The sequence below is a fragment of the Gottfriedia acidiceleris genome (genome assembly GCF_036421055.1).
GTDB lineage: Bacteria > Bacillota > Bacilli > Bacillales > Bacillaceae_G > Gottfriedia > Gottfriedia acidiceleris_C.
On the sequence record NZ_JAZGQS010000002.1, the window covers coordinates 230,687 to 288,357 of the forward strand.

General features: G+C 33.6%; 58 protein-coding genes and 1 other annotated feature (2 of these 59 running past the window's edge). Of the genes, 51 read left to right on the forward strand and 7 right to left on the reverse strand.

Translation table 11 applies throughout. The features are described from left to right. The 8 genes from nadB to RAH41_RS03830 all read left to right on the forward strand — a co-directional run. Positions 1-837, forward strand: the 3' portion of a protein-coding gene (gene nadB, locus RAH41_RS03795; protein WP_331220778.1) for an L-aspartate oxidase. 645 nt of this gene lie to the left of the window's left edge; 837 of the gene's 1,482 nt are visible here — the last part of the coding sequence; its start codon lies beyond the left edge, outside the window; the stop codon is at positions 835-837. A gap of 12 nt (positions 838-849) precedes the next feature. Further along, positions 850-1,677 carry a carboxylating nicotinate-nucleotide diphosphorylase gene (nadC, locus tag RAH41_RS03800; protein ID WP_331220780.1) on the forward strand — a complete coding sequence of 276 codons (828 nt, stop codon included), beginning with the start codon at positions 850-852 and terminating at the stop codon, positions 1,675-1,677. Between the two features lie 25 nt (positions 1,678-1,702). Next, the gene (nadA, locus tag RAH41_RS03805; RefSeq protein ID WP_331220782.1) at positions 1,703-2,812 is read left to right on the forward strand and encodes a quinolinate synthase NadA; all 1,110 of its coding nucleotides are present in this window, start codon (positions 1,703-1,705) and stop codon (positions 2,810-2,812) included. A gap of 209 nt (positions 2,813-3,021) precedes the next feature. Further along, positions 3,022-5,418, forward strand: coding sequence for a LysM peptidoglycan-binding domain-containing protein (locus RAH41_RS03810; protein ID WP_331220784.1), 2,397 nt, complete (start codon positions 3,022-3,024; stop codon positions 5,416-5,418). 242 nt (positions 5,419-5,660) lie between these two features. Beyond that, on the forward strand, positions 5,661-6,434 hold the full coding sequence (locus RAH41_RS03815; RefSeq protein ID WP_331220786.1) for a YhcN/YlaJ family sporulation lipoprotein: 774 nt from the start codon (positions 5,661-5,663) through the stop codon (positions 6,432-6,434). Between the two features lie 291 nt (positions 6,435-6,725). Next, entirely contained in the window at positions 6,726-7,307 is a 582-nt protein-coding gene (locus tag RAH41_RS03820; RefSeq protein ID WP_331220788.1) for a TetR/AcrR family transcriptional regulator, read from the forward strand. Positions 7,308-7,321: 14 nt separating this feature from the next. Next, the gene (locus RAH41_RS03825) at positions 7,322-7,780 is read left to right on the forward strand and encodes a GNAT family N-acetyltransferase (protein ID WP_331220791.1); all 459 of its coding nucleotides are present in this window, start codon (positions 7,322-7,324) and stop codon (positions 7,778-7,780) included. Between the two features lie 185 nt (positions 7,781-7,965). Next, a complete protein-coding gene (locus RAH41_RS03830) occupies positions 7,966-8,475 on the forward strand; it encodes a BofC C-terminal domain-containing protein (protein WP_331220793.1) in 510 nt (169 codons plus the stop codon). A gap of 77 nt (positions 8,476-8,552) precedes the next feature. Here RAH41_RS03830 and RAH41_RS03835 read toward each other — a convergent pair whose 3' ends face one another. Further along, complete coding sequence (locus tag RAH41_RS03835) at positions 8,553-9,170, reverse strand: GNAT family protein (RefSeq protein WP_331220795.1); 618 nt, start codon at positions 9,168-9,170, stop codon at positions 8,553-8,555. 169 nt (positions 9,171-9,339) lie between these two features. Between RAH41_RS03835 and ruvA the strand changes: the two genes are divergently transcribed. From ruvA to yajC, 6 genes are all read left to right on the forward strand, one after another. After that, a complete protein-coding gene (ruvA, locus tag RAH41_RS03840; RefSeq protein WP_331220797.1) occupies positions 9,340-9,957 on the forward strand; it encodes a Holliday junction branch migration protein RuvA in 618 nt (205 codons plus the stop codon). Positions 9,958-9,962: 5 nt separating this feature from the next. Next, positions 9,963-10,964 carry a Holliday junction branch migration DNA helicase RuvB gene (gene ruvB / locus RAH41_RS03845; protein ID WP_331220798.1) on the forward strand — a complete coding sequence of 334 codons (1,002 nt, stop codon included), beginning with the start codon at positions 9,963-9,965 and terminating at the stop codon, positions 10,962-10,964. Further along, on the forward strand, positions 10,961-11,158 hold the full coding sequence (locus RAH41_RS03850; RefSeq protein ID WP_331220799.1) for a DUF2905 domain-containing protein: 198 nt from the start codon (positions 10,961-10,963) through the stop codon (positions 11,156-11,158). The genes ruvB and RAH41_RS03850 overlap by 4 nt, the downstream gene beginning before the upstream one ends. Before the next feature lie 85 nt (positions 11,159-11,243). Continuing rightward, positions 11,244-12,272, forward strand: a complete 1,029-nt coding sequence (gene queA, locus RAH41_RS03855; protein ID WP_331220800.1) for a tRNA preQ1(34) S-adenosylmethionine ribosyltransferase-isomerase QueA — start codon at positions 11,244-11,246, stop codon at positions 12,270-12,272. Positions 12,273-12,292: 20 nt separating this feature from the next. Then, a complete protein-coding gene (gene tgt / locus RAH41_RS03860; RefSeq protein ID WP_331220801.1) occupies positions 12,293-13,432 on the forward strand; it encodes a tRNA guanosine(34) transglycosylase Tgt in 1,140 nt (379 codons plus the stop codon). A gap of 27 nt (positions 13,433-13,459) precedes the next feature. Beyond that, entirely contained in the window at positions 13,460-13,732 is a 273-nt protein-coding gene (yajC, locus tag RAH41_RS03865; RefSeq protein WP_331220803.1) for a preprotein translocase subunit YajC, read from the forward strand. A gap of 132 nt (positions 13,733-13,864) precedes the next feature. Here yajC and RAH41_RS03870 read toward each other — a convergent pair whose 3' ends face one another. Then, positions 13,865-14,248, reverse strand: a complete 384-nt coding sequence (locus RAH41_RS03870; protein WP_331220805.1) for a TIGR04086 family membrane protein — start codon at positions 14,246-14,248, stop codon at positions 13,865-13,867. 211 nt (positions 14,249-14,459) lie between these two features. Here RAH41_RS03870 and RAH41_RS03875 point away from each other — a divergent pair, with 211 nt between their 5' ends. Then, the gene (locus RAH41_RS03875) at positions 14,460-15,110 is read left to right on the forward strand and encodes a DUF421 domain-containing protein (protein ID WP_331220806.1); all 651 of its coding nucleotides are present in this window, start codon (positions 14,460-14,462) and stop codon (positions 15,108-15,110) included. 349 nt (positions 15,111-15,459) lie between these two features. On the opposite strand, the gene spoVB is transcribed toward RAH41_RS03875, so the two are convergent. Continuing rightward, positions 15,460-17,016 (reverse strand): stage V sporulation protein B, encoded by a 1,557-nt coding sequence (gene spoVB / locus RAH41_RS03880; protein ID WP_331220807.1) that lies wholly within the window; start codon positions 17,014-17,016, stop codon positions 15,460-15,462. 156 nt (positions 17,017-17,172) lie between these two features. Here spoVB and RAH41_RS03885 point away from each other — a divergent pair, with 156 nt between their 5' ends. The 13 genes from RAH41_RS03885 (at position 17,173) to RAH41_RS03945 (ending at position 32,274) form a co-directional block, all read left to right on the forward strand. Further along, complete coding sequence (locus tag RAH41_RS03885) at positions 17,173-17,451, forward strand: post-transcriptional regulator (protein WP_069035158.1); 279 nt, start codon at positions 17,173-17,175, stop codon at positions 17,449-17,451. 102 nt (positions 17,452-17,553) lie between these two features. Beyond that, on the forward strand, positions 17,554-19,791 hold the full coding sequence (gene secDF / locus RAH41_RS03890; protein ID WP_331220812.1) for a protein translocase subunit SecDF: 2,238 nt from the start codon (positions 17,554-17,556) through the stop codon (positions 19,789-19,791). 136 nt (positions 19,792-19,927) lie between these two features. Continuing rightward, a complete protein-coding gene (locus tag RAH41_RS03895) occupies positions 19,928-20,839 on the forward strand; it encodes a cation diffusion facilitator family transporter (protein WP_331220814.1) in 912 nt (303 codons plus the stop codon). A gap of 39 nt (positions 20,840-20,878) precedes the next feature. After that, a complete protein-coding gene (gene recJ, locus RAH41_RS03900; protein ID WP_331220816.1) occupies positions 20,879-23,230 on the forward strand; it encodes a single-stranded-DNA-specific exonuclease RecJ in 2,352 nt (783 codons plus the stop codon). Next, a complete protein-coding gene (locus RAH41_RS03905) occupies positions 23,230-23,742 on the forward strand; it encodes an adenine phosphoribosyltransferase (RefSeq protein WP_331220818.1) in 513 nt (170 codons plus the stop codon). The genes recJ and RAH41_RS03905 overlap by 1 nt, the downstream gene beginning before the upstream one ends. Before the next feature lie 162 nt (positions 23,743-23,904). Next, a complete protein-coding gene (locus tag RAH41_RS03910; RefSeq protein WP_331220820.1) occupies positions 23,905-26,100 on the forward strand; it encodes a bifunctional (p)ppGpp synthetase/guanosine-3',5'-bis(diphosphate) 3'-pyrophosphohydrolase in 2,196 nt (731 codons plus the stop codon). Positions 26,101-26,115: 15 nt separating this feature from the next. Further along, positions 26,116-26,556, forward strand: coding sequence for a D-aminoacyl-tRNA deacylase (gene dtd, locus RAH41_RS03915; protein WP_331220822.1), 441 nt, complete (start codon positions 26,116-26,118; stop codon positions 26,554-26,556). 133 nt (positions 26,557-26,689) lie between these two features. Further along, on the forward strand, positions 26,690-26,869 hold the full coding sequence (locus tag RAH41_RS03920) for a hypothetical protein (RefSeq protein ID WP_097978435.1): 180 nt from the start codon (positions 26,690-26,692) through the stop codon (positions 26,867-26,869). Between the two features lie 544 nt (positions 26,870-27,413). After that, positions 27,414-27,587 (forward strand): hypothetical protein, encoded by a 174-nt coding sequence (locus RAH41_RS03925; protein WP_088013656.1) that lies wholly within the window; start codon positions 27,414-27,416, stop codon positions 27,585-27,587. A gap of 71 nt (positions 27,588-27,658) precedes the next feature. Then, positions 27,659-27,886, forward strand: a binding site (T-box leader). 67 nt (positions 27,887-27,953) lie between these two features. Then, a complete protein-coding gene (gene hisS / locus RAH41_RS03930) occupies positions 27,954-29,219 on the forward strand; it encodes a histidine--tRNA ligase (RefSeq protein WP_331220826.1) in 1,266 nt (421 codons plus the stop codon). Between the two features lie 19 nt (positions 29,220-29,238). Further along, positions 29,239-31,008 carry an aspartate--tRNA ligase gene (gene aspS / locus RAH41_RS03935; RefSeq protein ID WP_331220828.1) on the forward strand — a complete coding sequence of 590 codons (1,770 nt, stop codon included), beginning with the start codon at positions 29,239-29,241 and terminating at the stop codon, positions 31,006-31,008. Between the two features lie 165 nt (positions 31,009-31,173). Then, positions 31,174-31,941: a tRNA threonylcarbamoyladenosine dehydratase gene (locus tag RAH41_RS03940; RefSeq protein WP_129688097.1), complete on the forward strand. Its 768-nt coding sequence runs from the start codon at positions 31,174-31,176 to the stop codon at positions 31,939-31,941. A gap of 84 nt (positions 31,942-32,025) precedes the next feature. Beyond that, entirely contained in the window at positions 32,026-32,274 is a 249-nt protein-coding gene (locus tag RAH41_RS03945; protein WP_331220832.1) for a hypothetical protein, read from the forward strand. Positions 32,275-32,447: 173 nt separating this feature from the next. On the opposite strand, the gene RAH41_RS03950 is transcribed toward RAH41_RS03945, so the two are convergent. Beyond that, positions 32,448-32,666, reverse strand: a complete 219-nt coding sequence (locus tag RAH41_RS03950; RefSeq protein WP_331220833.1) for a hypothetical protein — start codon at positions 32,664-32,666, stop codon at positions 32,448-32,450. Between the two features lie 99 nt (positions 32,667-32,765). Continuing rightward, positions 32,766-33,197, reverse strand: a complete 432-nt coding sequence (locus RAH41_RS03955; protein ID WP_331220834.1) for an SANT/Myb-like DNA-binding domain-containing protein — start codon at positions 33,195-33,197, stop codon at positions 32,766-32,768. Positions 33,198-33,335: 138 nt separating this feature from the next. Between RAH41_RS03955 and RAH41_RS03960 the strand changes: the two genes are divergently transcribed. After that, positions 33,336-34,625: a replication-associated recombination protein A gene (locus tag RAH41_RS03960; protein WP_331220836.1), complete on the forward strand. Its 1,290-nt coding sequence runs from the start codon at positions 33,336-33,338 to the stop codon at positions 34,623-34,625. A gap of 32 nt (positions 34,626-34,657) precedes the next feature. On the opposite strand, the gene RAH41_RS03965 is transcribed toward RAH41_RS03960, so the two are convergent. Continuing rightward, complete coding sequence (locus RAH41_RS03965) at positions 34,658-35,290, reverse strand: DUF2306 domain-containing protein (RefSeq protein WP_331220838.1); 633 nt, start codon at positions 35,288-35,290, stop codon at positions 34,658-34,660. Positions 35,291-35,413: 123 nt separating this feature from the next. After that, the gene (locus RAH41_RS03970) at positions 35,414-37,174 is read right to left on the reverse strand and encodes a hypothetical protein (RefSeq protein WP_331220840.1); all 1,761 of its coding nucleotides are present in this window, start codon (positions 37,172-37,174) and stop codon (positions 35,414-35,416) included. A 307-nt stretch (positions 37,175-37,481) separates the two neighbouring features. Here RAH41_RS03970 and RAH41_RS03975 point away from each other — a divergent pair, with 307 nt between their 5' ends. From RAH41_RS03975 to RAH41_RS04080, 22 genes are all read left to right on the forward strand, one after another. Further along, complete coding sequence (locus RAH41_RS03975; protein ID WP_056472677.1) at positions 37,482-37,814, forward strand: DUF4257 domain-containing protein; 333 nt, start codon at positions 37,482-37,484, stop codon at positions 37,812-37,814. A gap of 43 nt (positions 37,815-37,857) precedes the next feature. After that, complete coding sequence (locus RAH41_RS03980; RefSeq protein WP_331220844.1) at positions 37,858-38,070, forward strand: hypothetical protein; 213 nt, start codon at positions 37,858-37,860, stop codon at positions 38,068-38,070. Between the two features lie 460 nt (positions 38,071-38,530). Further along, positions 38,531-38,947 (forward strand): cysteine metabolism transcriptional regulator CymR, encoded by a 417-nt coding sequence (gene cymR, locus RAH41_RS03985; protein ID WP_331220846.1) that lies wholly within the window; start codon positions 38,531-38,533, stop codon positions 38,945-38,947. A 53-nt stretch (positions 38,948-39,000) separates the two neighbouring features. After that, positions 39,001-40,146 (forward strand): cysteine desulfurase family protein, encoded by a 1,146-nt coding sequence (locus RAH41_RS03990; RefSeq protein ID WP_331220847.1) that lies wholly within the window; start codon positions 39,001-39,003, stop codon positions 40,144-40,146. 28 nt (positions 40,147-40,174) lie between these two features. After that, a complete protein-coding gene (gene mnmA / locus RAH41_RS03995; RefSeq protein ID WP_331220848.1) occupies positions 40,175-41,293 on the forward strand; it encodes a tRNA 2-thiouridine(34) synthase MnmA in 1,119 nt (372 codons plus the stop codon). Positions 41,294-41,500: 207 nt separating this feature from the next. Beyond that, positions 41,501-42,160 carry a tetratricopeptide repeat protein gene (locus tag RAH41_RS04000; protein ID WP_331220849.1) on the forward strand — a complete coding sequence of 220 codons (660 nt, stop codon included), beginning with the start codon at positions 41,501-41,503 and terminating at the stop codon, positions 42,158-42,160. A 37-nt stretch (positions 42,161-42,197) separates the two neighbouring features. Beyond that, positions 42,198-44,555: an ATP-dependent RecD-like DNA helicase gene (locus tag RAH41_RS04005; RefSeq protein ID WP_331220850.1), complete on the forward strand. Its 2,358-nt coding sequence runs from the start codon at positions 42,198-42,200 to the stop codon at positions 44,553-44,555. A 68-nt stretch (positions 44,556-44,623) separates the two neighbouring features. After that, positions 44,624-44,857: a hypothetical protein gene (locus RAH41_RS04010; RefSeq protein ID WP_331220852.1), complete on the forward strand. Its 234-nt coding sequence runs from the start codon at positions 44,624-44,626 to the stop codon at positions 44,855-44,857. Positions 44,858-44,870: 13 nt separating this feature from the next. Next, entirely contained in the window at positions 44,871-45,005 is a 135-nt protein-coding gene (locus RAH41_RS04015; protein ID WP_331220854.1) for a DUF3918 family protein, read from the forward strand. A 374-nt stretch (positions 45,006-45,379) separates the two neighbouring features. Further along, the gene (locus tag RAH41_RS04020; protein WP_331220856.1) at positions 45,380-45,934 is read left to right on the forward strand and encodes a GNAT family N-acetyltransferase; all 555 of its coding nucleotides are present in this window, start codon (positions 45,380-45,382) and stop codon (positions 45,932-45,934) included. A 39-nt stretch (positions 45,935-45,973) separates the two neighbouring features. Beyond that, positions 45,974-47,041 (forward strand): AI-2E family transporter, encoded by a 1,068-nt coding sequence (locus RAH41_RS04025; protein WP_331220857.1) that lies wholly within the window; start codon positions 45,974-45,976, stop codon positions 47,039-47,041. Between the two features lie 356 nt (positions 47,042-47,397). Beyond that, positions 47,398-50,049 carry an alanine--tRNA ligase gene (gene alaS / locus RAH41_RS04030; protein ID WP_331220859.1) on the forward strand — a complete coding sequence of 884 codons (2,652 nt, stop codon included), beginning with the start codon at positions 47,398-47,400 and terminating at the stop codon, positions 50,047-50,049. Between the two features lie 114 nt (positions 50,050-50,163). Beyond that, positions 50,164-50,430 (forward strand): IreB family regulatory phosphoprotein, encoded by a 267-nt coding sequence (locus tag RAH41_RS04035; RefSeq protein WP_056472706.1) that lies wholly within the window; start codon positions 50,164-50,166, stop codon positions 50,428-50,430. Between the two features lie 3 nt (positions 50,431-50,433). Continuing rightward, positions 50,434-50,850 carry a Holliday junction resolvase RuvX gene (gene ruvX, locus RAH41_RS04040; protein WP_069035132.1) on the forward strand — a complete coding sequence of 139 codons (417 nt, stop codon included), beginning with the start codon at positions 50,434-50,436 and terminating at the stop codon, positions 50,848-50,850. A 114-nt stretch (positions 50,851-50,964) separates the two neighbouring features. Beyond that, positions 50,965-51,255 (forward strand): DUF1292 domain-containing protein, encoded by a 291-nt coding sequence (locus RAH41_RS04045; RefSeq protein WP_056472710.1) that lies wholly within the window; start codon positions 50,965-50,967, stop codon positions 51,253-51,255. Positions 51,256-51,436: 181 nt separating this feature from the next. Next, positions 51,437-52,471: an endolytic transglycosylase MltG gene (gene mltG, locus RAH41_RS04050; RefSeq protein WP_419471561.1), complete on the forward strand. Its 1,035-nt coding sequence runs from the start codon at positions 51,437-51,439 to the stop codon at positions 52,469-52,471. 234 nt (positions 52,472-52,705) lie between these two features. Beyond that, on the forward strand, positions 52,706-53,365 hold the full coding sequence (locus RAH41_RS04055; RefSeq protein WP_331220867.1) for an O-methyltransferase: 660 nt from the start codon (positions 52,706-52,708) through the stop codon (positions 53,363-53,365). Beyond that, complete coding sequence (locus RAH41_RS04060; protein ID WP_331220869.1) at positions 53,358-54,290, forward strand: peptidase U32 family protein; 933 nt, start codon at positions 53,358-53,360, stop codon at positions 54,288-54,290. The genes RAH41_RS04055 and RAH41_RS04060 overlap by 8 nt, the downstream gene beginning before the upstream one ends. Before the next feature lie 111 nt (positions 54,291-54,401). Continuing rightward, a complete protein-coding gene (locus RAH41_RS04065) occupies positions 54,402-55,679 on the forward strand; it encodes a U32 family peptidase (protein ID WP_331220871.1) in 1,278 nt (425 codons plus the stop codon). 20 nt (positions 55,680-55,699) lie between these two features. Next, entirely contained in the window at positions 55,700-56,335 is a 636-nt protein-coding gene (udk, locus tag RAH41_RS04070; protein WP_056472723.1) for a uridine kinase, read from the forward strand. 211 nt (positions 56,336-56,546) lie between these two features. Beyond that, positions 56,547-57,023: a transcription elongation factor GreA gene (gene greA / locus RAH41_RS04075; protein ID WP_097979017.1), complete on the forward strand. Its 477-nt coding sequence runs from the start codon at positions 56,547-56,549 to the stop codon at positions 57,021-57,023. Between the two features lie 71 nt (positions 57,024-57,094). Continuing rightward, a protein-coding gene (locus RAH41_RS04080) for a penicillin-binding protein 2 (protein WP_331220874.1) crosses the window boundary here: on the forward strand, positions 57,095-57,671 show its 5' end (the start). The gene runs 1,184 nt beyond the window's last position; the window shows 577 of its 1,761 coding nt (coding positions 1-577); its start codon is at positions 57,095-57,097; the stop codon falls past the right edge of the window.

Below are 57,671 nucleotides of genomic sequence, written 5' to 3' on the forward strand. Positions count from 1 at the left end.
GAGATGGCTGATTTAGAATTTATACAATTTCATCCTACCTTGCTTTACATTAATGGGGCATGTAAAGGTTTAGTATCAGAAGCTGTTAGAGGTGAAGGAGCTTTTTTAGTAACGAAAACAGGTCGTCGCATTATGAAAGGAATTCACCCTTTTGAAGATTTAGCACCAAGAGATGTTGTTAGTAGGGCGATTTTTAATGAGATGCAAAATGGAGAAGAAATCTTTTTATCGATTGGAATGATTGATGGATTTGAAAAACGTTTCCCAACAATTACTGAAAATCTTATGAATAATGGAATTGATCTACAAAAAGGATTGATTCCTGTTGTTCCTGGCGCACACTTTCACATGGGTGGGGTAAAGACATCTACAAATGGAGAAACGACAATTCCAGGATTGTATGCAGTAGGTGAGGTTGCTTGTACAGGTGTGCATGGGGCAAACCGACTTGCTAGTAATTCTTTATTGGAAGGGATTGTGTTTGGTAAAAAGGTTGCGAAATTTATTGCAGACCTTCCTTTAGCTAAAATAAATGAGATTCCACCAAAATACATGATACCAAGATTTAGAGCTTTACCTACAAAAGATGAAATCAAAGAAATAATGATGAAGTATATCGGTATTGTAAGAAATGAAGACGACTTAAATAAAGCAATCACATATTTTTCTTCCTTCTTAGAGTCAAAAACAGTTGATACACGCCCAATGAACAAAGAGGAAATAGAAAGATACAATATGTTAATTACTGGAAAACTAATTGCAGAAGCTGCAATAAGAAGAAAAGAAAGCATCGGCTCACATTTTATAGATTATATAGATCAACCAGCTAATATTTGAGGAGAGAAATTCATGAATACATTAAAAGCTAAAAAAATGATTGAGCAATTTTTACTAGAGGATATTGGAGAAGGGGATTTATCTTCAATTCATATTTTTCCAATGCATGAAAGAACAACAGGAAAAGTACTTGCAAAAGCAGATGGAGTAATTGCGGGTACTGATTTAATTGAAATAACTTATAAATTACTTCATGACGATATTAAAGTAACACTACATGTTAAAGATGGTGAAACTGTTCAGGCAGGGCAGCTACTTGCAGAAGTAGAAGGACCAGTTCAAGTGTTACTATCAGGTGAAAGAGTTATGCTTAATCTTTTACAACGAATGAGTGGGATTGCAACGCTTACTTCAAAAGCAGTTGAAACACTAAACGACAAGAAAATCAAACTTGTCGATACAAGAAAAACGATGCCAGGTTTACGTTTGTTTGATAAGTATGCTGTAACTTGTGGTGGAGGAGCGAACCATCGTTTTGGTTTATATGATGCAGTGATGCTTAAAGATAATCATATTGCTTATGCAGGTTCCATTAAAAATGCAGTTGATGCATTACGAAATAAATTAGGTCATATGGTCAAAATTGAAGTCGAGACTGAAAATAAAGATCAAGTTCTTCAAGCTATTGAAGCTGGTGCAGATGTCATTATGTTTGATAATCGTACGCCAGATGAAATCAAAGACTTCGTTAAGCTTGTTCCAGAAACGATAGTAACGGAAGCTTCTGGTGGAATTACTTTAGATAATTTAGCAAGTTTTCAAAACTGTGGTGTAAATGTTATTTCTTTAGGCTGTTTAACACATTCGGCAAAAGCATTAGATATAAGCTTCTACTTATAATAAAGTAGGGATTGGAGTGGGGATAATGAACGTTTTAGATATGATACAAAAAAATGAAGGATATCAAATTCCTGATGAGTACTATAAATTATCAACTGAGGAAATGGAAAAAAGAGTAAAAGATATAAAAGAGAGATTAGGTGATGCTCTTTTTATTCCAGGACATCATTATCAAAAGGAAGAAGTTGTCGTTTTTTCAGATTCAACTGGAGATTCTCTACAACTTGCTCAAGTTGCTGCTAATAATAAAAAAGCGAAATATATTGTATTCTGTGGTGTACATTTTATGGCAGAGACCGCTGATATTTTAACGGAAGATGAACAGATTGTTATTTTACCTGATATGAGAGCAGGCTGTTCAATGGCAGATATGGCAGACCATCATCAAACTGATCGTGCATGGGTAGAGTTACAGAAGCTTTTTGGAGACACTATTGTACCGTTAACATATGTTAATTCAACTGCTGCTATTAAAGCGTTTGTAGGTAGAAATGATGGTGCAACTGTAACATCATCTAATGCTAAAAAGGTTGTTTCGTGGGCTTTCACACAAAAAGAACGCATATTATTCCTACCTGATCAACATTTAGGTAGAAACACAGCATTTGAATTAGGTGTACCGTTGGAGCATATGGCAATTTGGAATCCAATAACGGACACGTTAGAGTATGAGGGCGATCTAAATAACATCAAAGTAATACTTTGGAAAGGGCACTGCTCTGTTCATGAGAATTTTACAGTGAAAAATATTGAGAATGTACGAAAAAATCATCCAGACATGAGAATTATTGTGCATCCAGAATGTTCTAGAGAAGTTGTAGCGGCAAGTGATGACAATGGATCTACTAAATATATTATTGACCAAATTGAAGCTGCTCCTGCAGGAAGTAAATGGGCAATTGGAACTGAGATGAATCTAGTTCAAAGAATTATTAAAAATCATCCTGATAAAGAAATCATTTCATTAAATCCATTTATGTGTCCATGCTTAACGATGAATCGTATCGATCTACCACATTTATTATGGTCTTTAGAAAATATCGAAAAAGGTAATATCCAAAATATTATTACAGTTGATAAACAAACTGCAAAAGATGCAATTAAGGCACTAGATAAAATGCTTGAGCTTGCTTAAAAATATCATAAAAAAATTAAAATCATCTAGTTCAACCTGAGCTAGATGATTTTTTTATAGAAAAAACAAGAATAAAGTAAATACTTATACAAGCTTACTCTTCATAAATTAAAATACCTTCTATCATAAATACAAATATTCAGACATACATTGTTGTGAGGTACTAATGTACAATCCAACGTAGAGGCAATTGGTCAGGAGGGGAAAAGGTGAGAATTCACATAGTAATAAAGGGCGATACCCTTAAGAGCATTGCTCAAAAATACAACATCGACTACGAAGAGATAGTTAAATTAAATGCCCAAATAAGTAATCCAGATATGATCTATCCTGGCATGAAAATAAAAGTGCCAGAAAGGGGAGAAAAACCAGCCCCAATAGGTTCTAAAAAGGAGGTACAGCAACCTAAACCAAGTGTTGCTTTGGAGGTAGAAGAAGGAAATGTTCAACCTGTAGCTCAGACACAACCTGCTGTCATGCCAAATACAAAGCCAGTTGAAAATAATTTGAATATTAATGTAGAGGTTACACCGACTGTAAAACCTGTAATTCAGGTACCTATTCCACCTGCGAAACCGACTGTATCACCTGCGACAAATAATGCGAATCAACAAGTATCTCCTGTTCAAACTGGAAAACCAAATGCGAACATACCGCAAGTTGTTTCGCCAGTGGCAGTTAAAAATCCGGTAAATGAAAATAAATCAAATGTGAACACCAAGGGAGGACAAAGCATGTCAGAGAAAAAGAACTACTTCCCAGGATCATTAGTTTCTCCATCAACATCAAATCCGCAAGTATCGCCAGCGGAAACAGGAAAACCAAATCAACAAGTATCGCCAGTATCAACAGGAAAACCAAATCAACAAGTATCGCCAATATCAACAGGAAAACCAAATGTGCAAGTATCACCAGTATCAACAGGAAAACCAAATGTGCAAGTATCACCAGTATCAACAGGAAAACCGAAAGAGCAAGTCTTACCAGTATCAACAGGAAAACCGAATATGCAAGTATCACCAATATCAACAGGAAAACCAAATATGCAAGTATCACCAGTGTCAACAGGAAAGCCGAATATGCAAGTCTCACCAGTATCAACTGGGAAACCAAATATGCAAGTCTCACCAGCAGCAACAGGAAAACCAAATATGCAAGTATCACCAGTATCAACAGGAAAACCGAATATGCAAGTATCACCAGTATCAACAGGAAAACCAAATGCACAAGTCTCACCAGTAGCTACTAATAAAGCCCAAACATTACCAGCATATGTAGGGCCAAATAATGCACCACAAACATTGCCAGCGTATATGGGACCAAATACACCACAAACACTTCCAGCATACTCTGGACCGAATGTACCGCAAACATTACCAGCATATATGGGACCGAACCCAAATGCAGCCCAAACGCTACCAGCATATGTAGGACCAAATCCAAACGCAGCCCAAACGCTACCAGCATATGTAGGACCAAATCCAAACGCAGCCCAAACATTACCAGCATATATGGGACCGAACCCAAATGCAGCCCAAACATTACCAGCATATATGGGACCAAATGAAAACTTCCCACAAACAATGCCGGCATATATGGGACCAAACGCAAACTTCCCACAAACAATGCCAGCATATATGGGACCAAACGCAAACTTCCCACAAACATTACCAGCATATATGGGACCAAACGCTGGATTCCCTTATTATCGAGGAGAAGGAGGGGCATTACCAACATTACCGAGTTTTGGAGCTATGCCGATGTTGCCAACTGGAGAAGCACCGGGAGCGACTGGAGGAATGCCAGTAGCACCAGTTCCGCCAACTGCGATGCCAATGCCATTACCAGCACCAGTTCCGCCAACTGCGATGCCAATGCCATTACCAGCACCAATGCCAGGAAATAATACGCAAACACTACCAGCATATATGGGACCGAATCCAAATTTAGCCCAAACATTACCGGCATACATGGGACCGAACGGAAATTTCCCACAAACATTACCAGCATATATGGGACCAAATGAAAATTTCCCAGCAACACTGCCGGCATATATGGGACCAAATGAAAACTTCCCAGCGACACTGCCAGCATATATGGGACCAAATGAAAACTTCCCAGCAACACTGCCAGCATATATGGGACCAAACGCAAACTTCCCAGCAACACTGCCGGCATATATGGGACCAAATGAAAACTTCCCACAAACATTGCCAGCATATATGGGACCAAACGCAAACTTCCCAGCAACACTGCCGGCATATATGGGACCAAATGAAAATTTCCCAGCAACACTGCCAGCATATATGGGGCCAAACGCAAACTTCCCAGCAACAATGCCAGCATATATGGGACCAAACGCAAACTTCCCAGCAACACTGCCAGCATATATGGGACCAAATGAAAACTTCCCACAAACATTGCCAGCTATGGACTATCCAAAATTCCAAGGCGGACCAGTTGCTTCACCGTATGCTACTGGACCGGCACCAATGTATCGTGATGCTTCAGAACCTTATTTTGATCCAAATTCGCAATTATTTACACCTTATGCTCAAAATCAGTCTTCATATGGAGTGCCATATTTTGAGGAAGATGAACAATAAAGAATTGATTTAAAAAGGCGATTATTTTCTAATCGTCTTTTTTTTATTTTAACTATTTCATACAGGAATTAATTGGAGTAGAAATTAATTTCTAATGTAACAGCCTTTAAAGAGCACTTTTTTACTTAAAATGAGTTTCAAACCATCAATTAACAATTTAAAATCCACCTAAAAAGGTCAACCTAACTTTGTAATACAACTTTAGTATTACTATTAGCTGTAATTAAAGGGAGGGTTTTATATTGAATAAAAAAGGTCTTATCGTTGCTACAGGTACGGTGCTAACAGCTTTAACATTATCAGCTTGTGGAACAAACAATAATGCCATGAATGACCATAAAAGAAATGTTGGTTATGAAAAAGTAAACTTCAATAGACCGACAAACCCTTATGCGGTTAATTATCGTTATGAAAACGTAAACTATCCTAATAACCAAGATTATTTCACAAAGAAAAATAATCATTACGGAAATGATCGTATTAACGAAGGTTTAAGTAGTGAATATTCTAATGATGGCGTAATCCATGACGGAACATATGGAAGAAATGTCAACAATATGAATAGAAACTACACGATGGATCAAGTTCGTTATAATAACGATTTAAACACAGCTCCTCTTGTTCCATATACAAATATTAGTACAAATACTAATATGAATGCTGGGGAACGAAAGTTTGCGGACCAAATTTCTAAACGAGTAGAACAAATGTCAAATGTAGCCAAAGCAAATACGGTAGCTGTTGGTGATCAAGTCCTTGTAGCAGTAGATTTAGTAAATAAGAATGTTGATGAAAGTGCATTTAGATCTAAAATCAAAGACGCTTTATCACCATACACAAGTGGCAAAAAAGTATATGTAACATTCGATGGAACAATTAGAAATAATTTAAATAACATGACAAATAATGTTCCAAATGCCACTAAAAATGTACTATACGATACAAAAAAGGGTGTTAAACATATGTATCGTAATGTAAAAAATGATGTTAAGGATGTAACTAATCCAAACCGATAAAAATCTTACACTTGAAAGGAAGAAGCTTTTGCTTCTTCCTTTTTTAGAATGTTCAAATAGAGAAAATTGAGTTTTAGAGATCAAATTTTATCAAGCTGAAAGTTAGAGTAAATTCTTGTTTGGTTTGCAAAATACACATAATTTTTTCTTAATTTGATGATGAAAAATTAGTCCTTTTTGTTCAAAGAATAGTTAATTAATTCGTTTGATGAGGGTTAAACAATATGGTAAAGTGATGTTTATATTGACCAAAAGTTTGAAGTGGTCAATTGGTTAATAAGAGAATTTGAGGTGAGTTTTTTGAAAAAGCAAAATATTTTACAAGCTGCCACAAAGTCATTTACCATTTTTGGCTATAAAGCAACTACAATGAGTCAAATTGCAAAACAGGCAAATGTTGGAAAGGGAACGATTTATACTTTCTTTAAAAATAAAGAAGAATTGTTTGATGAAATCATCAATAATTTAATTACTGAAATGAAATTTTTAGCAGAACAATCCATTCATGATGAAGATTCATTCATTGAAAAAGCACATAAAGGAATTGAAGTTTTTATTGCCTTTCATAATGAACATGAATTAACAATTAAGTTACTTCAGGAACAAAGAGAAATTGGAACGACGATCGTACATGATGCTTTAAAACGATTGAATCATTCAATCATTCTATACATACAGAAAAAAATCGAAGAAGCAATAGCAAAGAAAGAAATTGTTGAATGTGATCCTGAAATAACTGCTTTAGTAATGTTTCGACTTTATACAACACTTAAAATCGATTGGGAGAAAGAGCATGAAGCACTAAGTCCTAAAAAAATAACAGAGTTATTTAACTTTTATATTCTAAATGGTTTATCAAAAGGGCAAGTTTAGGGAGAGAATATATTTTGATTTTTAAATTAGACAATAAAGATAATAAAATGGCAAAATCAATTATAAATGTACAGTTACCTGCATATAAGGTAGAGGCAAAGTTAATCAATTTTGAAGGAATACCACAATTAAAAGACAATGTCGAAAGTATTAGAGATTCCAAAGAAATCTTTATCGGATATGCAATTGATCATGATTTAAAAGGATTTTTGTCCTATTCAGAAGGCGATAACGAATATCAAATTTGTAGACTAGTAGTACATCCTAGTTGCTTTAAGCAGGGGATTGCAAGAAAATTAGTTCATTATTTTTTAAATGAAATTGCCAAAAAGAAAAAGGTGATTGTTTCAACTGGATCAGATAACCTACCAGCCATTAACTTATATAAAACTTCTGGTTTTAAATTTCATAAGAAAATTGAAGTGGCACCGAATTTTTTTATCTCTCTATTTGAAAATACAACTAATCATTAAAGATAAAATTATAAAGTTAAAAAGAGAAGGTTCTTTTTCATTAGAAAGAAGAACTACAGCTTTCATCCCCTTTACTAAAGACAACTCTTTAGTTTTTTTGTTTAGAAGATTAATCATGGATAAAGATAAAAGGAATGGTCAAACTAAAAAAGCTTGTATGATTTTGTCTAAAGGAGTGGATGTTTGTGAAAAAGTTCGTTTTAATTTTTGTTTTTTTATTAGCTATATTAATACCGGCACAAACTGAAACATTGGCAACTCATAATGATCTTCATTATAGTTCTAACAAAAAGGGGATTACAATCATTTTACATAAAGTATATATTAACGGTGAAGTGATTGAAGAAATTTATATTAATCAACACAAAACCTTGGGTCAAGTAAAAAAAGAATTTAAGGGTTGGAAAGTCATAGAAGAAAATGATGATCAAATCGTATTAATGAAAAAAATAAATGACCTTTCACCTACTTTAAAGTCGAAGGGTTATTTAGGTATAAATACAGATGGAGTTTTGAATTTATATATTGGAGAGCCAAGTGGTAATAATATCATTGAATCTTTTTTTCAAATAGATACGAATAAATTAGAAGTAAATAAACAAAAGCAGCTTGAGAAAGGGATTAAAATTTCGACCAAAGATCATTACGATTATCTATTACATTACTTAAAAGAGTATGAAAGAATCGTAAATTGAATTTCGGAATTCGACAATGGTTAATTGGTAACGACTTTCTAAAACTTTCTAAATATAAAAAAATCCACAAAGGTGACTTATTTTCCTTGTGGATTTTTTGTGTTTTTATGATTTAAGTCATTTCTTCTATCTCTAACTTCCTTTTCCTGGTCCCTTTCCCATTCAGTTCGCAAAATTGAATAAACATAAGTATCATGAGCTGTACTTCCTTGTATTAAATACTCGCGTAGTAGACCCTCATTCGTAAATCCTATTTTTTCAAGGAGTTTTTGGGAAGGTATATTTTCTGGATAAACAATTGCTCCAATTCGATTTAGTTGGAGAACATCAAAACCATATGATAATAATGCTTTTAGAGCCTCAGTCGCAAAACCTTTTCTCCAATAGTCTGGATGTAGCTCATAGCCAACTTCGGCCCTTTTGTTTCGTTCTTGGTAAGCAGTAAATCCACATGTTCCGATTAATTTGTTTGTTTCATTATCAATCATTCCCCAACGGATGCCATTGCGCGCTTCATACATTTCTCTAAAATAATGAATTACATCCAATACTTCACTACTATTTTTTAGTGCATCTAGTCCATAATATTTGGTGACATCTTCTCTTGATAATATATTAAACATCCGATTAAGATCAGTGACTTTAATTTCTCTTAAATAAAGTCTCTCTGTCGTTAGAATTGGAAAAATGTTCAAATCGAATGGCCTCCCTATAGATTTTCTTAGTTATCGAGCTTTTACAATTTTGCTATATTTTTTAGTCAGTTAAATCATATATATAAAATTTTTATTTTCGACAGCCGACTATTTTTTTCCTTCTTCTATCTATGGTACAATGGAATACATGTAAAAAGGGGAGAAAACCATGTACGAATACATAATTGGAAAGATAGAATGGGTTGGACCAGAATATATTGTCATTGATCATAATGGAATGGGCTATCAATTATTTACACCTAATCCATATGTTTTTAGACCTTCAAATGAACTCCTAAAAGTTTATACTCATCATTATGTTAGAGAAGATGTTATGATGTTATATGGTTTTAAAACACTAGATGAACGTACTTTATTTCAAAAATTGTTAAGTGTGTCAGGAATCGGTCCTAAAGGTGCCTTGGCAATTGTTGCGACTGGTGAGCCAAATCAAATTGTTCATGCGATAGAAGAAGAGGACGAAGTATTTTTAACAAAATTTCCTGGTGTAGGTAAAAAGACAGCAAGACAAATGATCCTTGATTTAAAAGGAAAACTTGAAAAAGTCTTTGGAGCAGTTCAAGTCGATTTATTTACTGACCTAGATGCAATAGAAGAGAAAGAAAGCGCAGCATCTTCATTGGATGATGCAATTGAAGCTTTGAAAGCATTAGGCTATGCGGAAAAAGAAGTTAAAAAGATCGTACCGTTATTAAAGAATGAAAAACTTTCAACTGATGAATATATTAAAAAAGCACTTCAATTACTATTGCAAGCTAAGAGGTGATGAAAATGGATGACCGAATTTTATCAAGTGAAAGTAGTGGCGAGGAATTTGATCAAGAGCTTTCACTAAGGCCTCAATCATTAAGGGAATATATAGGGCAAGATAAAGTTAAAAAGAATTTGCAAGTTTTTATTGAAGCTGCAAAAATGCGAAATGAGTCTTTAGATCATGTTCTACTATACGGTCCCCCAGGATTAGGTAAAACCACTTTAGCAGCAATTATTGCGAATGAACTAGGTGTTGGATTCAAAACGACTTCAGGACCAGCGATTGAACGACCTGGAGATCTAGCAGCTATTTTGACTTCACTTCAACCAGGTGATGTTTTATTTATCGATGAAATTCACCGACTGCCTCGAACAGTAGAAGAAGTACTTTACCCGGCAATGGAAGATTTTTTCTTTGATATCGTAATTGGAAAAGATGCAACTGCTAGGTCGGTAAGAATTGATTTGCCACCATTTACATTAATAGGAGCAACAACTAGAGCAGGACTTCTTTCTTCACCACTTAGAGATCGTTTTGGAGTATTAAATCGGTTAGAATTTTATACAGTTGAACAGCTAGCATTGATCGTAAAAAGAACAGCAGAGTTATTTGGAATGGAAATTGAAAATAACGCTGCTTTAGAGGTAGCTAGAAGGTCTCGAGGTACACCTCGAATTGCAAATCGTTTATTACGAAGAGTTAGAGATTTTGCTCAAGTTCAAGGAAGTGGAATTATTACCTTTGAAATTGCAAAAGACTCTTTAATTCAAATGCAGGTAGATGAAGCAGGGCTAGATCACATCGATCATAAATTGTTATTAGCTATTATAGAGCGATTTAAGGGCGGTCCTGTTGGGGTTGATACGATTGCAGCTTCAATCGGTGAAGAGTCACAAACAATTGAAGATGTATATGAGCCATATTTACTTCAAATTGGATTTCTTCAGCGGACACCTCGGGGACGAATTGTTACTGATTTAACATACAAACATTTCGGATTGCAGGTGCCGGAGCAATGATTGATTTTTCAAAAATTTTAATTACGTTAGGAATTATCTTATTAGTTGTTGGATTGTTTATTCGATTTGTAGGGAAACTTCCAGGCGATATTTTTATCAAAAAAGGAAATGTATCGTTTTACTTTCCGATTGTAACATGTATTATCATAAGTATTTTACTTTCACTTATTTTTTCTTTATTTGGGAGAAAATAAATGAGTACGAATCAATAGAGTTTGGAAAAGGGAATTGTGGACAATCTCCCTTTCTCCTACTCCTGAAATTTATGAGGTGTATAAAATGGATGTAAATTTATTTGATTTTGATTTACCTGAAGAATTGATTGCTCAGACTCCTTTGTTGGACAGAGAAGCATCGAGACTAATGGTATTACATAAAGAGTCTGGAAATGTAGAGCATAAACAGTTTCCAGATGTGTTAGATTATTTACAAGAGGGCGATTGTTTAGTTTTAAATGAAACAAAAGTCATGCCTGCAAGATTATTTGGTGTGAAAGAAGATACAGGTGCTCAAATTGAAGTATTATTACTTCAACAAGAAGAGCAGGATGTTTGGGAAACATTAGTTAAGCCTGCGAAAAGAGTAAAAGAAGGTACAATCATTTTATTTGGGGATGGCAGATTAAAGGCAGAATGTGTAGGTTCTAGTGATCAAGGTGGAAGAAAATTAAAATTCTATTACGATGGGATTTTTTATGAAATCTTAGACCAATTAGGTGAAATGCCACTTCCTCCATATATTAAAGAAAAATTAGAAGATAGAGATCGTTATCAGACTGTATTTGCAAAAGAAATTGGTTCAGCTGCTGCACCTACGGCTGGTTTACATTTTACAAAAGAACTCTTAGCTAAAGTTCAAGAAAAAGGTGTAAAGTTAGCATTTATTACATTACATGTAGGGTTAGGTACATTTAGACCAGTAAGTGTAGAATCGATTGAAGAACACGATATGCACTCAGAATACTACTATATGTCTGATGAAACGGCTAAACTGTTAAATGAAACGAAAGCAAACGGTGGTAGAATCATTACTGTTGGAACAACATCTACACGCACAGTTGAAACGATTGCTACAGCTAATAACGGTAAGTTTGAAGGGGCTAGTGGTTGGACGTCTATCTTCATTTTCCCGGGATATAAATTTATGGGAATTGACGGGATGATTACGAACTTCCATTTACCAAAATCAACTTTAATTATGCTGATTAGTGCTTTAGCTGGAAGAGAACCAGTTTTATCTGCTTATAAAGAAGCAGTAAATCAAAAATATCGCTTTTTTAGCTTTGGCGATGCAATGTTAATACTTTAAGAATTGAAAGGAATCGAAAAATGACAGCAATTCGTTATGAACATATTAAAACTTGTAAGCAAACAGGTGCGAGATTAGGAATTGTCCATACTCCACATGGTTCATTTGAAACTCCAGCATTTATGCCTGTTGGTACTTTAGCCACTGTTAAAACAATGGCTCCTGAAGATTTAAAAGCAATGGGATCAGGTATTATATTAAGTAATACTTACCATTTATGGTTAAGGCCTGGACATGAGATTATTAAAAAAGCTGGTGGCTTACATAAATTTATGAACTGGGATCGTGCAATCTTAACAGATTCAGGTGGATTCCAAGTATTCAGCTTAAGTCAATTCCGAAAAATTGAAGAAGAAGGCGTACATTTCAGAAATCACTTAAATGGCGATAAATTATTCCTTTCACCAGAAAAGGCGATGGAAATTCAAAATGCATTAGGTTCTGATATCATGATGGCGTTTGATGAGTGTCCACCATATCCTGCTGAGTATGATTATATGAAACGTTCAGTTGAGAGAACTAGCAGATGGGCAGAACGTTGTTTAAATTCACACCAAAGACCAGAGGATCAAGGATTATTTGGTATTGTACAAGGTGGAGAATACGAAGAACTTCGTAAACAATCTGCAAGAGACTTAGTTTCATTAGATTTCCCTGGTTATGCAATTGGTGGGTTATCAGTTGGTGAACCAAAGGATGTAATGAATAGAGTTTTAGAATTTACGACTCCTTTATTACCAACGGATAAACCAAGATATTTAATGGGGGTAGGTTCTCCAGACTCGTTAATCGATGGAGCAATTCGAGGAGTGGATATGTTTGACTGTGTACTTCCAACGCGTATCGCTCGAAATGGTACATGTATGACTAGTGAAGGTCGATTAGTAATTAAGAATGCAAAATATGCAGAGGACTATACTCCACTTGATCCTAATTGTGATTGTTATGCATGTAAAAACTATACAAGAGCATATATCCGTCATTTAATCCGATGTGAAGAGACGTTTGGAATGCGTTTGACTACTTACCATAACTTACATTTTCTGTTACAATTAATGGAACAAGTTCGCCAAGCAATCCGCGAAGACCGTTTAGGTGATTTCCGAGAAGAGTTTTTTGAACAATACGGTTTTAATAAGCCGAACGCTAGGAACTTCTAAAATTTACATATTGAAAGGAAGATTAAGATGGGTAATGGTTTAATGGGGATTTTACCTCTAATATTAATGTTCATAGTTTTCTACTTCTTACTAATCCGTCCACAACAAAAGCGTCAAAAGCAAACAGCTGCTATGCAAGCTGGAATTAGCAAAGGCGATATGGTTGTAACAATCGGTGGGCTACACGGTATAGTTGATGCTGTTAACGAAGAAAATAATACAATTACTTTAAAAACTACTGATGGTTCACGTATGGTATTTGAAAAAAACGCAATTCGTGAAACAAGAACACAAGCTTAATTTTTAATAAATTGTATCGTAAGAAACGCTAGTTCCATTTTGGAAACTAGCGTTTTGTTTATTTTGTAAGAAATTTAAATAATAAAAAACTTGATGATTAGACTGATTACAAGTGCTTGGCGGGCAGTCTGATTAATTATTATAAGATTTATTACTTGCTGCATTCACTCCAAAAATTGAACCTAACATACAAACACCTAAAAAGATACCATGATACATTATTTGTTCCTGTGAAAAAGTTCGGTCATAGCCAAGAAACTGTACAAAAAATACAAAAATAGAATACGCTCCACTTGTTAATAATCCAAGAATCCAACCTTTTTCTTTCCCTTTAGCTCCTGTAACAAAACCACCAATTAACATAACGATAAATGATAGGATAAGAGTTGCTGTTGTGACACTTGCTTCTGTAAGTGAAGTTAGTTTAAGTAATAATGATAAAATCAAACTAATTGACAATACTAATAATAGAATAGTTAAAAAGCCAAAAGAGACAGCTACAGCTGTTTTTTTCATTCATATTCCCCCTTGTACACTCTTTTAATACAAGCATATTCATGAGATGAATTTTTAGAATACTTATAGAGCAATTAGAAATAGTAAAATTCTGAACAAAATTCTACGATTATTTTCTTTATAGAAAATTAGTTGGATTTACAGGTGTTAAGCGCTAGCTGAAAAACATGTTTTTTAAAATCAACAAGTTTTGGATGTGAGGGTAAGTAAAATGGAATTAGGTTCTATGACGATTCGTACCATTTTAATTTATTTAATTATTGCATTTTTCTTTCGGTTAATGGGTAAGAGAGAAATAGGAGAGTTAAGTTTATTAGATTTAGTCGTATACATATTGCTAACTGAAATAGCAGCCATCGGTATCGAAAACCATTCTGATCCAATTATAAAAGTAATCTATCCAATGTTTTTAATTGTCGTTATCCAAATAATCTTTTCCTTAATTTCGCTAAAAAGTGTTAAATTTAGAAAAATATTAGATGGACATCCCGTATTAATCATTAGTAAAGGTAAAGTTTTGGAGAAAGAGATGAAAAAACAAAGATACACATTTGACGATCTATTACTCCAACTTAGAGAGAAGGATATTGGGGACGTACGGGATGTTGATTATGCATTACTAGAGCCTACAGGAAAATTATCAATATTTAAAAAAGAAATTAACGGTGATATAAATTATAGTTCACTCACATTTCCATTAATATTAGATGGTATCGTACAAGAAGATAATTTAAATCAATATCATAAAGATAAACAATGGCTATTAGAACAGTTAAAAAAGCATGGTTATGATGATTTTAAACAAGTAGCTTATTGCAGCTTACGAGCCGGAGAAATATTTTTTGATAAGAAAGATGAATAATGCAGGATCTAGAGATAACTGTATCCTGAAGTGGAAAGTCCATTAATATTTTTTATTATTGTGGTTAGAATGTTTAAATACTTTTGAGTCAAAAGTATGAACACACTGTGTTAAACATGGTACATTAGGTTTCTGATCCTAAATGATCAAGTAGTTTTTTATGTTTTAAATTGAATTAATATAATTTCGCTGAAAAAACTATTAAAAACTTTTTTTTACTAAAATAGTCTTTAAAGAAACCACAAAGTACATTAAATGAAGTGCACCTCCAAATGTTAGACTGTGTTTAACATTTGGGGTACACTTCAAAATTACTTTGAGGTTTTGTAATGTTCTATTGAATTGTCAATTATCTTGTAATTAGCTTTTTAAAGAAAGGAATTCGGATGATCTCATCTTTCTTAACTAGATTAAATAATAAAATTAATAAGAAATACATCAATGTAACAACAGAAATACTTGCTAAGGTTTGTACTAATAATGAAGATGAAAAAACTACATATTCTTTGATGAACTTGCCGACATAAATACAAATACCTAAAATGATTAAACAATAAACATAATCCTTAACAAAAATTGAAAAGTTGATGGCCTTTAATACAGTGAAATAGTGAAGAACTGTTATTGTTACAATACTAATATTCATAGCTAAAGCAACACCGTTGATACCGAACTTTGGATTTGTAGCTAGTAATAAAATACTAGCGATTTTTACGACTGAACCGACAAAGCTATTAATCATAGCTGAATTAGCAAGATTAAGTGCCTGCAATACAGCTTGAAGTGGTCCTTGGAAATAGTAAAAAATAAAGCAAGGTGCTAAAAGTAATATAAAATTCGTAGCTTGGTCACTTTTGTACATTAGTGTTAAAATCGGTGAAGCAAATACGTATAAAATGACAACAGACCAACCGCCTGCAATCATTGAATACCGTAGTGCTTGCTGCAATCTTCTTTCAACAGTTACACGATCTTTTTTGGCCATTGCTTCACTAATCGCTGGTACAAGTGAAGTAGATAGTGCATAAGTAATAAAAGCTGGTAAAAGTAATAGAGGTAGTGCGTACCCTGCAAGTAATCCATATTGTTTAGTTGCAACAGCTGCGGATACCCCTGCAATTGCTAAACTTTGTGAGACAACAATTGGTTCTAAAAACATTGATATTGAACCAATTAAACGACTTCCGGTTGTTGGTAATGCAATACTTAATAAATCGCTAAGCGTTTTTCTTCCATCTTTAATATTGTTCTTAAATCCAGAAATGAACTTTGCATTTTTTTCTTTCTTAAAAACATAAAGCATATAAATTAAGGAAGCTAATTCTCCTAATACAGAAGAGATAATGGCTCCACTAGCGGCAAATTCAACACCATATGGTAAAAAAGTTTTAGTACAAACTGCAACTAGTACTATTCGAACAACTTGTTCAATAACTTGGGAAAAGGAAGAAGGTCGCATATTTTGTACGCCTTGAAAATATCCTCTTAAAACTGATGAGATTGCGATAATTGGAACAACTGGAGCGATGGTAATTAATGGGTACATAGTCCTATCATCCGTTAATAAGTTTTTAGCGATGAAAGGGGATAAAACGATCATTGCTGTTGTAAAAATAATACTTAATATGCCGGTTATTGACATGGAAACAGCTAAAATCTTTTTTATCCGATCTTGTCTATTTTGAGCAACTGCTTCTGCTATTAATTTCGAGATGGCAATTGGTAGGCCGAGCTGTGTAAGCGTCATGACCAAAAATAGTGTCGGGACTGCCATCATAAATAATCCTACGCCCTCTTCACCCATAATTCTTGCTACAACAATTCGATTAAAAAACCCTAATATTCTTGTGATAAGCCCTGCAATAAGTAAAAAAAACGTTCCTCTTAAAAACGTTTGCTTTGTCATTACTTTTACCACCTTCTCAAACAGCCTAGAATGATTTACAATTATATATATGCTAGAAATGTAGGCAAGCATGACAAGTTAGTTCAACATCTAGTAAATGAATGTGAAGGTTTAAAATCATTTTTCTAAAAATACAGAAAATTAGGGGGGAAGAGTATGTCGACTTTTCATCAACAAGCTGCAGAATTTAAACCTAAGCTACAGGTAGTAATTGAAAGTAAACTGGATGAATTTAGAATGCTTGGATTCGATACTGTCAGTGAGGATGACTTATGGGAATGCCTCGAAAGAACCTTATGGCGAAAGAAAGAGGATGAACCAAAGCTTTTTCAACTGGTAGAAGACATACTCTCATTAACTGTAAACGATTATATGAATTATATTCGAATCGAAGCATTTAAATCACCTACTTGGCAGTTTGGGGAGTCAGTTTAACCATTAATTGACAATAAAAAAATTGCATTTGTATAATATAAGAATGAAAACATACCATTTTCGTACTAGAACTTGAACTAGTTAGAGGAGGAAATTCACAACATGGTGAAGCGTAACAGAATTGTTGCCTTCTTCTTAATTATTGCTGTTTTAGCGGCAGTAATCGGCACAACTGTGTTTGGTACCGCCAAAAATATTAAGCTTGGTCTGGATTTACAGGGCGGGTTTGAGGTACTTTACAAAGTTAAGCCGATCAAGAAAGGCGACAAAATTAACAAAAATGTTTTAGTAAGTACAGCAAAAGCTCTTGAAAAACGTGTAAACGTATTAGGAGTAAGTGAACCAAACATTCAAATCGAAGGGAAAGATCGTATTCGTGTACAATTGGCTGGTGTAAAAGATCAAGCTAAAGCACGTGATATTCTTTCTACTGAAGCGAACTTAACAATTCGTGACGTAAATGATAAGGTTCTAATGACTGGGGCGGATTTAAAAGAAGGCGCTTCAAAGCAAACATTTGACCAAATGGGTAAACCTAGTGTATCAATTACGTTTAAGGATGCTTCTAAGGTTAAAGATGTAACAAGTAAAGTGTTAAAAATGGGTGCTCCAAATAATATGATGGTTATTTGGTTAGATTTCAAAGAAGGAGAAGACTCTTTCAAAAAGGAATCTGCAAAAGCAAAGCCTAAATTTTTATCTGCAGCTAGTGTAAATCAAGTATTTACTGACGATTCACTTTCGATTGTTGGTTCTACATTTACGGTTGAGAGTGCAAAAGAACTTTCAGACTTATTAAATGCAGGGGCTCTTCCAGTACACCTAGAAGAATTGTATTCAACATCAATCGGTGCAAAATTTGGTACAGATGCTCTTCATGAAACAATTTTTGCTGGAATTATTGGTGTATCAGTTATTTTCTTATTTATGCTTTATTTCTATCGCTTACCAGGTTTAATCGCAAGCATCATGTTAATGGCTTATACATACGTAACATTACTTGTATTTGACGGTATGAATGCGGTATTAACACTTCCAGGTATTGCGGCATTAATACTAGGTGTTGGTATTGCAGTTGATAACAACATTATTACTTTTGAGAGATTGAAGGACGAGCTTAAACTAGGAAAATCAGTTGCATCTGCGTATCGTGCAGGTAATCAGCGTTCATTTGGAACGATTTTTGATGCTAATATTACAACTTTACTTGCTGCGGTGGTATTGTTCATATTCGGTACAAGCTCAGTAAAAGGATTTGCAACAAGTTTAATTGTTAGTATTTTAGTAAGCTTTTTAACTGCGGTTTTCGGTACTCGTTTATTACTTTCTTTATTAGTTCAAAGTCGTTACTTAAATAATAAGAAAACATGGTTTGGTATTAAACAAAGTGAAATTCTTGGTTTAAATCATAATCTAGCTCACCCTCCTACAAAATATGATAAAGTCGATTTTGTAAGTGTTGGTCGAAAATTTGTTTATTTTTCAATCGTTACAGTAGTTGTCGGAGGTATTCTACTTTCTATTTTCCGATTAAATTTAGGGATTGATTTTGCAAGTGGTACACGAGTAACATTTGAATCAAAATCCGCTGTTACAAAACAAGTTGTTAATGATGAAGTTTCAAAAATGAACTTGAAGCCTGAAAGTATTACTGTTTCTACAAATGATGCAAAAACAGGTTCAATCGTATTTAAAGGTGTATTAACAAAAGACCAGATTAATGATTTGAAAAAGGATTTTACAGCGAAATTTGGGGTAGAACCAAACGTAAGTACAGTAGATCCAGTTGTTGGGAGAGAATTAGCGGCTAATGCCATTAAAGCATTAATTATCGCATCAGCAGGTATTATTCTTTATGTATCATTACGTTTCCAATTCTCATATGCAATTGCTTCAGTAATTGCCCTACTACATGATGCATTCTTCATTGTTGTAGTATTTAGTATTTTTAGGTTAGAAGTAGATATCACTTTCATCGCTGCAGTTCTAACGATTGTTGGTTATTCGATAAATGACTCGATCGTTACATTTGACCGAGTTCGTGAAAATATGAAGCTTAAGAAGAAAATTCGTTCTAGAGAAGAATTGAAACAAGTCGTAAATGAATCAATTCGTCAAACTTTAGGTCGTTCTGTTAAAACCGTTCTTACTGTACTATTAGCAGTACTTGCATTGCTTTTATTCGGAAGTCATGCAATTCTTAACTTCTCACTTGCATTATTAATAGGATTAGTTGTCGGAACATATTCTTCAATCTTTATCGCTTCACAAATTTGGTTATTTATTAAAGGTCGCCAGCTTGATAAAAATCAAGTAATCGATGTTGAAGAGGCTAAATAAATTTAAAAAGAGTATAAGCTCATGCTTATACTCTTTTTTGTTTTAAATTCATTATGATTTGAAGATACTAATATAATGTGTTAATAATGATAAGTGTATTTTTTAAGAGTAACAAAAAAGGAAGTAGGTAAAGTATATGGAACAGGAAGAGCGTTATAAGGAAGCCAAAAAAGGGGCTTATATCGGAATATATGGAAATTTACTTCTAGCTATTGTTAAAGCAATTATAGGATATATTGGAAATAGTAAAGCGTTAATGGCCGATGCAGTCCATTCAGCGTCAGATGTGGTTGGCTCGATAGCGGTTTTATTTGGTTTAAGGGCTGCTAAAATGCCACCTGACGAGGATCATCCATATGGCCATGGTAAGGCTGAATCAATCGCTGCAATTATTGTTGCTGTACTATTATTTATCGTTGGAATTGAAATAACTAAATCTTCTATAACTGCATTTTTTAAGCCAGTCCATCCACCTGAGCTAATCGCTTTATTAGCAGCTTTTATATCTATATTTTTAAAAGAATGGATGTTTCGCTATAAATATGCTTTAGGGAAAAGGTTAAATAGTGACGCAATTATCGCTAATGCATATGAACATCGTTCTGATGTATACTCATCTGCAGCAGCTATGGTTGGTATTGGTTTAGCAATTCTTGGTACTAAATTTAATATACCTGTACTTTTATATGCAGACCCTGCGGCCGGAGTTATTGTAGCCATTATGATATTAAAAATGGCTTGGGATATTGGAGCAGAATCAATACATACGACAATGGATCATGTCCTTCATGAAGAAGATATTGAACCATATAAAGAAGTTGTTAGGAACGTAGAAGGAGTTAAAGAGATAAATTCTCTCTATGCAAGGGAACACGGCTATTACGTCATAATCGATATAAAAGTTTCAGTAGATCCATATATAACGGTTGAAGAAGGGCATAAGATTGGTAAAAATGTTAAAGCAAAGTTGATGGAACAAAAAGATGTGGAAAATGTTTTTGTCCATATTAATCCATATAATGATAAAAATAACTCTTTCATCCAATAAGTTTACTTTAGTATAATAGTACAGTTAGGGGTGAGAGTATTGTTAAAGTCAAAAGCACGTTGGAAACCGAAATTATCGAATCACCAAGAAGAACAATTATTAAGTAAAGAATTACAGATTTCCCCTCTATTAGCTAAGCTACTTGTAACTCGTGGATTTAATACAGTAGATGCAGCAAGTAAGTTTTTATATGAAGATCAAATGAGCTTTCATGACCCGTTTTTATTAGAGGGTATGGATATTGCAATTGACAGAGTATTTCAAGCAATTGAAGAAGATGAAAAAATATTAATATTTGGCGATTATGATGCAGATGGAGTTAGCAGTACTTCAGTATTGTATTTAACATTAATCGAACTAGAAGCAAAAGTAAATTTTTATATACCAAATCGTTTTACTGAAGGGTATGGTCCAAATAAGAATGCATTTAAATGGGCGAACGATCAAGGTTATTCATTAATTATTACTGTAGATACAGGTATTTCCGCAGCAGAGGAAGTTGATTTTGCAAATGAACTAGGGATGGATGTAATTATTACGGATCATCATGAACCACCTGAGGAATTACCAAACGCAATTGCAATTATTCACCCAAAGCTAAGTCCTAGCTATCCTTTTAAAGAATTAGCAGGCGTAGGAGTTGTGTTTAAATTCGCTTCCGCATTATTAGGTAGGGAGCCAGAGGAATATTTGGAACTAGTTTCTATTGGGACGGTTGCAGATTTGGTACCTTTAGTTGATGAAAATCGTTTAATCGTAAAAAAAGGTGTAAGGCAACTGAAGCAAACTCAGCGTGAAGGACTAAGAGCTCTTTTAGAAATTAGTGGAACTACAACAGATTCAATTACTGAAGAAACAATTGGATTTGCAATTGGTCCTAGAATCAACGCAGTTGGTAGACTTGGTGATGCTAAGCCTGCAGTAGATTTAGTTTTAGAAAATGATAGAGCACTTGCTAAAAAAAGAGCGGAGCAAATTGAAATTCTAAATAAGGAACGTCAAGAATTAGTTTCACGTATGACAGAAGAGGCAATTAAGCAAGTTAACGAACTTGATTCATCTTGTTCAAATAAGGTGATTATTGTCGTAAAAGAAGGCTGGAATGCAGGAGTAGTAGGAATCGTTGCTTCGAAATTAGTTGACCGCTTTTACAAACCAGTAATTGTTCTAAGTATTGATCATGAAAAAGGAATAGCAAAAGGTTCTGCAAGGAGCATTGAAGGTTTTTCCCTATTTGAAAACTTAACAAAATGTAAAGATATTTTACCTCATTTTGGCGGTCATACACTTGCTGCTGGTATGACATTGGCTATTGAAGATGTCGAGTTATTAAGACATCGTTTAAATGAATATGCAGACCAAATAATGACAGATGAAGATTTTATCCCATTAAAAGAAGTCGATTTAAAATGTCAGGCTAGTGAAGTTTCAATCTCATTTATTAATGAATTAAATATGCTGGCACCTTTTGGGATGCATAATCCAAAACCTGTTTTAGAAATAAACGAGGTTGATGCTCTAAATATTAAACAAATCGGTAATGAAGGTGCACATCTTAAAGTACAACTAAAAGATGACGTTACATTCCTTGATGCTGTAGGATTCGGATTTGGACATGTTGCCAATGAAATTGCAACAGGATCAAAAGTATCGTGCCTAGGAATGGCTTCTATTAACGAATGGAATGGTAAACGCAAGCCACAGTTAATGATTCATGATATTAAAGTAAATCATTGGCAGTTATTTGACTTAAGAGGTCAAGAGCCACACCGATTAACTTTGCCTCATACAGAAGAAAAATTCATATTTTTACATCAATCATCAAATGAATATGAAAATTTAAAGACTAAATATCCTATTTCTACGTTTATTGCATATGAAGATGTACTAAACTTAGATATTAATATACAAAATAATTATGTGATCCTACTTGATTTACCTAGTTCTGAAAATGATTTGAAAGAGGTTTTTCGAAAAGGATTATCAGAACGTATCTACTTAATTTTTAATCAAGAAGAATTACATTTCTTCTCACCAATACCGAGTAGAGAAAGCTTTAAAAAATTCTATTCAATCTTAGCAAATACCAATCCATTTGACATGAACATGTATGAAGTGGCATTATGTCGTAAGATGGGATGGAAAAAAGAACAAGTCGATTTTATGACAAAGGTGTTTTTTGATTTAGAATTTGTTACAATAGAGGATGGAAAAATTCGTTTGTTGCCACAAACTGAGAAGAAAGATCTCTCTTTATCTAATACGTATGCAAAAAAATTAGCTAGTATTGAACTAGAACGTTTATTTCTGTACTCAAAATGTGATGAATTAACTACATTTTTTCAAAATATGAAAAGTCATTTTTCCGAAAATGGGGAGGCACTTATTTAATGAATTTAAAAGATTATATAACGATCGTACCGGACTGGCCGAAAGAAGGCGTTCAGTTTAAAGATATTTCATCATTAATGAATGATGGAAAAGCTTATAAAGAAGCAACTGATCAAATCGTAGCTTATGCGAAAGAAAAAGATGTTGATTTAGTAGTTGGACCAGAGGCTCGTGGGTTTATCGTTGGTTGTCCAATTTCTTACGCTTTAGAAATAGGTTTTGCACCTGTTCGTAAACCAGGTAAATTACCTCGTGAAGTTATTAGCTACAACTACGATTTAGAATACGGTACAAATACGTTAACAATGCATAAAGATGCTATTAAACCAGGTCAACGTGTTCTGATCACTGATGATTTATTAGCTACTGGTGGTACGATCGAGGCTACAATCAAACTAGTTGAAGAATTAGGTGGAATTGTAGTTGGAATTGCTTTCTTAATTGAGCTTTCTTACTTAGAAGGTCGTAAAAAATTAGAAGGCTATGATATATTTACACTAATGACATATTAATTTTTAACATATGATAATGTTATCCAAACAGGGTACTCTGATAAATCAGAGTGCTCTTTTTCTATCAAAGATTTGCAAAAAAAAATGAAATTTGACGACTCCTGCTTTACAAAAAACGAAATTTTCATGATAATAAAAGAAATAATGATTTAAGGTGATTAGATGGCTACTGAGCAAGTTTTGACAGCAGAACAGGTTTTAGAGCAAGCGACCCATTATTTAAAAGAAGATGATGTGGCGTTTATTAAACGTGCTTATGAATATGCTCGTGATGCACATAGTGAGCAATTTCGTAAGTCAGGTGAACCATATATTATACACCCGGTTCAAGTAGCAGGTATCCTTGTTGGCTTAGAGATGGATGCTACAACCATTAGTGCTGGGTTTCTTCATGATGTAGTAGAGGATACTGAAGTGTCTAAAGAGGACTTAGAGAACCAATTTGGCAAAGAAGTATCTATGCTTGTTGATGGTGTAACAAAGTTAGGTAAAATCAAGTTTAAATCGAAGGAAGAACAGCAAGCTGAAAATCATCGCAAAATGTTTGTAGCGATGGCACAGGACTTGAGAGTAATATTGATTAAATTAGCCGATCGCCTTCACAATATGAGAACGTTAAAACACTTACCTCAAGAAAAACGTATGCGAATTGCGAATGAAACGTTAGAAATATTTGCACCGCTAGCTCATCGACTAGGGATTAGTAAAGTAAAGTGGGAGCTTGAAGATACAGCATTACGCTATTTAAATCCACAACAATACTATCGAATCGTTAACTTAATGAAGCGAAAAAGAGCAGAGCGCGAGCAATATTTAGAAGAGGTAATAAACGAAATCTCAACACAACTTGAAGATGTAGAAATTAAAACAGAAATTTCCGGACGTCCTAAGCATATTTATAGCATTTATCATAAAATGGCTAAACAGAATAAACAATTTAACGAGATATATGACTTATTAGCCGTACGTGTAATTGTTAATAGTATTAAAGATTGCTACGCTGTATTAGGCGTTATTCATACATGCTGGAAACCAATGCCAGGTCGTTTTAAAGATTATATTGCAATGCCTAAGGCAAATCTTTATCAATCTCTTCATACGACTGTAATCGGACCAAAAGGTGAACCACTAGAAGTACAAATTCGTACACAAGAAATGCACCAAATTGCTGAATATGGTGTTGCAGCACACTGGGCATATAAAGAGGATAATGCTAATCTTCCTTCACAAAAAACTTTAGAAAATAAATTAAGTTGGTTCCGTGAAATTATCGAATGGCAAGATAATTCTACAAATGCAGAAGAGTTCATGGAATCAGTAAAAATGGACCTTTTCTCTGATATGGTTTTTGTATTTACTCCAAAAGGTGATGTTTTTGAATTACCACTAGGATCTGTTCCAATCGATTTTGCTTACCGAATTCACTCTGAAATCGGAAATAAAACAATTGGTTCAAAGGTAAATGGAAAAATGGTACCACTTGATTATAAACTGAAAACCGGTGATATCGTTGAGATTATGACATCGAAGCATTCGTATGGACCTAGCCAAGATTGGTTAAAGGTAGCTCAGTCTTCACATGCTAAAAATAAAATACGTCAATATTTTAAAAAACAAAGAAGAGAAGAGAATGTTGAAAAAGGTAAGGAATTAGTTGAAAAAGAAATTAAAGCTTTAGAATGTGATTTAAAAGAAGTTTTAACGTCTGAAAATTTAAAACGCGTCGCAGAGAAATTTAATTTCTCTAATGCTGAAGATATGTATGCAGCCGTTGGATACAATGGAATTACTGCAACTCAGATTGCTCACCGTTTAACAGATAAATTCCGTAAACGTACTGAAATTGAACTAGAAGACCGATTAAAAGAACTTTCTTCGGACCTTAAAAAAGCTCCATCACGTCGTAAAGATGCTGGCATTTCTGTAAAAGGTGTAGATAATTTATTAATTCGTTTATCAAAATGCTGTAATCCTGTACCTGGTGATGATATTGTTGGCTATATCACAAAAGGCAGAGGAATCTCAGTTCATCGAAGCGATTGTGTAAACATGTTAAATGATAGTGAAGAAGATCGCTTTATTGAAGTTGATTGGGAAGAAAGCCCGACGTTTGAACGTGATTATAACGTCGATATAGAAATTTTCGGTTACGATCGTCGAGGTCTTTTAAATGAAGTTCTATCAGTAGTAAATGAAACAAAAACGAATATCTCATCAGTAACAGGAAAAAATGATCGAAATAAAATGGCAACTATTACAATGAGTTTGTCTATTCGTAATATAAACCACCTGCAAAAAGTAGTGGATAAGGTTAAACAAATTCCAGACATTTACTCTGTGAGACGTATTTTCCACTAATAGGAGGTGCCACTTATGAAAGTATTATTACAGCGCACAAAAGAAGCAAAAGTAGTAGTGGACGGACAAGTAGTAGGTCAAATACCTAAAGGGTTATTATTGTTAGTCGGAATAACGCATGAAGACACTATAGAAGATGTTAAATATTGTGCGGACAAAGCAGTTAACCTGAGAATATTTGAAGATGAACTAGGAAAAATGAACTTATCATTAATTGATGTTGGAGGCCAGATTCTATCCGTATCTCAATTCACTTTATATGGCGATACGAGAAAAGGTAGACGTCCAAGCTTCACAGATGCAGCTAAGCCAGAAATCGCAAACGAATTATATGAATATTTTAATTCATATTTACGTGAACAAGGATACGAAGTACAAACAGGCATTTTTGGTGCAGATATGGATGTAACATTTACAAACTGGGGACCAATTACAATTATGATTGAAAGTAAATAAGCCAATCTTTGACCTCCTTTTCCAAAAAAGGAGGCATTTTTTTTGATCGATTTAATTATTAAAATAATATCTTCATTTAGCGAATAGAATGAAGTACCCGGGTTCTTATAAAGAATATAGAGGAGGTAGCTATATGGACATAATTACAATCGTGTTAATTCTTATCGCTGGTGTAATTTTGTTTACAATCCTCAAAAGTTTCTTTAAAGCACTTTTATTTGTTATTTTAATCATCCTAGTTTATTACGGATTAATGTATTTCATAGACGGATCAGTTGAAAGTATACAATCTAGTTTAAGAATATTTCATTAAACCATGGTGTGTACCATGGTTTTTTTTAGTTGAGATGAAGATTTTAAGAAATGGAAATTGCTAATAAAAATAGGAATCGTAAGTAAAACCCTTGAATGGCAAATAAAATTAGGGAATGGTAAATAATACCCTGGAATAGCAAATAAAATTAGGGAATGGCAAATAAAACCCTGGAATAGAAAATAAAAAACGGGAATGACAAATAAAAATCAAGAATTACAATTAAAAATCGAGAATCGCCATTAAAAATCAGAAATCGCAATAAAACCCTGATAATCACAATTAATTATAATAGTTTTATGTAATTATCAATAAAAACATCTAATTTATTAAATAAAATACGTTCTAGAATATCGATATAAAATACTACTCAAATTTTATCAAATACCACCTTGTTTTCTCCGAATCCATAGAACTAAATAAGTGAAGTAAAAAAATACTAATTCAAGTATAAGCTTCCAAAGTTTTCCACAATATTTAATTGTTTAATCTATTAATTATTTGGACATCCTATATAACAACATACTTGGAAGGAGACTGCAGCATGAGAATAAATAATCGTAATAGTCTAGGATCAGGTAGAAAAGGTGTTTTGAATATGGATTTTCATGAGTTTCAAAATAGGGGACAAGAATCCAATTCATTAGAGATGGCAAGTGAGTTTGGTTTAACTTTAAGAGAAGTGCGTGATTTAAAAAGACAGTTGGAGCGTTCGTAAAAAAAATTTAACTGTTCTTGACATTTGGTGTATCCGAACGTAAGATATTAAATAACATATTGATACATAGTAACATTCCATAGACGGAGAAAAGTAGGATAGAAACTCTTGTAGAGAGAGGAAGTGCCGTGGCTGAGAGCATTTCCACAAGTAGACTATTTGAAAGACACTCCCGAGGCTTTATTCTGAACGATTTCTAGTAAGGATAAACGTAATCGGCGTTAACGATGAAAGTGGGAGAACAGTTTATTGTTCTTCAATTAGGGTGGCACCACGGGCTTATAACTCTCGTCCCTACTGTTTTTATTTCAGTAGGCACGAGGGTTTTTTGTATTTATAAAGGTTTATTATTTAGGAGGATTTACAATGTCGATTAATATCCCAAGAGGAACTCAGGATCTTTTACCTGGTACGATTGAAAAATGGCAGTATATTGAAAAGTTTGCACGAGACTTATGCAAACGATATAACTATAACGAAATTCGTACACCAATCTTTGAACATACTGAATTATTCCAACGTGGAGTTGGCGATACAACGGATATTGTTCAAAAAGAAATGTACACATTTACTGATCGTGGAGATCGTCAATTAACATTACGTCCAGAAGGAACTGCGTCAATCGCTCGTTCGTATGTTGAAAATAAAATGTACGGAAATAGCAATCAACCTACTAAGTTGTACTATATCGGTCCTATGTTCCGTTATGAACGTCCACAGGCTGGTCGCTATCGTCAGTTCGTACAATTCGGTATCGAAGCTTTAGGTAGTAATGATCCATCTATCGATGCAGAAGTATTAGCTCTATCAATGGATTTATATCGTGGTCTTGGATTGAAAAACGTTAAGTTAGTTCTTAATAGTTTAGGTGACTTAGAAAGCCGTAAAGCACATCGTGAGGCGCTTGTGAATCATTTTAAACCGGTAGCACATGAACTATGCAGTGATTGTAATAATCGTTTAGAAACTAATCCATTACGTGTTTTAGATTGTAAAAAGGATCACGATCACCCTTCAATGAAGACAGCACCATCCATTTTAGACTATTTAAATGAAGAATCAATGAACTATTTCGAAGCTGTTCAATCTTATTTAACAGCTATGAAAATACCGTTTGAGATCGATGCAAATTTAGTACGTGGTTTAGATTATTATAATCACACTGTATTTGAAATTATGTTAGAAGGTAAAGGATTCGGTACAATTTCAACTTTAAGTGGTGGTGGTCGCTATAACGGATTAGTTGAAGAAATCGGTGGCCCTAATACTCCTGGTATTGGTTTCGCATTAAGTATCGAGCGTTTAATATTAGCTCTTGAAACAGAAGGAATCGAACTTCCAATCCAACAAGAAATGGATGTATTCCTAATTGGACTTGGAGAAGAAGTGAAAAAAGAAACAACTGCAATTTTATATCAATTGCGTAAAGCTGGTCTTGTTTGTGAAAAAGATTACCAAGATCGTAAAATAAAAGCGCAATTCAAAGCAGCGGAACGTTATAAAGCAAAATTTGTAGCAGTTCTAGGTGAAGACGAATTATCTCGAGGAGTCATTAATTTAAAAGACCAAGAGACTGGTGTACAAGAAGAAGTTGCATTAGACATCTTTGTAAAATACGTAAGCTCTAAATAATCAAATGGGGGAATTGAAAATGGAACAACGAACGCATTTATGTGGAGAACTAAGAGAATCACATATTGGTCAAATTGTAACACTTAAAGGATGGGTACAAAAAAGACGTGATTTAGGTGGATTAATCTTTATTGATTTACGTGACCGTTCCGGACTTGTACAAATCGTTTTTAATCCTGAAACTTCAGGTGAAGCTTTAGCCCTAGCTGAAACTGTACGTAATGAATTTATTCTTCACGTACACGGGAAAGTAGTATCTCGTGGTGAAGGTACAGCTAATACAAATCTTGAAACGGGAGCAATTGAAGTTTCTGTTGAAAAGATTGAGATTATTAATAAAGCTAAGAATCCTCCATTTGCAATTGAAAATAAAACGGAAGTAGCAGAAGACCTTCGTTTAAAATATCGTTATTTAGATCTACGTCGTCCAGTTATGTATGACACATTTAAATTACGTTCAAAAATTACAAAATCAATTCGTGATTTCTTAGATGGTGAAGACTTCTTAGAAGTTGAAACGCCAATTTTAACAAAGAGTACACCTGAAGGAGCTCGTGACTATTTAGTACCTAGCCGTGTACATCCTGGTGAGTTTTATGCATTACCACAATCACCTCAAATTTTTAAACAATTATTAATGGTTTCTGGATTTGAACGCTATTTCCAAATTGCACGATGCTTCCGTGATGAAGATTTACGTGCTGACCGTCAACCAGAATTTACTCAAATAGACATTGAGACTAGCTTCCTATCTCAAGAAGAAATAATGGAAATGTCTGAAAGAATGATGGTTAAAATGATGAAGGAAACAAAAGGTGTTGAACTAGTTACACCACTTCCTCGTATGAGCTATGATGAAGCGATGAATCGCTACGGTTCTGATAAGCCTGATACTCGCTTCGGATTAGAGTTAATTGATGTTTCTTCTTTTGCTAAAGAAAGTGGATTTAAAGTATTTACTTCAGCTGTGGAAAACGGTGGCCAAGTAAAATGTTTAAATGTAAAAGGTCAAGCAGCAAATTATTCTCGTAAAGACATCGATGGTCTTCAAGAATATGCTGGTCGATATGGAGCAAAAGGTCTTGCTTGGTTAAAACTTGAAGAAGATGGTTTCAAAGGTCCAATCGCTAAATTCTTTAGTGAAGAGGAATTTGCTACATTAAAATTAGCTGTAGAAGCAGAAGCAGGAGACTTAATTTTATTCGTAGCTTCAGATGCTTCAGTAGTTGCAAATAGTTTAGGTGCACTTCGATTAAAACTAGGTAAAGACTTAGATTTAATTGACCAATCTAAATTCAATTTCTTATGGGTTACTGACTGGCCATTACTTGAATATGATGCAGATTTAAATCGTTATTTTGCTGCTCATCATCCATTCACTTCACCTGTTCGTGAAGATATTGATAAATTAGATACAGATCCGGGTAGTGTAAAAGCTCAAGCTTATGACTTAGTATTAAATGGTTACGAGCTTGGTGGAGGTTCAGTTCGAATTTACGAAAGAGACATACAAGAAAAAATGTTCAAATGCTTAGGGTTTTCTGAAGAAGAAGCACAAGCACAATTTGGTTTCTTAATGGAAGCATTTGAATACGGTACTCCACCACACGGCGGAATTGCGTTAGGTTTAGACCGCATTGTTATGTTACTTGCAGGACGCTCAAATTTACGTGACACAATTGCATTCCCTAAAACAGCATCAGCAAGTTGCTTATTAACAAATGCACCAAGTCCAGTTTCTTCTGCACAGTTAGAAGAATTAGCGTTAAAAACAACTGTAGAAGAGTAAAATAAAAAGGAAGGGTGAAGGAATTAATTTTCTTAATCCTTTCCTTTTTCTTTTTGAAGGATTAAGAAAAATTCTGTTATTCTTTAATTCAAGCTTGATGTAATAAGGTTGTATCATGTATATTTAAATCATTGTAATCTGATTAAGATAGTGGGAGTTGAATAAATGTTACACCAATTTTCTCGTAATGAGCTTGCTTTTGGTAAAGCAGGTTTAGAGCGATTACAAAACAGTACGGTAGCTATTTTAGGTATTGGAGGCGTTGGCTCATTTTCTGCAGAAGCTTTAGCGCGTTCTGGAGTCGGACGTTTAATACTAGTGGATAAAGATGTTATTGATATTACGAACGTGAATAGACAAATTCATGCTTTATTATCAACAGTGGGAGAGCCTAAAGTAGAAATGATGAAGCAACGTATTCTTGAGATTAATCCTGAGTGCGAAGTAATTACACATAGAATGTTTTATACAGAAGAAACATTTGAAAAGTTTTTCGAAATTCCATTAGATTATGTAATTGATGCTTCTGATACAATTACATATAAAATTCACTTAATTAAAGAGTGTCGTCGCCGTGGAATTCCAATTATTTCAAGTATGGGTGCTGCTAATAAGATGGATCCAACTCGATTCAAAATTGCGGATATATCAAAAACAACTCACGATCCAATTGCAAAGGTTATTCGAACTAAACTTCGCAAAGAAGGTATTCAAAAAGGAGTAACAGTCGTCTATTCAGATGAAAGTCCAATTGTTATTCGTGAAGATGTACGTAAAGAAATCGTACCAGATGAAAATACAAAAATTCGTAAAGCAAAAATGCCACCATCTTCAAATGCCTTTGTACCATCAGTTGCAGGGTTAATCGCAGCTAGTCATGCAGTTCGCGAATTGATAAAGGATATTGAAATTAAGCGTGTAGGTAAAGAATAACGAATGCTACTCGGCTGTAGGAATTAATTTCCTACAGTTTTTTTATTTATTAATGTAAAAACTACCTTCAATAGGAGGTGTTTGATGTTGAATAGAGCCTTGAAAGTCTTTTGTACTTTCGGATTATCTTTAACAATATTAACTGCTTGTAATAGTACTAGTGACGTGGAAAAAGATTCAAAACAGCATAGTGTAGACAATTTATCCAACCGGTTAAATGTTAAGTATCAAAAGAAAAATAATGTAGTTAAGAAAAACGGTAAGGTTGGCAAAGATGGCGTTGTAAATGATATGGAATCGATTGAAATGAATAAACGTAAGCCCAATAAATAAAAAAGACCCCCAAAAATATTGGGGGTTTCAAACTGCCCGAAAACGCTCGCTTTCTTCGTTACTTCGCCTGCCTGCGCGGTGCTCATTACCGTTTAGTAGGCTTCATGCCTCGAAAGACCAGCACTTGCAATCAGTAGTCTGTTCTGACGCATTACCTTATAGGTTATAAGGGATTACATATTTAAGTCCTTCTCATTTTTAGTGCTATTTTTACGGCCTCTCACAAATTGACGTCCGATTAGAGAAATAACTAATAGCCCAATTACAAGAAGAAGAATTTGAAGATAGGATAAGTTAAAGTATTTAGCACCGGTAACAATTAAAAGTGTAGATAATGTACCTTTAATAATAAAAAATATAATAATCCATAAACCGCCTTTTTTCCAATTCATTTCATTATACTCCTTACTAGTGCTTGCATTTTGTTACTTCATTATACAATAGTACAAGTAATAATATACTGTGAATGTTTTACATTATTTTGTCCAAATTTAATCTGTTAGATTGATTAATATATTTTGTTTCTTTTGGATTAATCTTTTAAGATTCATTATTTTTTTGTTTAAATTCTCATTTTCGTTTTTTAATTTAGTTACTCTTTCTTTTAACTTCATATTCTCCTTTGAAGCTTGATGCTTTTGTTCGAAATTCTTTAAGTATTGAATGACCATTCCAATATTCAGTGAAGGAGGATTTATAGGCTGATTTAAATCGCTAACTTCTTTATGGTTGTTTATTTCTCTGAATTGAACTTTTGATAGTTTTCGGTATCTAGAAGCACATGCTGACTTTGTCCGATTAATAATGTTTGCTACCATTTCAAATGCTTCTTGCTTCGATTTACCTTTCCTTTCGTATTTTTCAACTAGTTCAATTAATGTGTTTTCATCTTCAAGTGACCATTTTGTTTTTGGAGCATTCATTTTTTCACCTTCTTTATCTCATCTATTATTATCTTCACCAAATAAATTATTAGTAAAAAGAAATAATTGAAGGGTGCAGATGAAAAATGTTTCCAATTCAATTACAATAGTAAAAAGAGTTATAAAGGAGGGAGAAAAATGAGTCATGAACCTCTAGCATACCGTATGAGACCAAGAACGATTGATGAATTAATTGGTCAGGAAAAAATTATCGGAAAAGAATCAGCATTGTATCGACTAATACATAACGGACGAGTTCCTTCAATGTTAATACATGGGGAACCTGGAATAGGTAAGACATCGTTTGCACATGCAATTGCTGGTACTGTCGATAAACGGTTTGTAACTGTAAATGCGACTACTTCTGGTAAAAAAGAACTTGAGGATATCGTTCATGAGGCGAAAATGTTCGGTGAGATCATTCTTTTTGCAGATGAAATTCATCGTTGGTCAAAGTTGCAACAGGATTATTTATTATCATATGTAGAAAGCGGATTTATCACGTTAATTGGGGCAACAACTGAGAATCCTTACCATGATGTTAACAGTGCTATACGATCTCGATGTAACCACATTTTAAAATTAGAACCGCTTTTACCAAAACATATTTATAAATTATTAGATAAAGCTTTAAGAGATGAGGATAGAGGATTAGGGAATTTGCAAATCCAAATTTCAGAGGAACAAATTTTAAAAATTGCTCATGGAGTAAACGGAGATGCAAGGTCATCTTTAAATATTTTGGAATCAATCGTATATGGTTCAACAAAAGAGTCTGACGGAACAATTGTAGTACAAGATGAAATTATAGATGAATTTCTTCGTTCAAAAGGCTTTAATCATGACAAGAATGGAGATTTTCATTATGACACATTGTCTGGTTTCCAAAAGAGTGTTCGTGGAAGTGATGTAAATGCAGCTCTTTATTATTTGGCGAGGCTCATTGAAGCGGGTGATTTAACGAGCATTATTCGAAGGTTATTAGTGATTGCTTATGAGGATATCGGATTAGCTGGGGATCCATGGAAGGTTGTGCTAGCTTGTGAAGCCGCGAAGCAAGTTGGATTTCCAGAAGCAAGAATTATTCTTTCAAATGCAGTAATTGAGCTCTGTTTGTCATCCAAATCTAATTCTAGTGTCACATCAATTGATCGAGCATTAAATGATGTAAGAAGTGGGTTACATGACGATATTCCAGCACATTTAAAAGATGCTCACTATGCTGGAGCAAAGGATATGGGGCACGGGATTGGTTATATTTATCCACATGATCATCCTTTAGGGAATTTTGGTGGTTGGGTTAATCAGCAATATCTTCCAGATCGACTAGTAAATCAAGTCTACTATAAGCCAAAAGAGGCAGGTAACGAAAAACGTTACGGGGCTATTTTTGAAAAACTACAGCAGTTTAAGAAAAATCGGAATTAAAGAGAAGGTAGATATAAAGCGAAATTGGTCGCTTAATCTACCTTCCTTTTTAATATGATCCACTCAATTATGATTAAATTTATTAATAAACCCACCCAAATATTAACATTTAGAGCTTCCTCAACCATTCGTTCTCTTCCACCAGGTAGATGCAATCCATTTAGTAAAAAGTAGGCTAATAATATAAATGGTACTAAAACACGACCACTCACTGCTACTAGAGTGATTCCAAAACTTCGAGTCATCCAGATTTGGTGAGCAATGTAATTTTTCTTCTTAGCGTTATGAATACCTTTAATTGTAGTGAAAATCCATAGTATAGCTAAAACAAAAAAAGACATAACTTTTGAAAAATTTTCTAAATAAAATAGTACGATCAATGACAAAATTCCACTTATAAAAACACTAGTATAGTAAATAGTTCCGATTATTCGATGGAATCTCGGGTAACGAGATCTAATGTTTTTTACAAACTGTAAAAATCCAGCAATTAAAGCAATAAATGCAAAAAAGATATGTGTAATTAAAGTAGGATATTGAATTGAAGTTGAATTAATTTGGATACGACTTATCTCTGGTTCCATAAGAAAATAAGGAGCCATAAATGGAACAATGACACAAAGCGAAATAATAAATAAAACCCACCAACTTTTTTTAGAATTCATAAATAAACATGTCCCCCGATGGTTAGTTTGATAATGTGTATAAGATCTTTAAGTAATATCATAACAACCTAATATGAACGGAACATGAATAAAAAAAGTCGAGATTCGAGTCCCGACTTACTTTTAAGCACTAATATCATTTTCAAACACTTCAATAGTTGGAGAATCAATTAAATGACTAGTTAATAGTTTTATCTCAAGGAAAAGTAGATCTGGTTTAATAAAAGTTGAAGGGATTGATAAAATCTCTTTGTCATCTTTATCATAGAAAACAATATAATTTACTTTTCGCTGATATGCTGCCATTTTCCCTTCGTTTTTACCCCATTTTCGGAGTTCGATTGTCATTCGGTTTATCTTATGAAGCTCAATCGATTTCAGTTCATTACCTTTTTTTAAGGTTAGCTGTCTAGTTGTTAAGATTAATTTAGACTCTTTTCGAAGTTGAATTGTTGCATACACTTTATATAAGAAAATAATCCATAGTAAAGTTAGTAATAAAAAATAAATAGGATCGTGATTTCCAAAAGCAGTACCTGTTCTAACAGCAGTTAGAAAGCCGAGAAAATAAGTACCAAAATGCCAACTTGGCTTTGATTCCAAAATGACTTCTTGACCTAATTTATCGTTTTCTTCTTTATTTAGTAATTCAAGTTGGCTTTTATGTTCATCCTCAGTATATTTGTCCCATTTTGTAAATGATGTAATTGTTTCATCATAAAATCGTGGACTTGGAATTTGTTCAGAAACATAAGCCCCTACATATGCAGCCATCCAATCATTTTCTTCCCAATTTTCTTGTTGGCTACGAAATTTAGTTAAATAATAAGTGACTTCTTGTTCATAATAGTTTGATGTATCATAACGCTTGATAATTTCTATCTCGTCGGGAATCACACCGAAATCTTCATGAGCAATTAAATAAAGAAACAGTCTGTTTTTCACAAAACTATGTTGATGCTCTTCTGTAAATGTGTAAATATCTTTCTTTGAGAATTCATTTAATTTAGTATAAAACCATACCGCAGATTCAATATTATGAGCACAATAATCAAGTATTTCTTTTTCAATTTTTACGCCATGTTCCATCAGAGATATAACAGCATCAACTTTTAGGTAAGGATCTTTATACTCAAGGGCTTTTATTAAATAGTCATACATGATATCGTCAAAATAATATTGCATTAATTGAAGGCAAATACCCATTTCTGTTCGAACGATGAGGTAAGGTTCCTTCCAGGCCTGGTATACATATTTTAAGTTGTAATCTTGATCATATTTTAAATAAGAATCTCGTTTAAACTTATATAAAACTTTAATTTGTTCGATTATATAATCGTTCTCAGCGGATGAAAAAGATAAAGAAATTGAATTCCTTTTACACAATAGAATCAAATGGAAAATTGAAACTGCAGTTTCTTCATTTTCGATTAACGGTAATAGTTTTTTTACAAGTTCTGGAGCCCAATTTGTCTCTTCAAAAATAAATTGAACATCGATATCAAGCGAGTACCGTTTACTATTTTTTTCAATGATTCGTATATAAGCATCTCTAGCTAACTCTGATTTCAGACTTATTAATAAATAAAGGGCCTGAAGTTTTGCTCGTTCACTATATGCTTCAAAATTCTTTTCGATTGGAGTGATTAATTCTTGAAGTGAAAACTCTGAACAAAAACCAACTAAGTGATAGCTTCCATCATCCCAATCTTCTATTGATTTCGGGAAATTGCTTCCCGCTTCTTCTAATAAATAAATTAATGATTCAATAGAAGCACCTGATCGAAGAGACTTTCTAAGTTGGTCTATGCCTTTTGCGCGCTGATATAGATCTTGATGGCGTAATTGCTTTACTATTTTCTTGAATTTTCTTTGTACAGCCAACTTAAAACCTCCTCTAGCTTCTTTTTAATTCCAATATATCATAATAAGGGTAATGAGAAATAGTTAAAAAGTCTTGTGGTTTATTTGGTTAATTAAAAAATCAGGTCTTTTACCTTATTTTTTGTCACAATTGGATAAATTTTACAAATTGTTTTGATAATTTATTTTTAAGCTTTTATAATAATAAGAACAAGCTGTTCATATTTTATATAGAACTTGTCCAATCCTAGCGATCATTTCGATTACCTTATTCTCGAAACGAAAGTAGGAATTTTTTTTGTACCTAAAATAAGAATGGAGGATGAACATGGTTAAGCTCTATGTCCTGGCGGTTGTCATTGGTGGAGTGACCGGATTTATTTTTCACATCCTGTTTAACAAAGGTACGATTATGCTCCCGGTGAGACGAAAGAAAGGCTTTTATTTAGGTTTTCTTGCAGATATTTTATTTGGAGCAACAGCTGCGACACTATTTGTTTCTTTATTTATACCAGAAAACATGTTAAAGGATATGCGTATGGTAATCGGATACTGTATATTAGCTGGTCTCTCATCTCAAAGCTTTCTTTTAAGCAGGGCACTTAATACTGAACGGGAAAGGGTAAGTTCACTGCATAATATTTCTAAGCAAATTGTGTAGTATTTTCAATAATTTACTTGGCAAAAGATGAAGGAGGCATGAAATGAGGCTAGTGCTAACACCCGAAGAGAAAGCCGTTTATTTAGACTTATTAGAGGATTTATTAAATGCTGATACTGAATACGAAATAAAAAGTATCGAATTCCAAGTCATAAGTTTTTTAAATAACATAAAAGAATCTAGAAAAAATGTTGAAGATTTTGATGAAAAAGCGGCAGCCGCTCAATTCGTACGTGCTGGTAAATTGAAAAGCTAAGCTAGCATTTAATTGACGTTATTCAACAACAAAAACTGGAACTCAAAATAGAGTTCCAGTTCTTTATTTTAGTTAATTCCTAGTTTTGCTTTAATATTTTGATGCTTTTTTTAAAATTTTAACTGACTAAATTTTAAGTAATTTAGTGAAAACTTGGATTAACAACATTTTTTTTTAAAATATATTGGGCGGATTTTTAGGTATAGATTTTAGAAAATAGAGGAGTAAGACCAAAAGTTTTAAATCTATGGTTTGATAAAAAGATAGACTAGTAAAACTAAAAAATCTTACTTATCATTATTATATGGATATTGCACTTTTCCAATTGGTTTAGTGTATTTTTTTTCATGTCATGTGAATTTATAGGCCAAATAGTGTACAATAATTGTATTACTACAGTTTAAAAATAGGATAAATCTGATAAAAATAAGAGATACATTTTATTGAACGGAGTGAATGAATGAAGATTTCAACTAAGGGTAGATACGGACTGACAGTTATGATTGAATTAGCTAAAAGATATTGTGATAAACCAATTTCACTCAAAAGTATTGCGAAAGCACAAAATCTTTCTGAGCATTATTTAGAACAAATTATTTCATTATTACGTAATGCAGGATTAGTTAAGAGTATTCGTGGAGCATATGGTGGGTATATTTTAACAAAGGAACCGAATGAAATTTCTGCAGGTGAAGTGATTACTGCACTTGAAGGATCACTATCTCCAATCGAAAATCTTGAAGATGAAAATCCTGCACAAAGAGAATTATGGACTCGTGTTCAAAAAGCGATTAATGAAGTGTTAGACAATACGAGTCTTGAGGATTTAGCAAAATTAGAATCAGATGATTTAAATGGCTATATGTTTTATATTTAATTTAGTGCGTTCAAAGATAGACGAACGCTTCATAAAGAAAGGGTTTAATAAAAATGGAACGTATTTATGTAGATCATGCTGCGACTTCTCCAATGCATCCAGAAGTAATTGAAAAGATGGTTGTAGAAATGCAAGAGACTTTTGGAAATCCATCTAGTATTCATTCGTTTGGCCGACAAGCTCGCCAAAAGATTGATACTGCGCGCATGATTTGTGCTAATAGTATAGGATCAAAAGTTAACGAAATTATTTTTACAAGCGGTGGAACGGAAAGCGATAATCTTGCTGTTTTAGGCGCTGCTTATGCGAATCAAGAATATGGTAAGCACATTATTACCTCTAGCATCGAGCATCATGCTATATTACATACATGCCAGGCTCTTGAAAAAGAAGGCTTTGAGGTTACGTATTTACCTGTTGATCAGACAGGTCGTGTGAATGTAGAGGATGTAAAAGCAGCGCTACGTGATGATACAATTTTAGTATCGATTATGATGGTTAATAATGAAATCGGAACAGTTCAACCAATTAAAGAAATCGGTGAACTTCTTAGTGACCATAAAGCTCATTTTCATACAGATGCAGTACAAGCTTACGGCTTAATTCCGATTAATGTTGAGGAACTTGGTGTCGACTTTTTATCCATCTCTTCACATAAAATTAATGGACCTAAAGGTGTAGGTTTTCTTTATGTAAGTGAAAATGCAATTTTTACACAATTACAATATGGTGGACAGCAAGAGCGTAAACGTCGTGCTGGTACAGAAAATGTTCCCGGTATTGTTGGATTAGCTAAGGCAGTAGAAGTAATTCACATCGAAAGAGATGAACGTATAAAAAGCTATTTGCGTTTCCATGAAATCTTAATGAATGTTCTAAAAGAAAATGGAATTCGTTTTGAAAAAAATGGAAATGAGTCGTTTTTTGCACCACATGTGTTAAACTTATCATTTGAAGATATTTCAATTGAATCATTTTTAGTAAACCTTGATTTATCAGGCATAGCAGCTTCAAGTGGGTCTGCTTGTACAGCTGGTAGTATTGACCCATCACATGTTTTAGTTGAAATGTTTGGAATAGATTCACCTAAAATACGTTCTTCGGTTCGATTCAGCTTTGGTTATGGAAATACAGACGAACAAATCCGTGTACTTGGAGAACGTGTATCTTCAATTGTTAAACGATTAGTTAAAATATAAATTTTTAAAGTGCGAGGGGATATTAGTTATGAATAAAAAAGATCCAAAAGACACTCGCGTAGTAGTAGGAATGTCAGGTGGTGTAGATTCATCTGTAACAGCATATTTATTGAAACAACAAGGATATGATGTCATCGGTATTTTTATGAAAAACTGGGATGACACAGATGAATTTGGCGTATGTACAGCAACTGAAGATTATGAAGATGTAATTGCAGTTTGTAATCAAATAGGAATTCCGTATTATGCAGTGAATTTTGAAAAGCAATATTGGGATAAAGTGTTTACCTATTTTTTAGATGAATATAAAAAAGGAAGAACACCAAACCCAGACGTAATGTGTAACAAAGAAATTAAGTTTAAAGCATTTCTTGAACATGCAATGGAGCTTGGAGCAGATTATGTAGCGACAGGTCATTATGCTGGAGTTGAGTTCCGTGACGATGAATATAAAATGTTACGAGGAATTGATAGCAATAAAGACCAAACTTATTTCCTAAATCAACTTGGTCAAGAACAATTATCGAAAGTTATGTTTCCACTTGGAGGCTATTTAAAGCCAGAAATCCGTAAAATTGCTGAAGAGGCAGATTTAGCAACAGCTAAGAAAAAAGACAGCACTGGAATTTGCTTTATAGGTGAACGTAACTTTAAAGAATTTCTAAGTAATTATTTACCTGCACAACCTGGTGAAATGAGAACAATGAACGGGGAAGTTAAAGGTAAACATGATGGACTTATGTATTATACAATTGGTCAACGTCATGGACTTGGAATCGGTGGAAATGGAGACCCATGGTTCGTTGTAGGAAAAGACTTAAAAAATAATGTTTTATTAGTTGAACAAGGTTTTCATAATGAGTTACTTTATAGCAATGAAGTACTTGCTTCTGATATTAGTTGGACATCAAATAAACCAAAAGAAGGTTCATTTACATGTACTGCTAAATTCCGTTATCGTTCTGAAGATAATGAAGTAACAGTTCACATTTTAGATGATAACTCAGTAAGAATTCTTTGCCACGAAAAAATTCGTGCAATCACTCCTGGCCAAGCCGTTGTATTTTACGACGGGACAGACTGCCTAGGTGGAGGAACAATTGATCGTGCATTTATCGATGGTAATGAATTAACTTATTTAAGATAAATTTATTTACCCCAATCACAATGATTGGGGTTGTTTTTTTGAATGGGAATACCTAATTTATCGTAGAAATTTTGAAGAAACGTTCCTTTGAAATGTATACTATGGTGTGATAGTGTTAAATAGATATATTAAGTTTCAAATTGATTAGTACAGAAATATGGAGTCTTATCAAAAATTATTGAAAGAAAATACATAGAGGTGTCATATATGAATAATTTTGAACGTGGAGTAGCAGCACTACAAGAGGGAAACTTAGAGGATGCAGCTAATTTTTTAACGAAAGAAATTGAAGAAAATCCTACTAATTCTTTAGCATATGTTAATTTTGGACAGCTTTTACTATCGATGGGAGATGTCGAAAGAGCTTGTCGTTTTTTTGAAAAGGCTTTAGAAATTGATCCGGAATTGGCAGCAGCGCATTATGCTGTTGGAACGGTGTATTTTGAAGATGGAAAGTTTGAATTAGCTAAAAAACATTTTCAACATTGTGTGAAACTTGGCATGAATGATAGTGATGTCCATTTTATGATTGGTTTATGCTGTGTTAATAATGGAGAAGATCGTTTTGCACTTCCATTTTTTCAACGAGCGATTGAGTTAGATGATAAAGATATAGATGCATTATTCCAATATGGCCTTACTTTAGCTAAATTAGAAATGTTAGATGAAGCAAAAATTAATTTAGAAAAGGTATTACAATTAGATGAACTTCATGCGGATGCACATTATAATCTAGGCATTATCGCGATGTTTAATGATCAAGTTACAACTGCGAAAGACCATTTTAATAAAGCGATTGAAAGTCAAGATGATCATATGCTTGCTATGCATGCACTAAAAGTGATTGAAAATAAAGAAGAGGATTGAAACTAGAATCGTTTTGCAAGATCGGGGAGGTGGAGAAATGCAAACCCAAAGTGAAATGGAATTGTTTGTTGATGAGACACCATATATTAAAGGGCATATCACAACAATCATCTTTTATAATGCAGAAAATTTTTATACTGTTGCAAAGGTAAAAGTAGTTGATACAAATTTATCAAATTGCGAACAGGAAATGACCATTACTGGGAATATCCCAAGGATGAATGAAGATGAAACATATACATTTAAGGGGATTGTAAAAGACCATCCGAGGTATGGTAAACAATTTCAAATTTCATCATTTGAAAAAGAGCTTCCATCTACTAAAAAAGGTGTTATTCAATATTTATCATCAGATTTATTTAAAGGAATTGGAAAGAAAACAGCTGAAAAAATCGTTGACCATTTAGGTGAAGGTGCAATTAATAAAATTTTAGATAATGCAGATAGCTTAGAAGGCGTTCCCGGGCTGGCAAAATCCAAAGCTAAAGAAATATATGAAACAATACTATCTCATCAAGGTCTTGAAAAAGTAATCAGCTTTTTAAGTAGCTACGGTATCGGAACGGGTTTATCGATTAAAATTTATAAGACCTATAATGAATCAACTCTTGATGTGATAAGAACAAATCCGTTTAAGTTAATTGAAGATGTGGATGGGATTGGGTTTGGAAGAGCAGATGAAATTGGTCGAGCAATCGGTATTACAGGAAATCATCCAGATCGGATACGAGCGGGTTGTATTTATATTTTAGAACATTTATCGATGCAAGAAGGACATGTTTATATAACGCAAGATCAGTTTATCGATGAAACTAGACAATTATTAATGAAACAGGATAAAGAGCTTGTCGAAGCAGTCGACATTTCTCGGGAAATGAAACGATTAGTAGCAGACGGAAAACTAGTAATGGAAGATGAGAGAATCTATTTAGCTGCGCTTTATTACGCTGAGAAAGGCATTGTAAATGCAATCCAAAAATTATTAAGCAGTGCTCCAGATTTAGGAGAAATGACTGAAACTAGATTTGCAAAAGAGCTTGAAGATCTCGAATCAAAAATGAATGTAAAATATGCCCCTTCACAAGCACAAGCAATAAAAAAAGCTATGGAGTCAGCTATGATGGTCCTTACAGGAGGACCAGGGACAGGTAAAACGACAGTTATTAAAGGAATCGTTAATCTATTTTCAACAATCCATGACTTATCATTAGATCAGCATTCTTACCCGAAAGATGATCCATTCCCCTATTTGCTTGCTGCACCTACAGGGAGAGCGGCAAAAAGAATGAGTGAAGCAACTGGATTACCAGCAGTAACAATCCATCGTTTACTTGGTTGGACAAGAGAAGGGGAGTTTAGCCATCATGAGGAAAATCCTTTAAATGGAAAATTACTCATTATTGATGAGTTTTCAATGGTCGATGTTTGGTTAGGGAATCAATTATTGAAAAGCATTCCAGAAGGCTGCCAAGTTATTTTTGTAGGGGATGAGGATCAATTACCTTCTGTTGGCCCAGGTCAAGTCTTAAAGGATTTATTAAACTCTGGTACAGTTCCAACCGTGCGATTAAAAGATATTTACCGTCAATCAGAAGATTCTTCTATTATTACGCTTGCACATTATATAAAAGATGGAACAATATCCGAGGATTTATTTGAACAAAGAAAAGATCGTTCATTTATCGGTTGTTCAAGTCAACAAGTTGTTGAAGTCGTCAAAAAAGTGTGTGAAAACGCCAATAAAAAAGGTTTTCCTGTAAGAGATATCCAAGTATTAGCACCAATGTATCGTGGTCCAGCAGGAATTGATGCCCTAAATGAAGGACTACAAGAAGTATTTAACCCTAAAAAAGAAAAGCAACGTGAAATGAATTTTGGTGATACAACTTTTCGTACAGGTGATAAAGTTCTCCAACTCGTAAACGTTCCTGAAAATAATGTTTTTAACGGAGATATGGGTGAAATTGTAAACATTTTTTTCGCCAAAGAAAATGTTGAACAACAAGATATAATAATCGTTTCATTTGATGGAAATGAAGTGACTTATACTAGACCAGATTTTTCTCAATTAACGCTTGCTTACTGTTGTTCAATTCATAAATCTCAAGGTAGTGAATTTGATATTATTGTGCTTCCAATTGTCAAAAGTTATTATCGTATGCTTCGAAGGAATTTAATTTATACTGCAGTGACAAGAAGTAAGAAGTTCCTAATCATGTGCGGTGAACAAGATGCATTTATTCAAGGTATTGGAAGAACAGATGATGGTCACAGACAAACTACTCTATGTATGAAACTAAAAGGGATTGAAAATGGTGAAGTACTACTAAACGAAGATTTACCATTTCAGCTTTCAGACGAATTACCAAATCTTTCACCTTATGATTTCATGTAAATGACTAAGAATATATAGTGCAAGACGATTCCTGTACTAACGTATATTATTATGAAAATTTGGTCACAATGCTTAGAAACATTGCCTTTTTTAAGGCTAAGGGAGCGAGCGTTGTGATTTGTCCAAATTGTCATAGTAAAGACTTAGGGAAAATAGGTGTAAATCAATATTATTGTTGGGGATGTTATATTGAACTAACTATTAATAAAGGCATGATTTATACCCACCAAGTTGAAGAAGATGGTACGTTAAGTTCGTTAGATGATTTATTTGACGAAGAGGATCGAAAACTTAGTATGTAGGAGTGGGTAATTGATGGCTAGAAAAAGCTCTTTATTAGGTTTAGGTTTAGGTGCAGGTGCACTTGCGATGAAGTTAATGTACGAAAACCAATGGCTTACTTCAAAGAATATGAAACGTATGAGAAAGTCATTGAAAAAAATGCTTTAATTTTTTAAGCACATGTCTATGAGGCATGTGCTTTGCTTTTCTTATGCAGTTAAAAAATAGAATCAATTTTATAAGTTTAATCTGGTTGATTTCCACTACAGGATGCTCGCTTTCCGTAGGGCGGGACCTGAGCCTCCTCGTTCCTGCGGGGTCTAAAGCCTTCCAGCATATCCCACATGAGTCGAGCATCCTTTTAAATTTCCAAACTTTTATAAAAGCTACGGTTACAGTTACAAAAACATTAATCAATAATCTACTATTTGTGTTCTAAATGTATTGACTATACTATTTTTTAGTGCAATCCATATTTTTTCATTGAGAAAATGAATATCATCTTTTATCATATATAAAAACATGGAAAAGAGATGGTAAATATGGGAGTGGGAGTTAAGCTTGTTAGAAATGATTTGAAGTATGCAGAGCAGGTTTTCAGGTTATCATCAGATCCAGGTGTGAAAGATGTTTTAGGAATAAAAGTAGATAGTATTGAGGATACAATTAGATTTATTAACTATATTGTTCAGCAAGAAATAGACGGTAAAGTAATAAATCGGATAATTTTGAATGAGCAAGGTGAGGTTGTCGGTATAACAAGTTTAAAGCACATTGACCGAGGAGATGGAATTTGTCATATTGGCACTTGGATAGGGGTTCCATTTTGGGGACAAGGGTATAACGAAGCTTCAAAAATTGAAATTTTAAAAATTGCTTTTAACGAGTTAAAAATGGACTATGTTTTTGCTGGAGCAAAAGAGTCAAATAATAGATCAAGGCGTGCACAAGAGAAGTTAGCTTATATGACAATTGGAGTAGAGAAAGAATTTCCAAAAGAACTAACAATTATTGAACAAGAGGCAAAAACTAAATGTGTACTGAATGTTGTGAAGAGAGAAGATTTCGTAAAATTTTTAACGAGTCACATAATTTAATTGAAATTCTCCATACTATTATCAGTATGGAGGTTTTTTATGGACGGTTTAAAGTTAAAATGGATATATCGATTATGTTTAATTTTACTAATTGGATTAGTTGGAATCGTTTTTTATTATTTAAAACCTGTTTATTTACATATTGTAATTGGTGTTTTAAAATCGATGGTTCCATTTTTGATTGGATTAATCATTGCCTATTTGTTACATCCAGCAATTGAATATATTCATAATAAAGGGATAAAACGAGTAATTGCGATTTTATTGATCTATTTATTATTTTTTGGAGGTTGTGTACTAGGGCTTTATTTATTACTCCCTATTTTTAAACAACAGTGGCAAGATATTTTAACAGCTTTTCCTAAAGTAATGGCATTATATGATCATTTCCTATCAAAAATCGAACGGAAGACTTCGAGAATGCCAATTTTTCTTCATAATCGGATTGATTTAATGATTAATGGTGCTGAAAAATCGGGATTATCTTTATTAAATAAATCTGGTGAATGGATGAAGCAATTAGTAAATAATATTATTTCACTCTTTATCATTCCGTTTATCGTTTTTTACTTTTTAAAAGACTATAAGGTTTTAACGAATATATTTTGGAAAATTATCCCTTACAAATGGCGATATGAAGTAAAAGGTTTAGCAAAAGAACTTAATAATACATTTGGAAAATATATTCGTGGTCAAATATTAGTTTGTTTTTTATTATTCGTCTTAGCAACGATATTTCTATGGATTGTTCGAATGAAATATGCTTTAGTATTAGGAGTGGTCATAGGAATAACAGATATTATACCGTATTTCGGACCAGTTATTGGCGCAGTACCGACCTTGTTTTTAGCCGCTTCGGAAGGGACAGGTTTATTAATTAGAGTAGGTATTACTTTAATTATTTTACAATTGATTGAAGGTAACGTCCTTTCTCCGCTTATAATTGGAAAGTCGATTCATACTCATCCAGTAATTATTATGTTTTCATTATTAGTTGCAGGTGAAATAGCTGGTTTTATTGGTTTGTTAATAGCAGTTCCATTATTAGTTGTCATTATTTCTGTTATTCGCTATTACAGCAATAGAAAAGAACGTCTCTCAACTTGACTTTCATTTTTGACAATGATACTATTTTTTCATACAATTTATATTTGCAAAATTTTGAAGGAACAAGTATGTCACTAAACCATTTAAGCTTATGCAAAAGAGAGAAGTTTCCTAGGCTGAAAGAAACTTTAATGAAGGGTGACAGAAAAGCTACTCCTGAATGCAGCTAATCACTGACGCGTCAGACCACGTTACGGTCTCTTGAGGTGATGAATAGACTTTGAGGCATTTTGCCTAAGCAATAAGCTTTCTATTCATAATCAGGGTGGTATCGCGAGTACATCTCGTCCCTGTTTTAGGGACGGGATTTTTTTGTTTTTATAACATTATAAATTTACTAAATGGAGGTTAATATAATGAAAAAGCTAACTGCTGCTCAAATTCGCCAAATGTACTTAGACTTCTTTAAAGAAAAAGGTCACTCTATTGAGCCAAGTGCATCTTTAGTACCAGTAGAAGATCCAACTTTATTATGGATTAATAGTGGTGTAGCAACATTAAAAAAATATTTTGATGGTAGAGTAATTCCAGAGAATCCAAGGATAACAAATTCCCAAAAATCAATTCGTACAAATGATATTGAAAATGTTGGGAAAACAGCTCGTCACCATACATTTTTTGAAATGTTAGGTAATTTCTCAATCGGAGATTATTTCCGTGAAGAAGCTGTAACATGGGGTTGGGAGCTTTTAACTTCATCTGAATGGTTTGGTTTTGAAAAAGAAAAATTATACGTTACTGTTTATCCTGAAGATAAAGAAACGTACGATTTATGGATTAAATTAGGATTAGATCCTGAGCATATAATCCTGTTAGAAGGTAACTTCTGGGAAATTGGTGAAGGACCATGTGGACCATGTACAGAGATTTTTTATGATCGTGGGACAAAATATGATCCAGATAACATTGGAATTAAATTATTAAAAGAGGATTTAGAAAATGATCGCTATTTAGAAATTTGGAATATTGTATTCTCTCAATTTAATTCAAAAGATGGTTTAGATCGTAAAGAATACCCTGAATTACCAAACAAAAACATTGATACTGGCATGGGCTTAGAACGTATGGCAAGTGTACTACAAGAAGTAGACACAAACTTTGACACTGATTTATTTATGCCAATTATTAATGTTGTTGAAACTATTTCTGGTCAAAAATATCGAAATGGACAATTAGATCAAGATACTGCCTTTAAAGTAATTGCTGACCATATACGTACAGTATCTTTTGCTGTTGCAGATGGTGCTCTTCCTTCAAATGAAGGTCGCGGATATGTATTACGCCGATTAATCCGTCGTGCTGTTCGTTTTGCTAAAAAATTAGGTATTGAACGTCCATTTATGTTTGAACTTGTTCCAGTTGTTGCAGAAATTATGGAAAGCTACTATCCAAATGTGAAAGAAAAAGTACCGTTTATTCAAAAAGTAATTAAAAATGAGGAAGAGCGTTTCCATGAAACATTACATGAAGGACTATCACTTCTTACAAATGTGATGAAGGATGCGAAAGCTAAAGGAAGTACTATAATTAAAGGTGAAGATGTTTTCCGTCTTTATGACACATATGGGTTCCCGATAGAATTAACAGAAGAATATGCAGAAGAAGAAGGATTAACAGTTGATCATGACGGTTTCGAAGTTGAAATGGAAAAACAACGTGAGCGTGCTCGTTCTGCAAGACAAGATGTTGACTCAATGCAGGTACAAAGTGAAGCACTTCGTGAAATCAAGGAAACTTCAACTTTTATAGGTTATAGTGAAGGTTCGGTTGAATCTACAGTACTTGTTCTTATACAAGACGGAGAAAAAGTTGAAGATGTAGCAAATGGAGAAGAAGCTCATTTAATTCTTGATGTAACTCCTTTCTACGCTGAGAGTGGAGGTCAAATTGCAGACCGTGGAACGTTAACTGCTCCTGGTTTAAAGGTAGAAGTGCTTGATGTTCAAAAAGCTCCAAACGGACAAAATTTACATCGAGTGAAGGTTGTTGAAGGTTCGTTATCAGTTGGTGCTAAAGTTGAATCAACAATTAATAAAGCTAACCGTTCAAGTATTGTAAAGAACCATACTGCTACTCACTTATTACATCAAGCATTAAAGGATGTTCTTGGAACTCATGTAAATCAAGCTGGTTCATTAGTAAACCAAGAACGTTTACGTTTTGACTTCTCACATTTCGGTCAAGTAACGTCTGAAGAACTTGAAATAATTGAAAAAATTGTGAATGAAAAAATTTGGGAAAGCATTCCGGTTCAAATTTCTGAAAAAGCAATTGCTGAAGCAAAAGCAATGGGAGCAATGGCATTATTCGGTGAAAAATATGGTGATGTAGTACGAGTAGTACAAGTTGGAGATTATAGTCTTGAGCTATGTGGTGGATGCCATGTTGATAACACAGCATCGATTGGTACATTTAAAATAATTTCTGAGTCAGGAATTGGAGCTGGTACTCGCCGTATCGAAGCAGTAACTGGCAAATCAGCTTACGAATATATGCAAGAACAAATTGGTCAACTAAAAGAGGCAGCTAGCCTATTAAAATCAAATACGAAAGACGTTGTTGCTCGTATTGAATCTTTACAATCAGATTTAAAACAAGTACAAAAAGAGAATGAATCACTTTCTTCAAAATTAAGCAATATTGAAGCAGGAAATATTAGTAATAACGTGAAAGAAGTAAATGGAGTAAAATTCGTTGCTGCTAAAGTAAATGGAGCAGATATGAATAGTCTTCGCACAATGGTTGATGACCTTAAAAATAAAATTGGTTCTGTTGTTGTATTACTTGGTTCTGCTAATGAAGGAAAAGTAAACTTAATTGCTGGTGTTACAAAAGATTTAGTAGGTCAAGGATATCATGCAGGAAATCTAATAAAAGAAGCTGCTTCAATTTGTGGTGGAGGAGGCGGAGGCCGTCCTGATATGGCTCAAGCTGGTGGTAAAGATCCTTCTAAATTAGACGAAGCTGTTGCTTTTGTTGAAAAATGGATGAACACGATTTCAAAATAAAACAAAAATCGTGTACAATAACAGATATAAAAATTTTTAACTGATTCGTAACTGCTTAATAAAAATGGTACAATGTAATTAGTTAAAAATATACGGATAAGTGGGGTGCTTTGTATGGATTCATTTGATAAAACGATGAAGTTTAGTTTGCAAGATGAAGGTCAAGATATACGAGTTAATGAAGTTTTGTTAAAGGTTCATGACGCGTTACAAGAAAAAGGCTATAATCCAATCAATCAAATAGTAGGATACTTATTATCAGGTGATCCTGCATACATTCCTCGTCATAACGACGCAAGAAGTATGATGAAAAAATTAGAACGTGATGAAATCATTGAGGAATTAGTTAAATCTTACTTACAACAACATCGTGGAGAATAATTAATGAGAGCACTTGGGCTAGATGTAGGTACTAAAACAATTGGTGTAGCTGTAAGTGATGCTCTTGGTTGGACAGCTCAAGGTATTGAGACAGTCAAAATTGATGAAGAACGTCAGAAATTTGGACTAGACCGACTAAAAGAAATCATCGACAGTTACGAAATCGAAAAAATAGTTGTAGGCTTACCTAAAAATATGAACGGAAGTATTGGAGAACGTGGTGAAGCTTGTACTCGTTTTGGAAAAATGATTGAAGAAGAATTCAATCTTCCGGTTATACTATGGGATGAAAGGCTTTCAACAATGGCTGCCGAACGTTTTCTAATCTCTGCTGATGTAAGTCGTAAGAAAAGAAAACAAGTAATTGATAAAATGGCAGCAGTAGTTATTTTACAAAACTACTTAGATAGTATAAAGTGATAAAGAAGAATGGAGATTGGCCGACAACAAGTGTAGTTGCATTATAACTTAATGGTCGGCCCCTCCAACTATTCACTTATACATATAAGGATTAAAATAATTGAGGTGATATAAATGGAACACGGTGAAGACAGACAAATTACAATCATCGATGAGGAAGGTAATGAGATTCTTTGTAATATTATCATGACTTTTGAATCAGATGATTATGGTAAATCATATGTAATTTATAGTCCAGTTGGACAAGAGTTTGATGAAGATGGAGACCCAATCTATCATGCATCTAGCTTCATTCCAGCAGAAGATGGTGAAGATGGAGAGTTATATCCAATCGAATCTGACGAAGAGTGGGAAATGGTTGAAGAAGTATTAAACACTTTCTTTGACGAAGAAGAAGGAGAATAATATCTCTGGATTTAAAAATGCTAATCACTTATCAAAGTGTTTAGCATTTTTTTTATGTAGAAAATTGCCGATTTAGCACTTATTTGTAGTATACTATAACGTGGAAAAGGAGGTAGTAAGTTTGTCATTTAACGATTTTGATAAAAATGGATACAAGAAGACAAATAAAAAAAGCAGAGGTATGCTTATTTTTACATATTTTATGATTGCTTGTATTGTCGTAGTTGGAGCAGGGTTTGCAACTTATAAATATATGTTAAAACCTGTTAACTCAGCAAATAAACAAATTAAATTAGTATCAATTCCTGTAGGAAGCTCTGTAGATAATATTGCAGCAATTTTTAAAAAGAAAAACTTAATAAAAAATACATCAATTTTTAAACTATATGTGAAGTTGCATAACAACGCTAGTCTGAAATCAGGGAATTATCATTTTAGCGAAAACCAAGGAGTTGCAACGATTGTAAACCACTTACAGGTAGGTGGTAAATATCAGGTTGCTGTAAAGAATTTAATGATACCTGAAGGTTCACAAATAAACGAAATTGCAGCAATTATTGCAAAAGAATTTAAATTAGATCAAGCAGCTGTACTAAAACAGTTGAATGATAAAGCATTTATTCAGGGGCTACAAAAGAAGTTTCCTCAATTAATAACGAATGATGTTTTTAAACCAGGAATTCGCTATCCGTTAGAAGGGTACTTATATCCTTCAACATATATGTATGGGGATTTTACTCCAAGCTTAGAGGAAATTATCACACCTATGCTAAATGAAACAGTGAAAATTTTAGACCAATATAAAGCAGAAATGAGTAACAAAAAACTTACGCCTCATCAGACATTAACAATGGCCTCGTTAATTGAGGAAGAAGCAACTGGTACAACCGATCGAAAGTTAATTTCAAGTGTATTTTATAATCGACTAAAAATAGGAATGCCATTACAAACGGATCCAACCGTTTTGTACGCATTGGGTAAACATAAAGAACGTGTACTATATAAAGATTTAGAAGTTAAATCTCCTTATAATACTTATTACGTTAAAGGTTTACCAGTAGGACCAATCGCAAGTGCTGGCGTAGATAGTATAGTAGCTGCTCTTGAGCCTGCCAAATCAGATTATTTATATTTCCTTGCTGATAAAACAGGTAAAGTAATCTTTACAAAATCATTAGCAGAGCACAATACTGAAAAAGAAAAGCATATAAAATAAAAAGTTGGAAATACTTGTATACAAAATATTAAATTCCTCAGTAGTATAAATAGTCTACTGAGGAATTTTGTAAATTAAAAAATAGTGAAAGCGTTGCAACTATTCTTGGTACTAGCCAAGGGTCTTTTTTTTATGTTAGAATATTACGGGTCTAAATAAATTCAGATACACAGAAATTTTACTTACACCTTGTTTTTAGACAAGGTTGTATTTCTATTGGAGGCTTTATAAGCAATGAATGACGTTTTAGTTCGTCAATACTTGTCGAATTTTTATAAACATAGAGAACCTTTTATAGAAGAAATGGAAACTTATGCATTGGAGCATCATGTGCCGATAATGGATAAAGCAGGCATGGAATTTATGCTTGGCTTACTTTATTTAATACAGCCAACTTCCATTCTTGAAATTGGTAGTGCGATAGGTTATTCAAGTATTCGAATGGCAAAAGAATTTCCAAATGTGAAGATTGTTACAATGGAACGAAATGCAGAGAGAATTCGAAAAGCAAAAGAGTTTATTGAGCGAAGTGATTACAGTAATCGAATTCTACTTTTAGAAGGTGATGCTTTACTTTTAAAAGAAAAGTTGCCTGAGAACAGACAATATGATGTTATTTTTATCGACGCAGCTAAAGCTCAGTATAAACGATTTTTTGAATTATATGAGCCTTTGCTATCGGACAGAGGTGTTATCATTTCAGATAATGTTTTATTTAAAGGACAAGTTGCTGAAAGTGCGGATTTAGTTGATGATCGACGAAAGAAAGCTTTAATAAAAAAGATTCAAAATTACAATGAATGGCTAATGAATCACCCTAAGTATGATTCGACAATTATACCAATTGGTGATGGAGTTGCTATTAGTAAGAAAAGGGGAGTTAATAATGATTAAGCCTGAATTATTAGTTACGCCAACTAACCTAAATGATATAGAGAAATTAGCAGATGCTGGTGCAGACGCAGTTATTATTGGTGAGCAACGTTTTGGATTACGCTTAGCGGGCGAATTTAATCGTGAAGCTGTAAAAGAAGCAGTAGAAATTGCACATCAAAAAAATGTAAAAGTATATGTAGCGATGAATGGCGTTTACCATAATGAAATTCTTGATGAAATTGAAGATTATATTGCATTTTTAAGAGATGCAAATGTAGATGCAATTGTATTCGGAGATCCTGCAGTTCTTATGTCAGTACGTACGATTGCACCTAATATGCAATTACATTGGAACACAGAAACAACAGCAACAAACTGGTTTACATGTAATTACTGGGGTAAACGTGGATCTAAACGTGCAGTATTAGCTAGAGAATTAAGCCTTGAAGCTGTCGCTGAAATTAAAGAAAATGCTAAAGTAGAAATCGAAGTACAAGTACATGGAATGACTGCTATGTTCCAATCAAAACGTTCACTTGTTGGTAACTATTTTGAATACCAAGGAAAGAATTTAGAAATCGTTGAACAAAAGAAATATGAAGGAAATATGTTCTTAGTTGACCACGAGCGTAATAACAAATATCCAATTTTTGAAGATCAAAATGGAACTCATATTATGAGTCCAAATGATATTTGTATTGTTAACGAGTTAGAAGAATTAGTTGATGCAGGTATTGATTCATTCAAAATTGATGGTGTCTTAAAATCTTCAGAATATATCATTGAAGTAACAAAACTATACAGACAAGCTATAGATTTATGTGTAGAAGACCGCGGGGCTTACGAAGAAATCAAAGATGAACTATTTGACAAAATCGAAGCAATCCAACCTGTAAACAGACCACTGGACACAGGATTCTTCTTTAAAGAAACAGTTTATTAATAGAGGTAAGATTTTTGATGGAAAAGCAGGGAAGCCAAGGAGCTCTAGAAATCAGGAAAAGCCAGATCCTAGAACCTTGTACCTAACCTGTATTAAAGAGGAGGACTAATAATGGCAATTGGACAATTAGATAAAATAGTTGATGGCAAACGTGTAATCGTGAAGAAACCTGAGCTATTAGCACCGGCTGGTAATTTAGAAAAATTAAAAATTGCAGTAAGATATGGCGCAGATGCTGTATTTATTGGTGGTAGAGAGTTTGGTTTACGTTCGAATGCAGATAACTTCTCTATTGAAGAAATGGCTGAAGGGGTAGAATTTGCAAACAAATTTAATGCAAAAATTTATGTAACAACAAACATATTTGCTCATAACGAAAACATGGACGGATTAGTTGAGTATTTACAAGGCATTGAAGCTGCAGGCGTTACAGGTATTATTGTAGCTGACCCATATATTATTGAAACATGTAAAGAAGCTGCACCTAAATTAGAAGTACATTTAAGTACACAACAATCTTTATCAAATTATCGTGCTGCACAGTACTGGAAAGAAGAAGGATTACACCGATTAGTATTAGCACGTGAGACGAGCTATGAAGAAATCAAAGAGATTAAAGAAAAAGTAGATGTTGAAATTGAAACATTTATTCATGGAGCAATGTGTATTGCTTATTCTGGACGTTGTACTTTGAGTAATCATATGACTGCACGTGATTCGAACCGCGGTGGATGCTGTCAATCATGTCGTTGGGATTACGATTTAGTACAAACTGATTCACAAAATCCGGATGCTTCAGAAAATGCTTTATTTGCTGAAGAAGATGCTCCATTTGCAATGAGCCCTAAAGATTTAAACTTATTACGTTCAATTCCTAAATTTATTGAAATGGGTGTAGATAGCTTAAAAATAGAAGGACGTATGAAATCAATTCACTACGTAGCAACAGTTGTATCTGTTTATCGTAAAATAATTGATGCATATTGTGCTGACCCAGAAAACTTTGAATTTAAAGAAGAATGGGTTGAAGAACTAGATAAATGTGCTAATCGTGACACTGCTTCTTCATTCTTTGAAGGATTCCCAGGAATGAAAGAGCAAATGTATGGAAATCATAGCAAAAAAACAACGTATGATTTTGCAGGTCTTGTATTAGACTATGATGATGAAACTGGTATCGCAACAATCCAGCAACGTAACTACTTCAAACCAGGTGACCAAATTGAATTCTTTGGACCTGAAATTGAAAACTTCAAACAAACAGTTGGTGTAATTGTTAATGAAGATGGTACAGAAGTAGACGCTGCAAGACATCCATTAGAAATTGTAAAAATTAAAGTGGATCAAAAAGTATATCCTTACAACATGATGAGAAAAAAGTTAGTTTGATAAGAAAGAGGGATTGAAGTATGGGGAATAAGCCCATTGTAATTGGAATTGCTGGAGGGACTGGCTCTGGTAAAACTTCTGTAACAAAAGCAATCTATGATCAATTTAAAGGTCATTCAATTTTAATGATTCAGCAAGATTCTTATTATAGAGATCAAACGCATTTACCGATGGAAGAAAGATTGAAAACAAATTATGACCATCCATTAGCATTTGATAATGATTTGTTTATTGAGCATATAAAAGATTTATTGCAATATAAAGCAATTGAAAAACCTGTATATGACTATACAATTCATACAAGATCTTCAGAAACAATCCCTGTCGAGCCAAAAGAAGTTATTATTTTAGAAGGTATTCTAGTACTAGAAGACGAGCGTTTACGTGATTTAATGGATATAAAGATATTTGTAGACACGGATGCTGACTTACGAATACTTCGTCGAATACAACGCGATATAAAAGAACGTGGAAGAACAGTCGATTCTGTAGTAGACCAATATGTAAATGTTGTACGCCCTATGCATAATCAATTCTGTGAACCGTCAAAGAAATTCGCAGATATTATCATACCAGAAGGCGGTCAGAACTTTGTGGCTATTGATTTAATGGCAACAAAAATTCAGACTATACTTGAAAGAGTAAGTGTATTATAATACGTTCATATGAGAGAATAATTCCTAAATATCATTTTGGAAAGATGGAGAAGCACTCACTTCTTCATCTTTCTATATAAAAGAATGCGTTTTCATAAGTTGAATGTTTCATTAATTATTCTCATACACTGTTTGTACAACTACATTGTATAAACAGATATTTAGAAGTTTTACATAAAAGAAACGGTGGATACTAAAAGGAGTGTACAAAATGGCTAACGAAAAAAAATTCCCTATGACTTTAGCTGGGAAACAAAAATTAGAACAAGAATTAGAAAATTTAAAAACAGTAAAGCGTGCTGAAGTAGTAGAGCGTATTAAAATTGCTCGTAGCTTTGGTGACCTTTCAGAGAACTCTGAGTACGATGCTGCAAAAGATGAACAAGCATTTGTTGAAGGTCGTATTACAACTTTAGAAAATATGATCCGTAATGCTGAAATTATTACTGAAAATAATGATGCATCAGATACAGTAACTCTAGGAAAATCTGTAACTTTCTTGGAATTACCAGCTGGTGATGAAGAAACTTACACAATTGTAGGTAGTGCTGAAGCTGATCCATTTGAAGGTAAAATTTCAAATGATTCTCCAATCGCAAAAAGCTTATTGGGCAAAACTGTTGGTGAAGAAGTGACAGTTAATACTCCTGGTGGAGATATGCAAGTAAGAATTATTGCTGTTAAATAATTTGATTTGTTCAACAATTTAATTGTTTGAAAAAAGAACACCCCGTCTACACTGTAGATGAGGTGTTTTTTATGCATAGACGGATAAAAGCCATATTAATTATAATTTCGTTACTATTTTCTTTAATCTTATACAGATGCTTAGATATTAGTGTACTTCATCAAAAGAATTTTGGCCCACAAAAGGTAAATCTAATTGAACGAAGTGTTGCTCAAAGAACATTTCAGTTTCGGATTGATAATGGACGTGGAAAAATACTTGACCGAAATGGAAAATTATTAAGTGCAGCTTACACTCCAAAAGTTATTTTATTTCCATTTTTAAAAACAATCGATTGGCCAATTGATAAATTATCGTCGATTACAGGGGTACCAGTAGCAAATATTAAAAATCAGTTTAATGGTAAAAAAGAACCTTTTACATTAGAAGGAATGACAAAAACATTAACATCGGAAAAAATTGATGAAATAAATAATTTACATGTTTCTGGATTAATTTCCATGTTGTCTCAAGACAAAGACGATAAACAATTGGCAGAGCATCTAATTGGAATAGCTAGAGAAAATAAAGAACAATATGAAAAACAGTATGAAAGTGATCGAGACTATAAACCGAAAGAATTTGGAGTAATTGGTTTAGAAGCTCAGT

Excerpts from the sequence above, each read along its gene's own strand:
- nadC (WP_331220780.1), top strand. The coding sequence starts at position 850 with ATGAATACATTAAAAGCTAAAAAAATGATTGAGCAATTTTTACTAGAG.
- nadA (WP_331220782.1), top strand. The coding sequence starts at position 1,703 with ATGAACGTTTTAGATATGATACAAAAAAATGAAGGATATCAAATTCCT.
- ruvA (WP_331220797.1), top strand. The coding sequence starts at position 9,340 with ATGTACGAATACATAATTGGAAAGATAGAATGGGTTGGACCAGAATAT.
- ruvB (WP_331220798.1), top strand. The coding sequence starts at position 9,963 with ATGGATGACCGAATTTTATCAAGTGAAAGTAGTGGCGAGGAATTTGAT.
- RAH41_RS03850 (WP_331220799.1), top strand. The coding sequence starts at position 10,961 with ATGATTGATTTTTCAAAAATTTTAATTACGTTAGGAATTATCTTATTA.
- queA (WP_331220800.1), top strand. The coding sequence starts at position 11,244 with ATGGATGTAAATTTATTTGATTTTGATTTACCTGAAGAATTGATTGCT.
- tgt (WP_331220801.1), top strand. The coding sequence starts at position 12,293 with ATGACAGCAATTCGTTATGAACATATTAAAACTTGTAAGCAAACAGGT.
- yajC (WP_331220803.1), top strand. The coding sequence starts at position 13,460 with ATGGGTAATGGTTTAATGGGGATTTTACCTCTAATATTAATGTTCATA.
- RAH41_RS03870 (WP_331220805.1), bottom strand. The coding sequence starts at position 14,248 with ATGAAAAAAACAGCTGTAGCTGTCTCTTTTGGCTTTTTAACTATTCTA.
- RAH41_RS03875 (WP_331220806.1), top strand. The coding sequence starts at position 14,460 with ATGGAATTAGGTTCTATGACGATTCGTACCATTTTAATTTATTTAATT.
- spoVB (WP_331220807.1), bottom strand. The coding sequence starts at position 17,016 with ATGACAAAGCAAACGTTTTTAAGAGGAACGTTTTTTTTACTTATTGCA.
- RAH41_RS03885 (WP_069035158.1), top strand. The coding sequence starts at position 17,173 with ATGTCGACTTTTCATCAACAAGCTGCAGAATTTAAACCTAAGCTACAG.
- secDF (WP_331220812.1), top strand. The coding sequence starts at position 17,554 with ATGGTGAAGCGTAACAGAATTGTTGCCTTCTTCTTAATTATTGCTGTT.
- RAH41_RS03895 (WP_331220814.1), top strand. The coding sequence starts at position 19,928 with ATGGAACAGGAAGAGCGTTATAAGGAAGCCAAAAAAGGGGCTTATATC.
- RAH41_RS03905 (WP_331220818.1), top strand. The coding sequence starts at position 23,230 with ATGAATTTAAAAGATTATATAACGATCGTACCGGACTGGCCGAAAGAA.
- RAH41_RS03910 (WP_331220820.1), top strand. The coding sequence starts at position 23,905 with ATGGCTACTGAGCAAGTTTTGACAGCAGAACAGGTTTTAGAGCAAGCG.
- dtd (WP_331220822.1), top strand. The coding sequence starts at position 26,116 with ATGAAAGTATTATTACAGCGCACAAAAGAAGCAAAAGTAGTAGTGGAC.
- RAH41_RS03920 (WP_097978435.1), top strand. The coding sequence starts at position 26,690 with ATGGACATAATTACAATCGTGTTAATTCTTATCGCTGGTGTAATTTTG.
- RAH41_RS03925 (WP_088013656.1), top strand. The coding sequence starts at position 27,414 with ATGAGAATAAATAATCGTAATAGTCTAGGATCAGGTAGAAAAGGTGTT.
- hisS (WP_331220826.1), top strand. The coding sequence starts at position 27,954 with ATGTCGATTAATATCCCAAGAGGAACTCAGGATCTTTTACCTGGTACG.
- aspS (WP_331220828.1), top strand. The coding sequence starts at position 29,239 with ATGGAACAACGAACGCATTTATGTGGAGAACTAAGAGAATCACATATT.
- RAH41_RS03940 (WP_129688097.1), top strand. The coding sequence starts at position 31,174 with ATGTTACACCAATTTTCTCGTAATGAGCTTGCTTTTGGTAAAGCAGGT.
- RAH41_RS03945 (WP_331220832.1), top strand. The coding sequence starts at position 32,026 with ATGTTGAATAGAGCCTTGAAAGTCTTTTGTACTTTCGGATTATCTTTA.
- RAH41_RS03950 (WP_331220833.1), bottom strand. The coding sequence starts at position 32,666 with ATGAATTGGAAAAAAGGCGGTTTATGGATTATTATATTTTTTATTATT.
- RAH41_RS03955 (WP_331220834.1), bottom strand. The coding sequence starts at position 33,197 with ATGAATGCTCCAAAAACAAAATGGTCACTTGAAGATGAAAACACATTA.
- RAH41_RS03960 (WP_331220836.1), top strand. The coding sequence starts at position 33,336 with ATGAGTCATGAACCTCTAGCATACCGTATGAGACCAAGAACGATTGAT.
- RAH41_RS03965 (WP_331220838.1), bottom strand. The coding sequence starts at position 35,290 with ATGAATTCTAAAAAAAGTTGGTGGGTTTTATTTATTATTTCGCTTTGT.
- RAH41_RS03975 (WP_056472677.1), top strand. The coding sequence starts at position 37,482 with ATGGTTAAGCTCTATGTCCTGGCGGTTGTCATTGGTGGAGTGACCGGA.
- RAH41_RS03980 (WP_331220844.1), top strand. The coding sequence starts at position 37,858 with ATGAGGCTAGTGCTAACACCCGAAGAGAAAGCCGTTTATTTAGACTTA.
- cymR (WP_331220846.1), top strand. The coding sequence starts at position 38,531 with ATGAAGATTTCAACTAAGGGTAGATACGGACTGACAGTTATGATTGAA.
- RAH41_RS03990 (WP_331220847.1), top strand. The coding sequence starts at position 39,001 with ATGGAACGTATTTATGTAGATCATGCTGCGACTTCTCCAATGCATCCA.
- mnmA (WP_331220848.1), top strand. The coding sequence starts at position 40,175 with ATGAATAAAAAAGATCCAAAAGACACTCGCGTAGTAGTAGGAATGTCA.
- RAH41_RS04000 (WP_331220849.1), top strand. The coding sequence starts at position 41,501 with ATGAATAATTTTGAACGTGGAGTAGCAGCACTACAAGAGGGAAACTTA.
- RAH41_RS04005 (WP_331220850.1), top strand. The coding sequence starts at position 42,198 with ATGCAAACCCAAAGTGAAATGGAATTGTTTGTTGATGAGACACCATAT.
- RAH41_RS04010 (WP_331220852.1), top strand. The coding sequence starts at position 44,624 with ATGCTTAGAAACATTGCCTTTTTTAAGGCTAAGGGAGCGAGCGTTGTG.
- RAH41_RS04015 (WP_331220854.1), top strand. The coding sequence starts at position 44,871 with ATGGCTAGAAAAAGCTCTTTATTAGGTTTAGGTTTAGGTGCAGGTGCA.
- RAH41_RS04020 (WP_331220856.1), top strand. The coding sequence starts at position 45,380 with ATGGGAGTGGGAGTTAAGCTTGTTAGAAATGATTTGAAGTATGCAGAG.
- RAH41_RS04025 (WP_331220857.1), top strand. The coding sequence starts at position 45,974 with ATGGACGGTTTAAAGTTAAAATGGATATATCGATTATGTTTAATTTTA.
- alaS (WP_331220859.1), top strand. The coding sequence starts at position 47,398 with ATGAAAAAGCTAACTGCTGCTCAAATTCGCCAAATGTACTTAGACTTC.
- RAH41_RS04035 (WP_056472706.1), top strand. The coding sequence starts at position 50,164 with ATGGATTCATTTGATAAAACGATGAAGTTTAGTTTGCAAGATGAAGGT.
- ruvX (WP_069035132.1), top strand. The coding sequence starts at position 50,434 with ATGAGAGCACTTGGGCTAGATGTAGGTACTAAAACAATTGGTGTAGCT.
- RAH41_RS04045 (WP_056472710.1), top strand. The coding sequence starts at position 50,965 with ATGGAACACGGTGAAGACAGACAAATTACAATCATCGATGAGGAAGGT.
- mltG (WP_419471561.1), top strand. The coding sequence starts at position 51,437 with ATGCTTATTTTTACATATTTTATGATTGCTTGTATTGTCGTAGTTGGA.
- RAH41_RS04055 (WP_331220867.1), top strand. The coding sequence starts at position 52,706 with ATGAATGACGTTTTAGTTCGTCAATACTTGTCGAATTTTTATAAACAT.
- RAH41_RS04060 (WP_331220869.1), top strand. The coding sequence starts at position 53,358 with ATGATTAAGCCTGAATTATTAGTTACGCCAACTAACCTAAATGATATA.
- RAH41_RS04065 (WP_331220871.1), top strand. The coding sequence starts at position 54,402 with ATGGCAATTGGACAATTAGATAAAATAGTTGATGGCAAACGTGTAATC.
- udk (WP_056472723.1), top strand. The coding sequence starts at position 55,700 with ATGGGGAATAAGCCCATTGTAATTGGAATTGCTGGAGGGACTGGCTCT.
- greA (WP_097979017.1), top strand. The coding sequence starts at position 56,547 with ATGGCTAACGAAAAAAAATTCCCTATGACTTTAGCTGGGAAACAAAAA.